The 55,945-nt window shown below is 67.5% G+C and carries 54 protein-coding genes and 1 pseudogene (1 of these 55 cut by a window edge); 37 read left to right on the top strand and 18 right to left on the bottom strand.

What is annotated here, in order from left to right; all coding sequences use genetic code 11:
* Positions 1 to 271, bottom strand: partial view of a potassium transporter Kup gene (locus CK944_RS10885; RefSeq protein WP_239986039.1) — the beginning only. It extends 1,616 nt beyond the left edge of the window; only the first 271 of its 1,887 coding nucleotides appear in the window; its start codon is at positions 269 to 271; its stop codon lies beyond the left edge, outside the window.
* A gap of 182 nt (positions 272 to 453) precedes the next feature.
* The gene (gene ndk / locus CK944_RS10880) at positions 454 to 876 is read right to left on the bottom strand and encodes a nucleoside-diphosphate kinase (RefSeq protein ID WP_103173085.1); all 423 of its coding nucleotides are present in this window, start codon (positions 874 to 876) and stop codon (positions 454 to 456) included.
* A 131-nt stretch (positions 877 to 1,007) separates the two neighbouring features.
* Here ndk and CK944_RS10875 point away from each other — a divergent pair, with 131 nt between their 5' ends.
* The 15 genes from CK944_RS10875 to urtE all read left to right on the top strand — a co-directional run bounded on the left by CK944_RS10875 (position 1,008) and on the right by urtE (position 14,563).
* The gene (locus CK944_RS10875; protein ID WP_103173084.1) at positions 1,008 to 2,069 is read left to right on the top strand and encodes an AI-2E family transporter; all 1,062 of its coding nucleotides are present in this window, start codon (positions 1,008 to 1,010) and stop codon (positions 2,067 to 2,069) included.
* Positions 2,070 to 2,129: 60 nt separating this feature from the next.
* Positions 2,130 to 2,891: a GNAT family N-acetyltransferase gene (locus CK944_RS10870; protein WP_103173083.1), complete on the top strand. Its 762-nt coding sequence runs from the start codon at positions 2,130 to 2,132 to the stop codon at positions 2,889 to 2,891.
* A 129-nt stretch (positions 2,892 to 3,020) separates the two neighbouring features.
* Positions 3,021 to 3,836, top strand: coding sequence for an urease accessory protein UreD (locus CK944_RS10865; RefSeq protein WP_103173137.1), 816 nt, complete (start codon positions 3,021 to 3,023; stop codon positions 3,834 to 3,836).
* A 2-nt stretch (positions 3,837 to 3,838) separates the two neighbouring features.
* The gene (locus tag CK944_RS10860) at positions 3,839 to 4,150 is read left to right on the top strand and encodes an urease subunit gamma (RefSeq protein WP_103173082.1); all 312 of its coding nucleotides are present in this window, start codon (positions 3,839 to 3,841) and stop codon (positions 4,148 to 4,150) included.
* Positions 4,151 to 4,711 (top strand): HupE/UreJ family protein, encoded by a 561-nt coding sequence (locus tag CK944_RS10855; RefSeq protein WP_103173081.1) that lies wholly within the window; start codon positions 4,151 to 4,153, stop codon positions 4,709 to 4,711. It abuts the gene before it with no gap.
* 12 nt (positions 4,712 to 4,723) lie between these two features.
* On the top strand, positions 4,724 to 5,029 hold the full coding sequence (locus tag CK944_RS10850) for an urease subunit beta (protein WP_103173136.1): 306 nt from the start codon (positions 4,724 to 4,726) through the stop codon (positions 5,027 to 5,029).
* Complete coding sequence (gene ureC, locus CK944_RS10845; RefSeq protein ID WP_103173080.1) at positions 5,026 to 6,711, top strand: urease subunit alpha; 1,686 nt, start codon at positions 5,026 to 5,028, stop codon at positions 6,709 to 6,711. Before CK944_RS10850 ends, ureC begins: the two co-directional genes overlap by 4 nt.
* Positions 6,712 to 6,719: 8 nt before the next feature.
* Positions 6,720 to 7,205 (top strand): urease accessory protein UreE, encoded by a 486-nt coding sequence (locus CK944_RS10840; protein ID WP_103173079.1) that lies wholly within the window; start codon positions 6,720 to 6,722, stop codon positions 7,203 to 7,205.
* On the top strand, positions 7,174 to 7,830 hold the full coding sequence (locus tag CK944_RS10835) for an urease accessory protein UreF (protein WP_371411665.1): 657 nt from the start codon (positions 7,174 to 7,176) through the stop codon (positions 7,828 to 7,830). The genes CK944_RS10840 and CK944_RS10835 overlap by 32 nt, the downstream gene beginning before the upstream one ends.
* Positions 7,827 to 8,462, top strand: a complete 636-nt coding sequence (ureG, locus tag CK944_RS10830; protein WP_103173077.1) for an urease accessory protein UreG — start codon at positions 7,827 to 7,829, stop codon at positions 8,460 to 8,462. The genes CK944_RS10835 and ureG overlap by 4 nt, the downstream gene beginning before the upstream one ends.
* Positions 8,463 to 8,646: 184 nt before the next feature.
* Positions 8,647 to 9,933 (top strand): urea ABC transporter substrate-binding protein, encoded by a 1,287-nt coding sequence (gene urtA / locus CK944_RS10825; RefSeq protein WP_371411664.1) that lies wholly within the window; start codon positions 8,647 to 8,649, stop codon positions 9,931 to 9,933.
* A gap of 48 nt (positions 9,934 to 9,981) precedes the next feature.
* Entirely contained in the window at positions 9,982 to 11,895 is a 1,914-nt protein-coding gene (gene urtB / locus CK944_RS10820) for an urea ABC transporter permease subunit UrtB (RefSeq protein ID WP_103173076.1), read from the top strand.
* A gap of 4 nt (positions 11,896 to 11,899) precedes the next feature.
* Positions 11,900 to 13,117: an urea ABC transporter permease subunit UrtC gene (urtC, locus tag CK944_RS10815; RefSeq protein ID WP_103173075.1), complete on the top strand. Its 1,218-nt coding sequence runs from the start codon at positions 11,900 to 11,902 to the stop codon at positions 13,115 to 13,117.
* A complete protein-coding gene (gene urtD, locus CK944_RS10810; protein ID WP_103173074.1) occupies positions 13,114 to 13,854 on the top strand; it encodes an urea ABC transporter ATP-binding protein UrtD in 741 nt (246 codons plus the stop codon). The genes urtC and urtD overlap by 4 nt, the downstream gene beginning before the upstream one ends.
* 1 nt (position 13,855) lies before the next feature.
* Complete coding sequence (gene urtE, locus CK944_RS10805; protein WP_103173073.1) at positions 13,856 to 14,563, top strand: urea ABC transporter ATP-binding subunit UrtE; 708 nt, start codon at positions 13,856 to 13,858, stop codon at positions 14,561 to 14,563.
* 288 nt (positions 14,564 to 14,851) lie between these two features.
* On the opposite strand, the gene CK944_RS10795 is transcribed toward urtE, so the two are convergent.
* The 4 genes from CK944_RS10795 to CK944_RS10780 are packed head-to-tail and all read right to left on the bottom strand — an operon-like array spanning position 14,852 to position 18,731.
* On the bottom strand, positions 14,852 to 16,210 hold the full coding sequence (locus tag CK944_RS10795) for a PepSY domain-containing protein (RefSeq protein ID WP_103173072.1): 1,359 nt from the start codon (positions 16,208 to 16,210) through the stop codon (positions 14,852 to 14,854).
* A 57-nt stretch (positions 16,211 to 16,267) separates the two neighbouring features.
* Positions 16,268 to 16,639, bottom strand: coding sequence for a hypothetical protein (locus tag CK944_RS10790; protein WP_146038642.1), 372 nt, complete (start codon positions 16,637 to 16,639; stop codon positions 16,268 to 16,270).
* Positions 16,640 to 16,695: 56 nt separating this feature from the next.
* On the bottom strand, positions 16,696 to 17,145 hold the full coding sequence (locus CK944_RS10785; protein WP_103173070.1) for a DNA polymerase III subunit chi: 450 nt from the start codon (positions 17,143 to 17,145) through the stop codon (positions 16,696 to 16,698).
* A 5-nt stretch (positions 17,146 to 17,150) separates the two neighbouring features.
* A complete protein-coding gene (locus CK944_RS10780; RefSeq protein ID WP_103173069.1) occupies positions 17,151 to 18,731 on the bottom strand; it encodes a leucyl aminopeptidase in 1,581 nt (526 codons plus the stop codon).
* 112 nt (positions 18,732 to 18,843) lie between these two features.
* Here CK944_RS10780 and lptF point away from each other — a divergent pair, with 112 nt between their 5' ends.
* From lptF to rsmA, 6 genes are read left to right on the top strand one after another with little or no spacing between them, the layout of a single operon-like run.
* Complete coding sequence (lptF, locus tag CK944_RS10775) at positions 18,844 to 19,971, top strand: LPS export ABC transporter permease LptF (protein ID WP_103173068.1); 1,128 nt, start codon at positions 18,844 to 18,846, stop codon at positions 19,969 to 19,971.
* Positions 19,968 to 21,077, top strand: a complete 1,110-nt coding sequence (gene lptG, locus CK944_RS10770; RefSeq protein WP_103173134.1) for an LPS export ABC transporter permease LptG — start codon at positions 19,968 to 19,970, stop codon at positions 21,075 to 21,077. Before lptF ends, lptG begins: the two co-directional genes overlap by 4 nt.
* A complete protein-coding gene (locus tag CK944_RS10765; RefSeq protein WP_239986037.1) occupies positions 21,074 to 23,446 on the top strand; it encodes an LPS-assembly protein LptD in 2,373 nt (790 codons plus the stop codon). Before lptG ends, CK944_RS10765 begins: the two co-directional genes overlap by 4 nt.
* Positions 23,447 to 23,496: 50 nt before the next feature.
* Positions 23,497 to 24,759 (top strand): peptidylprolyl isomerase, encoded by a 1,263-nt coding sequence (locus tag CK944_RS10760; RefSeq protein ID WP_103173067.1) that lies wholly within the window; start codon positions 23,497 to 23,499, stop codon positions 24,757 to 24,759.
* A gap of 2 nt (positions 24,760 to 24,761) precedes the next feature.
* Complete coding sequence (gene pdxA / locus CK944_RS10755) at positions 24,762 to 25,724, top strand: 4-hydroxythreonine-4-phosphate dehydrogenase PdxA (protein ID WP_103173066.1); 963 nt, start codon at positions 24,762 to 24,764, stop codon at positions 25,722 to 25,724.
* Positions 25,721 to 26,575 (top strand): 16S rRNA (adenine(1518)-N(6)/adenine(1519)-N(6))-dimethyltransferase RsmA, encoded by an 855-nt coding sequence (rsmA, locus tag CK944_RS10750; RefSeq protein ID WP_103173065.1) that lies wholly within the window; start codon positions 25,721 to 25,723, stop codon positions 26,573 to 26,575. The genes pdxA and rsmA overlap by 4 nt, the downstream gene beginning before the upstream one ends.
* 36 nt (positions 26,576 to 26,611) lie before the next feature.
* Here rsmA and CK944_RS10745 read toward each other — a convergent pair whose 3' ends face one another.
* The 4 genes from CK944_RS10745 to speB all read right to left on the bottom strand — a co-directional run bounded on the left by CK944_RS10745 (position 26,612) and on the right by speB (position 30,634).
* Complete coding sequence (locus CK944_RS10745; RefSeq protein ID WP_103173064.1) at positions 26,612 to 27,433, bottom strand: DUF4167 domain-containing protein; 822 nt, start codon at positions 27,431 to 27,433, stop codon at positions 26,612 to 26,614.
* Positions 27,434 to 27,695: 262 nt separating this feature from the next.
* Positions 27,696 to 28,520, bottom strand: a complete 825-nt coding sequence (gene prmC, locus CK944_RS10740; protein WP_103173063.1) for a peptide chain release factor N(5)-glutamine methyltransferase — start codon at positions 28,518 to 28,520, stop codon at positions 27,696 to 27,698.
* Entirely contained in the window at positions 28,517 to 29,569 is a 1,053-nt protein-coding gene (gene prfA / locus CK944_RS10735; RefSeq protein ID WP_103173062.1) for a peptide chain release factor 1, read from the bottom strand. The genes prmC and prfA overlap by 4 nt, the downstream gene beginning before the upstream one ends.
* Positions 29,570 to 29,674: 105 nt before the next feature.
* Entirely contained in the window at positions 29,675 to 30,634 is a 960-nt protein-coding gene (speB, locus tag CK944_RS10730) for an agmatinase (RefSeq protein WP_103173132.1), read from the bottom strand.
* Between the two features lie 149 nt (positions 30,635 to 30,783).
* Between speB and CK944_RS10725 the strand changes: the two genes are divergently transcribed.
* The 5 genes from CK944_RS10725 to bmt all read left to right on the top strand — a co-directional run bounded on the left by CK944_RS10725 (position 30,784) and on the right by bmt (position 34,428).
* Positions 30,784 to 31,845 (top strand): cytochrome-c peroxidase, encoded by a 1,062-nt coding sequence (locus tag CK944_RS10725; RefSeq protein ID WP_229664967.1) that lies wholly within the window; start codon positions 30,784 to 30,786, stop codon positions 31,843 to 31,845.
* 179 nt (positions 31,846 to 32,024) lie between these two features.
* Positions 32,025 to 32,480 carry a 30S ribosomal protein S6 gene (gene rpsF / locus CK944_RS10720; RefSeq protein ID WP_103173060.1) on the top strand — a complete coding sequence of 152 codons (456 nt, stop codon included), beginning with the start codon at positions 32,025 to 32,027 and terminating at the stop codon, positions 32,478 to 32,480.
* Positions 32,481 to 32,482: 2 nt separating this feature from the next.
* Entirely contained in the window at positions 32,483 to 32,710 is a 228-nt protein-coding gene (gene rpsR / locus CK944_RS10715; RefSeq protein WP_103173059.1) for a 30S ribosomal protein S18, read from the top strand.
* Between the two features lie 12 nt (positions 32,711 to 32,722).
* Positions 32,723 to 33,301: a 50S ribosomal protein L9 gene (rplI, locus tag CK944_RS10710; RefSeq protein ID WP_103173058.1), complete on the top strand. Its 579-nt coding sequence runs from the start codon at positions 32,723 to 32,725 to the stop codon at positions 33,299 to 33,301.
* A gap of 164 nt (positions 33,302 to 33,465) precedes the next feature.
* Entirely contained in the window at positions 33,466 to 34,428 is a 963-nt protein-coding gene (gene bmt, locus CK944_RS10705) for a betaine--homocysteine S-methyltransferase (RefSeq protein WP_103173057.1), read from the top strand.
* Positions 34,429 to 34,507: 79 nt separating this feature from the next.
* Here the strand turns inward: bmt and CK944_RS10700 are convergent, their stop codons facing one another.
* Entirely contained in the window at positions 34,508 to 35,086 is a 579-nt protein-coding gene (locus CK944_RS10700) for a VPLPA-CTERM sorting domain-containing protein (protein WP_239986036.1), read from the bottom strand.
* Positions 35,087 to 35,502: 416 nt separating this feature from the next.
* Here CK944_RS10700 and CK944_RS10695 point away from each other — a divergent pair, with 416 nt between their 5' ends.
* Entirely contained in the window at positions 35,503 to 35,823 is a 321-nt protein-coding gene (locus CK944_RS10695; RefSeq protein ID WP_239986035.1) for a DUF983 domain-containing protein, read from the top strand.
* Here the strand turns inward: CK944_RS10695 and CK944_RS10690 are convergent.
* On the bottom strand, positions 35,820 to 36,899 hold the full coding sequence (locus tag CK944_RS10690; protein WP_103173054.1) for a PA0069 family radical SAM protein: 1,080 nt from the start codon (positions 36,897 to 36,899) through the stop codon (positions 35,820 to 35,822). The genes CK944_RS10695 and CK944_RS10690 overlap by 4 nt on opposite strands.
* A gap of 104 nt (positions 36,900 to 37,003) precedes the next feature.
* Here CK944_RS10690 and yghU point away from each other — a divergent pair.
* Positions 37,004 to 37,861: pseudogene (gene yghU, locus CK944_RS10685) on the top strand (glutathione-dependent disulfide-bond oxidoreductase); the annotation flags it as partial.
* A gap of 331 nt (positions 37,862 to 38,192) precedes the next feature.
* Here yghU and ilvC read toward each other — a convergent pair.
* The gene (gene ilvC / locus CK944_RS10680; RefSeq protein WP_103173053.1) at positions 38,193 to 39,215 is read right to left on the bottom strand and encodes a ketol-acid reductoisomerase; all 1,023 of its coding nucleotides are present in this window, start codon (positions 39,213 to 39,215) and stop codon (positions 38,193 to 38,195) included.
* Between the two features lie 130 nt (positions 39,216 to 39,345).
* Between ilvC and CK944_RS10675 the strand changes: the two genes are divergently transcribed.
* From CK944_RS10675 to CK944_RS10640, 8 genes are all read left to right on the top strand, one after another.
* Positions 39,346 to 39,801, top strand: a complete 456-nt coding sequence (locus CK944_RS10675) for an Lrp/AsnC family transcriptional regulator (RefSeq protein WP_103173131.1) — start codon at positions 39,346 to 39,348, stop codon at positions 39,799 to 39,801.
* Positions 39,798 to 40,259: an Lrp/AsnC family transcriptional regulator gene (locus tag CK944_RS10670; protein ID WP_103173052.1), complete on the top strand. Its 462-nt coding sequence runs from the start codon at positions 39,798 to 39,800 to the stop codon at positions 40,257 to 40,259. Before CK944_RS10675 ends, CK944_RS10670 begins: the two co-directional genes overlap by 4 nt.
* A gap of 49 nt (positions 40,260 to 40,308) precedes the next feature.
* A complete protein-coding gene (locus CK944_RS10665; protein ID WP_103173051.1) occupies positions 40,309 to 41,535 on the top strand; it encodes a glutathionylspermidine synthase family protein in 1,227 nt (408 codons plus the stop codon).
* Between the two features lie 12 nt (positions 41,536 to 41,547).
* Entirely contained in the window at positions 41,548 to 42,126 is a 579-nt protein-coding gene (locus tag CK944_RS10660; RefSeq protein WP_103173050.1) for a DUF1190 domain-containing protein, read from the top strand.
* Positions 42,127 to 42,198: 72 nt separating this feature from the next.
* Entirely contained in the window at positions 42,199 to 43,104 is a 906-nt protein-coding gene (locus tag CK944_RS10655; RefSeq protein WP_103173049.1) for an ABC transporter substrate-binding protein, read from the top strand.
* 3 nt (positions 43,105 to 43,107) lie between these two features.
* Entirely contained in the window at positions 43,108 to 44,247 is a 1,140-nt protein-coding gene (locus tag CK944_RS10650; protein ID WP_103173048.1) for an ABC transporter permease, read from the top strand.
* Positions 44,244 to 45,164, top strand: a complete 921-nt coding sequence (locus CK944_RS10645) for an ABC transporter ATP-binding protein (protein WP_103173047.1) — start codon at positions 44,244 to 44,246, stop codon at positions 45,162 to 45,164. Before CK944_RS10650 ends, CK944_RS10645 begins: the two co-directional genes overlap by 4 nt.
* A complete protein-coding gene (locus tag CK944_RS10640) occupies positions 45,161 to 45,895 on the top strand; it encodes an ABC transporter permease (protein WP_103173046.1) in 735 nt (244 codons plus the stop codon). Before CK944_RS10645 ends, CK944_RS10640 begins: the two co-directional genes overlap by 4 nt.
* 49 nt (positions 45,896 to 45,944) lie before the next feature.
* Here the strand turns inward: CK944_RS10640 and CK944_RS10635 are convergent, their stop codons facing one another.
* The 5 genes from CK944_RS10635 to glgB all read right to left on the bottom strand — a co-directional run bounded on the left by CK944_RS10635 (position 45,945) and on the right by glgB (position 55,449).
* Positions 45,945 to 48,329 (bottom strand): glycogen/starch/alpha-glucan phosphorylase, encoded by a 2,385-nt coding sequence (locus CK944_RS10635; RefSeq protein WP_103173045.1) that lies wholly within the window; start codon positions 48,327 to 48,329, stop codon positions 45,945 to 45,947.
* A 169-nt stretch (positions 48,330 to 48,498) separates the two neighbouring features.
* Positions 48,499 to 50,580, bottom strand: a complete 2,082-nt coding sequence (glgX, locus tag CK944_RS10630; RefSeq protein WP_103173044.1) for a glycogen debranching protein GlgX — start codon at positions 50,578 to 50,580, stop codon at positions 48,499 to 48,501.
* Entirely contained in the window at positions 50,577 to 52,004 is a 1,428-nt protein-coding gene (gene glgA / locus CK944_RS10625; RefSeq protein WP_103173043.1) for a glycogen synthase GlgA, read from the bottom strand. Before glgA ends, glgX begins: the two co-directional genes overlap by 4 nt.
* Entirely contained in the window at positions 52,001 to 53,257 is a 1,257-nt protein-coding gene (glgC, locus tag CK944_RS10620) for a glucose-1-phosphate adenylyltransferase (protein ID WP_103173042.1), read from the bottom strand. The genes glgA and glgC overlap by 4 nt, the downstream gene beginning before the upstream one ends.
* The gene (gene glgB, locus CK944_RS10615) at positions 53,257 to 55,449 is read right to left on the bottom strand and encodes a 1,4-alpha-glucan branching protein GlgB (RefSeq protein ID WP_103173041.1); all 2,193 of its coding nucleotides are present in this window, start codon (positions 55,447 to 55,449) and stop codon (positions 53,257 to 53,259) included. The genes glgC and glgB overlap by 1 nt, the downstream gene beginning before the upstream one ends.
* 114 nt (positions 55,450 to 55,563) lie before the next feature.
* On the opposite strand from glgB, the gene CK944_RS10610 reads away from it, so the two are divergent.
* A partial coding sequence (locus tag CK944_RS10610; RefSeq protein WP_239986034.1) for an alpha-amylase family glycosyl hydrolase occupies positions 55,564 to 55,945 on the top strand: 382 nt, incomplete at its 3' end.

The following is a 55,945-nucleotide window of genomic DNA, read 5'->3' as shown; positions in this document are numbered from 1 at the left end:
TGGCGACCAGCGACAGGGTTCCGCCTTCGCCGTTGTTGTCGGCGCGCAGGATCAACACCACATACTTGATCGTCACGATCAGGACGACCGTCCAGAACAGCAGGGACACGATGCCGATGACCGAGCTTTCGGGCAGGCCCTCCTCGTGCGCGTGAACCAGCGATTCGCGCAGCGCATAAAGCGGCGAGGTGCCGATGTCGCCATAGACCACCCCAAGGCAGGCCAGCACAAGCGCGGGACCGGCCTTGGAATGGGAATGATCTTCAGACACTGGGTCTGCCGCGGAATGATCGCGCGCGGCGCCGTCGCTTGCCATATGGCACCCCGTCAGGGACTTTGCGCCGGTATGCGCCTGCCACCATCGCCGTTCAAGAAAAATGTCGGCCCCGGCCTGGCGCCAACGAAAAAGGGGCCGCGACGGCCCCTTTTCCCGGCATCCTGGCGTCTGGCCGATCAGCCGACCAGTTCAAGGCCCGAGAAGAAGAAGGCGATTTCTTCCTTGGCGGTTTCCGGCGCGTCCGAACCGTGGACCGAATTCTCGCCCACGGACAGCGCGAATTCCTTGCGGATGGTGCCCTCGTCGGCCTGGGCCGGGTTGGTGGCGCCCATCACTTCGCGGTTCTTGGCAATGGCGTTCTCGCCTTCCAGGACCTGCACGACGACGGGTTCGGATGCCATGAACTCGACCAGCTCGCCATAGAAGGGGCGGTCCTTGTGGACTTCGTAGAACTTGCCGGCCTGGGCGGGCGACAGGTGGATGCGCTTCTGCGCGACGATGCGCAGGCCCGCTTCCTCGAACTTGGCGTTGATCTTGCCGGTCAGGTTGCGGCGGGTGGCGTCGGGCTTGATGATGGAAAGCGTGCGTTCGATGGCCATGAGGCGTCCCTTTTGCTGTGGCAGGCGGGACAGTCCCGCCCGGTCAAGACATCCGCGCCCGGTTATCAGGGATGGTATCTGCGGGCAAGCCGGGGGCATGATGCCCGCAAAACCGACGAAAGGCCCGATCCATGACCGACCGTCCCGACGCCCCTGCCCCGCAGCCGCGCCTGCATCCCGGCCCCATCGCCATGGCCTTCGCAACGGCGATCCTGCTGGCCGCCGCCTGGATGTGGTCGAACATGCTGCTTCTGGGGTTCGGCGCGATCCTGATCGCCATCGCGCTTCGGGCAGGGGGGACGTTCCTGCAGCAGCGCACGGGCGTCGGCATCAAGACCGGCGTGCTGCTGTCGGTCCTGGCGGCCGTCCTGGTCATCGCGGGGATCGTGGCCTGGGCGGGGCCGGCGATCTCGGACCAGTTCCGGCAGCTGATCGGCAGCCTGCCCGACGCCTGGGAACAGGTGAACGCGTGGCTGGGCGACAGCTCGTTCGGTCAGTTCCTGGAACGGCAGGTGAAGGACGCCTCGACCGGCGGCGAGGCGTCGCCCTCGGGCCTGCCCTCGATGTTCAGCTATCTGACCGGGACGCTGACCACGGTCTTCGGCGGGGTGGCGAACCTGGTGCTGCTGGTGACGGTGGCGATCTTCCTGGCGCTGGATGCGGGGATGTACCGGGGCGGAGCCTTGCGCCTGGTGCCGCCGTCCTATCGCCCGCGCGCGGGCGGGATCGCAAACGAACTGGCCCGCGCCCTGGCCCGCTGGATGGGGGGGCAGGCGCTGGACATGGTGCTGGTGGCGCTTGTGACGGGGCTGGGCCTGTGGCTGCTGGGCGTGCCCCTGGCCCTGGTGCTTGGCCTGATCGCCGGGCTGACCAACATCATCCCGGTGGTCGGGCCGTTCCTGTCGGGGGTGCCCGCGGTGCTGTTTGCGCTGACCCAGGGCTTCGACATGGCGGTCTATGTCGCGCTTCTGTTCGTGGTGGTCCAGCAGGTCGAAGGCAACCTGCTGATGCCACTGATCCAGAGATTCGCCGCCGACCTGCCGCCCGCGCTGACGGTGCTGGCGATCCTGGCCTTCGGCAGCCTGTTCGGCTTCGCGGGCATCATCCTGGCCACGCCGCTGCTTCTGGTCGGCATCATCCTGGTCAAGCGCATCTATGTCGAGGACATCCTGGGCGACCGGCAGGACGATTGAAACTTCGCAGATCGCTCACGACATCGCGTCATGATGGTTTCCGCTGACAGGGGGCGTCACATGCAATCCTTGTGCAAGGGCCGATACCTGGCCCGACTGGCCCGGACATCCGACGACCTGCGCGCGGCGCAGCGTCTGCGCTGGCTGTGCTTCGTCGCGCGCAACGGCGCGGCGGACGGGCGGGATGGCGGCGGGCTGGACGCCGACGCCCTGGACGCCGCCTGCCGCCACATGCTGGTCGAGGACACATCGACCGGCCGGCTTGTCTGCTGCTTCCGCTTCCTGCCGCTGGCAGGGGGCGGCGACATCGACCGCAGCTATTCGGCGCAGTTCTATGACCTGTCGGCGCTGGAATCCTTCGATGCCCCGCTGTTGGAGGTCGGGCGCTTCTGCGTCCATCCGGGCACGCAGGATCCCGACATCATCCGCACTGCCTTGGCCGCCCTGTCCCGCATCGTCGAGGAGAACGGGATCAGGATGCTGTTCGGCTGTTCCAGCTTCATGGGAACCGAACCGGCCCTTCATGCCGACGCTTTCGCCATGCTGCGCGCCCGCCACCTGGCCCCGCGCCGCTGGCTGCCGCGCGTGAAGGCGCCGAACGTCTTCCGCTTTGCCCGCGCGCGACTGTCGAGCCCGCCCGATGCAAGGCGGGCCATGGCCGCGATGCCGCCCCTGCTGCGCAGCTATCTGGCATTGGGCGGCTGGGTCAGCGACCATGCGGTCGTCGATCCCGTGCTGCGCACCATGCATGTCTTCACGGGGGTCGAGGTCGGCGCGATCCCCCCTGCTCGCCGCCGTCTGCTGCAAAGAGCGGCAAGCTGATTTCAGGACTGCCCGCCCCTTGGGCGAAACGCCTGCCGGATGGGCAGAAGCCCGGGCAATAAGCGAAAGGGACAAAGCCCCTTGTGGCGCCGGATTGACCTTTGGCCGGTCCGGCCGCCCCTTCAAGGCATGTTCGACACAGCCCCTCCAGCCCCTCGTCTTCAGCGCAGCACAGGCGCCGCGCATGTGGTCATGGGCCCGCGCGGGCTTGCCGATCTGGCGCAGTCGGGTTCCGCCAAGGCCATGCTGCCGCGCATGACCGCCGGCCTGCCCGAGATCGCCTTCCTGAACACCTCGGGCGGGCTGGCCTCGGGCGACCGGCTGTCCTTCGCCGTGACCCTGCGGCCCGGCGCGCGGGTGCTGGCGACAACCCAGACCGCCGAACGCGCCTATCGCGCCAAGGCGGTCCCGGCGCGGGCCGAGGTCCGGCTGGCCGTGGGCGCGGGCGGCTGGCTGGACTGGCTGCCGCAGGAAACCATCCTGTTCGAGGGCAGCGCCCTTTGCCGCGACACGCAGGTGGATCTGGCCCCCGGCGCCGGCTGCCTGCTGCTGGAAATGATCGTGCTGGGCCGCCTGGCCATGAGCGAGGATCCGTCCCGCATCCGCTTTCGCGACCGCCGCACCGTGCGCCGGGACGGGCGGCTGATCCACCACGACGCCCTGGCCCTGGACGACGCCGCGCTGCTTCGGCGGCACGGGACGGCCCTTCTGAGCGACGCCCGCGCCCTGGCGACGCTGGCGGTGGTCGCGCCCCATGCGCCCGACCTTCTGGCGCGTGCCCGCGCCGTCCTGGACGAACCCGGCGTCGCCGGCGCGGCAAGCGCCCCGCCGGGGCGGCTGGTGGTCCGCTGCCTGGCCCGCGACGACTGGCCGCTGCGCCGGCAGGTCATCCGCCTTCTGGCCGCACTGCGGCCCGATCCCCTCCCCCGCATCTGGCAGGTCTGACGATGAACCTTACCCCGCGCGAACGCGAAAAGCTGCTGGTCTCGGTTGCCGCGATGGTGGCGCGCGGCCGCCTGGCCCGAGGCGTCAAGCTGAACCACCCCGAGGCGATCGCGCTCATCACCGATTTTGTGGTCGAGGGCGCACGCGACGGGCGCAGCGTGGCCGACCTGATGCAGGCGGGCGCGCATGTCATCTCGGCCGGGCAATGCATGGAGGGCGTTCCCGCCATGATCGAGTCCGTCCAGGTCGAGGCCACATTCCCCGACGGGACCAAGCTGGTCACCGTCCACCACCCGATCCGCCAAGAGGCCTGAATGAAGAAGATCCCCTTTGCCGCCGCCCTTCTGCTGCCGCAGGCCGCCCTGGCCCATGTCGGCCATCACGACCAGGGCCAGTTCCTTTCGGGCCTGTCGCATCCGCTGGGGGGCGCCGATCACCTGCTGGCGATGGTGGCGCTTGGCCTGCTGGCCGCCCAGGCCGGCGGCCGGGCGCTTTGGGCGCTGCCCCTAGCCTTTGTCGGCAGCATGATTGCGGGCGGATTTATGGGCTTTGCCGGGCTGCCCTTTCCGGGGGTCGAGCCGATGATCCTGGCCTCGGTCGTGATCCTGGGCGCGCTTGTCGCGATGGCCGCGCGCCTGCCGCTGGCGGCGATGGTTCCCGGCGTGGCGCTGTTCGGGATGGCGCATGGCTGGGCGCATGGCGCGGAAGGCCCGGCGGCGGGGCTGGCCGCCTATGCGGCGGGCTTCGCGGTGGCAACACTTGCGCTGCATGGGGTGGGCATTGGCGCGGCGCGGATACTGGAACGCGGGATGGCCCTGCGCGTCCTTGGCGGCGGCACGGCGGCCGGGGGCCTTGTTCTGGCGATGGTGGGCTGAATGATCCGCAGGATTGTTCCGGGCGAAATCCTGCCCGCCCCCGGCGAGATCGTCCTGAACCAAGGGCGCGATCCCGTCACGCTGATGGTCGCCAATACCGGCGACCGCCCGATCCAGGTCGGCAGCCATTACCATTTCGCCGAAACCAACCCGGCCCTGCGCTTCGACCGCGCCGCCGCGCGCGGGATGCGCCTGTCGATCCCCGCTGGCACCGCCGTCCGGTTTGAGCCCGGCCAGTCGCGCGAGGTTCGCCTGATCCCCTTCGCGGGCGACCGCATCGTGCAGGGATTCCGCAAAGACGTCATGGGGGTGCTATGACCCGCCTGTCCCGCGCCGATTACGCCGCGCTTTACGGCCCCACCACCGGCGACCGCATCCGGCTGGCCGATACCGAGTTGCTGATCGAGGTCGAGCGCGACCTGACCATCCTCGGAGAGGAGGTGAAGTTCGGCGGCGGCAAGGTCGTCCGCGACGGCATGGGCCAGTCCCAGGTCACGCGCGAAGGCGGGGCCATGGACACGGTCATCACCGGCGTCGTGGTCTTCGACCATGGGGGCATCGTGAAGGCTGACGTGGGCCTGCGCGACGGCCGCATCGCGGGCATCGGCAAGGCGGGCAACCCCGACACCCAGCCCGGCGTGACGCTGGTCATCGGGCCGGGCACCGAGATCATCGCGGGCGAAGGGCGCATCCTGACGCCCGGCGGCTTCGACTGCCACATCCACTACATCTGCCCGCAGCAGGTGGACCATGCGCTGCATTCCGGCGTCACCACGCTGCTGGGCGGCGGCACCGGCCCCGCGCATGGCACACTTGCCACCACCTGCACCCCCGGCCCCTGGCACATCGCTCGGATGATGGAAGCCTGCGCCGACCTGCCCGTCAACATCGGCATCGCCGGCAAGGGCAACGCCAGCGTCCCCGCGCCGCTAGAGGAGCAGATCCGCGCCGGCGCCTGCGCGCTGAAGCTGCACGAGGACTGGGGCACCACCCCCGCCGCCATCGACAACTGCCTGACGGTGGCCGATGCCATGGACGTTCAGGTGATGATCCACACCGACACGCTGAACGAATCCGGTTTCGTCGAGGATACGATGGCCGCCATCGCGGGCCGCACCATCCACGCCTATCACACCGAAGGCGCGGGCGGCGGCCACGCCCCCGACATCATCCGCATGGTCGGCATGGGGAATGTCCTGCCCTCGTCCACCAACCCGACGCGGCCCTATACGGCCAACACCGTCGAGGAACATCTGGACATGCTGATGGTCTGTCACCACCTCGACCGCCGGGTCCCCGAGGACGTGGCCTTCGCCGAATCCCGCATCCGGCGCGAAACCATCGCGGCCGAGGACATCCTGCACGACCTGGGGGCGTTCAGCGTCATTTCCTCGGACAGCCAGGCGATGGGCCGGATCGGAGAGGTGATCATCCGCACCTGGCAGACGGCCGACAAGATGCGCCGCCAGCGGGGCCGGTTGCCCGAGGAGACGGGCCAGAACGACAACCTGCGCGCCCGCCGCTATATCGCCAAATACACGATCAACCCGGCCATCGCGCATGGCGTTTCCGCCCATATCGGCAGCATCACGCCGGGCAAGCGGGCCGACCTGGTGCTGTGGTCGCCCGCCTTCTTCGGCGTGAAGCCGGAAATGGTTCTGGTCGGCGGGCAGATCAGCGTGGCTCAGATGGGCGATCCGAACGGCTCGATCCCCGTGCAGCCGATCTTCAGCCGTCCGATGTGGGGGCATACGGGCCGGGCTTCCGCGTTGTTCGTGTCGAAGGCGGGCCTGGAAGCCGGCGCGGGGGACAACTTGCACAAGACCCTGATCGCGGTGGAAAACACCCGAGGCATCGGCAAGGCCGACATGGTCCTGAACGCCGCCATGCCCGCCATCGAGGTGGACCCGGAAACCTACGAGGTCCGCGCCGACGGGCAGTTGCTGACCTGCGAACCGGCCACGGAATTGCCCATGGCCCAACGTTATTTCCTGTTCTGAGGGACCCCATGATCACCGCCACCCGCATCATCCGCAACGCCCCCGCCCCCTTTGACGGCGAAATCGCGCTGGATTACGAAGGCCGCCTGCTTCGCCGCAAGAAGCTGGCCTGCGGCACGGGCGACTTCCTGGTCGATCTGCCCGAGGTGACAAGCCTGGAAGACGGCGACGCCTTCGAACTGTCCGACGGCCGCCGCATCGTCACGCGCGCGAAACCCGAACCGGTGCTGGTCATCCGCGGCCATCTGGCACGCCTTGCCTGGCATATCGGCAACCGCCACACCCCCTGCCGGATCGAGGCCGACCGCCTGATCATCCGCCAGGATCATGTCCTGGAAGCCATGCTGCGCCAGCTTGGGGCAGAGATCCAGCACGCGGACCTGCCTTTCCGTCCGGAAGGCGGCGCCTATGGACATGGCCGGACCTTCGGCCATGACCACGGATCTTCGCACCATCACGCGCATGACCACAGCCACGCCCATCACCACGCCTGAGGCCGCGCGCCTGCATCTGGCCCAGGTCCTGTCGCCCGCCTTTCCGGTAGGCGGCTTCGCCTGGTCGCAGGGGCTGGAATGGGCCATGGACGGGGGCCTCGTCACCCGCGCCACCTTGGCCCAATGGCTTGCCGACTGGATGGACTTCGGCGCGGGCTGGACCGATGCGGTCATGGTCGCGCTGTCGCTGCGCGCCGCCGATCACGCGGCCCTGGACGACCTGGCCCGCGCCGCCTGCCCGACCTCGCAGCGCCTGGCCGAGACGGTCGAACAGGGCACCGCCTTCGCCGCCAACATCGCCGCGCTGACTGGGCGGCAGCAGCCTCCCGCGGCGTTGCCCGTGGCCTTTGGGCGGGCTTGCGCCGCCATGCCCCTGCCGCACCCAGAGATCATCGCGGCCTTCCTGCAGGCCCAGGCTGCTGCCTTGATCAGCGCCGCCGTCCGCTTCATGCCGCTGGGCCCGGTCGAAGGCCAGCGGATGCTGGCGGCGCTTCAACCCGCGATCCTTGCCGCCGCCGCGCGCGCTGCCACGGCGACCGAGGACGACCTCGCCTCTGCAAGCTGGGGCGCCGACATCGCCGCCATGCGCCACGAAACCATGCCCGTCAGGATATTCAGATCATGAGCAACACCGGCCCCCGCCATGGACCCTTGCGCGTCGGCATCGGCGGCCCCGTCGGCGCGGGCAAGACCACGCTGACCGAGCAACTGGCCCGCGCGCTTGCGCCGCGCCTGTCGATGGCGGTCGTCACCAACGACATCTATACCCGCGAGGACGCCGAGGCCCTGATGCGCGCCCAGGTTTTGCCCGCCGAACGCATCCGGGGCGTGGAAACCGGCGGCTGCCCCCATACCGCGATCCGCGAGGATGCCAGCATCAACCTGGCCGCCATCGCGGACCTGAACGCGGCCTTTCCGGATCTGGACCTGATCCTGATCGAATCGGGCGGCGACAATCTGGCTGCGACCTTCTCGCCGGAGCTGGCGGACCTGACGATCTATGTCATCGACACGGCGGCGGGCCAGGACATTCCCCGCAAGCGCGGGCCGGGACTGGCGCGGTCGGATCTGCTGGTGGTGAACAAGACCGACCTTGCGCCCCATGTCGGCGTGGACGCCGGACTGCTTGAATCCGATGCGCGGAATGCGCGTGGCGCCCGCCCGGTGATCATGGCGCAACTGCGCCACGGCCAGGGGGTGGACCGGATCGTCGATTTCCTGATTGACCAGGGCGGATTGCAGCCGCGCGCAGCCTGAACCTGCCTGCGGCGCGGGCAATTGCCCGCAGGGTTGCCCAGGGTCCACCCAGTTGCCGCATCCCCCGCCCGAAACCTGCCCAAGGCCTGTTCAGCCCCGGCAAATCCCGTCTTGCTGCAGGTGCGAAGGCCCTGCGCCTTCACGGGAACAACAGGGACACAGGGCCGAACGGCCGGGGAAGGTGATGATGAACAAACTGTCCGCGATGCTGGCGCTGACCACCGCCATGGCATTGGCAACGGGCGCGATGGCGCAGGACGGCGAGCCGATCAAGATCGGCGTGCTGCATTCGCTATCGGGCACCATGGCGATCTCGGAAACCACGCTGAAGGACACGGTCCTGATGATGGTGGAACGGCAGAACGCCAAGGGCGGGCTGCTGGGCCGTCCGCTGGAAGCCGTGGTCGTGGATCCGGCATCCGACTGGCCGCTGTTCGCCGAAAAGGCGCGCGAATTGCTGACCGTCAGCGAGGTGGACGCGATCTTCGGCTGCTGGACCAGCGTCAGCCGCAAATCCGTGCTGCCGGTGATCGAGGAACTGAACGGGTTGCTGTTCTATCCCGTCCAATACGAAGGCGAGGAGTCGTCCAGGAACGTGATCTATACCGGCGCCGCGCCGAACCAGCAGGCGATCCCGGCGGTGGACTATATGGCCGAGGAACTGGGCGTTGAGAAATGGGCGCTGCTGGGCACCGACTATGTCTATCCGCGCACCACGAACAACATCCTGGGCGCCTATCTCAAGGGCAAGGGCGTGGCGGAAGGCGACATCTTCGTCAACTACACCCCCTTCGGCCATTCGGACTGGTCCAAGATCGTGGCGGATGTCGTGGCGCTTGGCGCGGATGGCAAGAAGGTCGGCGTGGTCTCTACCATCAACGGCGACGCCAATGTGGGCTTCTACAAGGAACTGGCGGCGGCGGGCGTTTCGGCCGACGACATCCCGGTCATGGCCTTCTCGGTCGGAGAGGAGGAACTGGCGGGCCTGGATACCGCGAACCTGGTCGGTCACCTCGCCGCCTGGAACTATTTCCAGACCGCCGAATCGGATGCCAACACCGCCTTCATCGAGGAATGGAAAACCTTCATCGGCGACGACGACCGCGTGACCAACGACCCGATGGAGGCCACCGTGATCGGCTTCAACGCCTGGGTCGCGGCCGTGGAAAAGGCGGGCACCACCGATGTCGATCCGGTCCTGGACGCCCTTGTCGGCGTCGAGGTTCCGAACCTGACCGGCGGCACCGCGACCGTCTTGCCGAACCACCACCTGACCAAGCCCGTCCTGATCGGGGAAATCCGCGAGGACGGCCAGTTCGACATCGTCAGCCAGACCGAACCCGTGCCGGGCGATGCCTGGACCGACTTCCTGCCGGAATCCGCCAAGCTGGAAGCCGACTGGCCGGGCAAGGACTGCGGCATGTTCAACACCCAGACGAACGCCTGCGTGCAGGTCCAGTCGAACTATTGACCCTTGCCGGGGCGGTCCCGCCGCCCCCCTTCGCCCAAGGAACACGCCATGATCCGCCCGCTGATCGCCCTTGCCCTGACGCTGCTTCTGGCGCTGCCCGCCAGCGCGAACCCCGCGCTTGAGGCGGTGGTGGCCGAGAACCTGGACCAGATCGAAAATCCCTCGCGCCGCACGGTCGAACCCCTGGTGGCGCAGATCGCCGCCACCGGACCCGAGGGGCTGGCCCTGCTGGCCGCCTGGGCGGGCCGCGCGCTTGGGGTGACGGATGACGGGCGGCTGCTGATCGTGGATGGCGACGCCGCCACCGATGCCGTGACCGGCCAGCCCGTTCCCGGCGCCGATCCCAAGATGCTGCGCCCCAATTCCGGCGTGCGCGGCATCATCGAATCCGCCCTTGTCGCCGGAGAGATTTCCAGCCCCGATCCGGCCCGCCGCGCCGCCGCCCTGGCCAGCATCGCCCGCGACGGCACCGCCGAGCATCTTGCGGCCCTGCGCGCCGCCCCGGCCGAGGCCGATCCCGCCCTGGCCGCGCAGCGGGACCGGGTGACGGCCCTTCTGGCGATCCGCTTCGATCCCGACCCCGCCGCCCGCGTCGCGGCGATCGAGGCGATGTCGGGCGATGTCGGCCTGGACTTCCGGGCCGCGCTGAACCCGCTGCTGGCGACAACCCGCGTCGCCGCCCCTGCCAGGCCGGATGCCAACATCGCCCGCGAACTGACGGTGGGCGAGGCCGACTTCCCGCGAGAGGCCGCCATCGCCCTGCTGACCAGCCAGGGCGTCCTGCAACCCCGCCTGACCCCCGCCGATCAGCGCAACGCGCTTGCCGCCAATATCGTGGACGGAAGCGTGGGCGGCGTCCCGGTGGCCGAGCTTTCGGATCCGGCAGCCCGCGACCGCGCCTACGAGGCGCTTGAAGCCTCGGGCGCCGTGCCCCCCGCCGCGACCGAGGCCGAGGCCGAGGCAGCCATAGACGCCCACCGTTTCTTCGAAATCTACGCTGAGCCGAACAGCGACGTGACCGACGCCGCCCGCGCGGCGCAGACCGGCGCGCAGGTGCGGCTGGCGGCGATGACCGGCATCGATCTGGGGCTGGACGCGCTGTCCCTGGCCTCGATCTATTTCCTGGCGGCCATCGGGCTGGCCGTCACCTTCGGCGTGATGCGCGTCATCAACATGGCGCATGGCGAGTTCATCATGATGGGCGCCTATACCGGCTATGTCGTCCAGACCCTGGTCGCTGACCGCACCCTGTCGCTGGTCCTGGCCCTGCCGCTGGCCTTCGCCGTGACCTTCGGCGCGGGGGTGTTGCTGTATCGGCTGGTCATCCGCCACCTGGCGCATCGCCCGCTGGAAACGCTGCTGGCGACCTTCGGCGTGTCCATCGCGCTTCAGCAGCTTGCCAAGAACATCTTCGGCACCCAGGCCCGCCCACTGACCGCCCCCGCCTGGCTGGAAGGCGCGATCACCGTCAACGACGTGATCTCGATCAGTTCCATCCGGGTGGCGATCTTCGTCCTGGCGCTCCTGTTCCTGGGCCTGTTCCTGTTCATCATGAAGCGCACCCGCCTGGGGCTGGAGGTCCGCGCCGTGACCCAGAACCCCGGCATGGCGGCGTCGATGGGCATCAACCCCGACCGCATCGCCATGATGACCTTCGGCCTGGGGTCGGGCATCGCAGGCATTGCGGGCGTGGCCATCGGGCTGTTCGCGCAGGTCACGTCCGAACTGGGCCAGCACTACATCGTGCAAAGCTTCATGACGGTGGTCGTGGGCGGCGTCGGCAATATCTGGGGGACGCTGGCGGGCGCCGCGCTGATCGGCGGGCTGTCCAAGGTGATCGAGTTCCTGAACCCCGCCAACACGCTCGCCGCGCAGACCTTCATGATCCTGTTCATCATCATCTTCATCCAGTTCCGGCCGCGCGGCATCATCCCGCAGCGCGGCCGCGCGGCAGAGGCGTGACCCAATGACCGAAAAGCTGACCCGGCAGCCCTTCATCCTGCGCAATCCCTCCATCCTGGTCGTGCTGGCGGTCCTGGCCGTCTTCACCGTCGCCGTCACCCTGCTGAGCCAGGCCTATGGCAACGGCACCGTCCCGACCTCGACCGTGAAGGTGCTGGGCAAGACCCTGTGCCTGGCGCTTGCGGCGGTGGCGATGGACCTGGTCTGGGGATACCTGGGCATCCTGTCGCTGGGCCAGATGGCCTTCTTCGCCCTTGGCGGCTATCTGATCGGGCAATGGCTGATGTATGCGCGGACCGAAGGCATCGTCGCCGCGTCGCTGGCCCAGAACCCGATCCCGCCCACGACGGCGGAACTGCAGGAAGGCGTCGCCAACCAGATCTTCGGCGTTGTCGGATCGTCCGACCTGCCGCTGGCCTGGTCCTTCGCCCATTCGCTGCCGATCCAGCTTCTGCTGGTCCTGGCGGTGCCCGGCCTGCTGGCCCTGGCCTTCGGCTGGCTTGCGTTCCGCAGCCGCGTGAACGGCGTCTATCTGTCGATCCTGACCCAGGCGATGACGCTGGCCCTTGCGCTGTGGCTGTTCCAGAACGACAGCGGCTTTCGCGGCAACAACGGGCTGTCGGGGCTGCAGAACATCCCCGGCCTGGACGCGGTCGATCAGGCCACCCTGTCGGTCTGGTTCCTTTGGGCCTCTGCCCTGGCCCTGGGGCTGGCATACGTGCTGGCGGCCTGGCTGGTCAGCGGCAAGTTCGGCAGCGTGGTCCGCGCCATCCACGACGACGAAACCCGCGTGCGGTTCCTCGGCTACCCGGTCGAGGGTTTCAAGCTGGTGGTCTTCACCCTGGCCGCGATGATCACGGCCGTGGCGGGCGCGCTGTATTATCCGCAGGCCGGGATCATCAACCCGGCGGAACTGATGCCAATCGCCTCGATCTACCTGGCCGTCTGGGTCGCCATCGGCGGGCGGGGCAGGCTTTACGGCGCGATCATCGGGGCGGCGTTGGTGTCGCTGTTGTCAAGCTGGTTCACCGGCGGGCGCGCTCCCGATATCCACCTGCCGGGCTATACCGTCAACTGGGTGGACTGGTGGCAGGTGGCGCTTGGCTTGGGCTTCGTGCTGGTCACGCTGTTCGCGCCCAAGGGCATCGCCGGGGTCGTGGACCGGATCGGCCCGCTTCGCGCCCCTTCCCCCGAACACTACGCCAAGGAGGCCAAGGCATGAGCGCCCTTCTGGAGGTGGACAGCATCTCGGTCAGCTTCGACGGCTTCAAGGCCATCGACAACCTGTCCTTCAACATCGGAAATGCGGAACTGCGCGCCGTGATCGGCCCCAACGGCGCGGGCAAGACCACCTTCATGGACATCGTGACCGGCAAGACCCGGCCCGACGCGGGCGACGTGAAATGGGGCACACCGCCGAAATCGCTTCTGAAGATGAACGAAGCCCAGATCGCCCGCGCCGGCATCGGCCGCAAGTTCCAGCGCCCCACCGTCTTCGAGGACCAGACCGTCGCCGACAACCTGACCATGGCGCTGAAGGCCAATCGCAACCCCTTCGCGGTGCTTGGCTGGCGGCCAACGGTGGACTCGACGGGCAAGGTGGCCGAACTGGCCTCCGAGGTCGGATTGGCGGCCCAGATCACCCGCAAGGCGGGCGAGTTGTCGCACGGCCAGAAGCAATGGCTGGAGATCGGGATGCTGCTGGCCCAGGAACCCCGCCTGCTGCTGGTCGACGAACCCGCAGCCGGGATGACCCTGGCCGAACGCGAACAGACCACCGCGCTGCTGGTGCGTCTGGCCCGGACACGGGCCGTGGTCGTGGTCGAACACGACATGGACTTCGTGCGCCGCCTGAACTGCAAGGTCACCGTGCTGCACCAGGGGTCCGTCCTGGCCGAGGGCTCGCTGGACCATGTGACCCGCAACCCCGACGTCATCGAAGTCTATCTGGGGCGCTGACATGCTGGAAGCCACCAACCTGACCCTGCATTACGGCAGCAGCCAGATCCTGCACGGGATCGACATCGCCGCGCGTCCCGGATCGGTCACCTGCGTGATGGGCAACAACGGCGTGGGCAAGACCTCGCTGATGAACCTGCTGGCCGGGCGGCATCCCCGATCCGGCGGCGACATCGCCTTCGACGGCAAGCCCCTGGGCCGCGTCACCGCCCAGCAGATGGCGCGGCTGGGCGTGGGCTATGTCCCGCAGGGCCGGGCGATCTTTCCCATGCTGACCGTGCGCGAGAACCTGGAGACGGGCTTTGCCTGCCTGCCCCGCCCCGACCGCCGCATCCCGGACGAGATCTTCGACAGCTTCCCCGTCCTGGCCGAAATGGCGCACCGCCGCGGCGGCGACCTGTCGGGCGGCCAGCAGCAGCAGCTTGCCATCGCCCGCGCGCTGATCACCAAGCCCCGCGTCCTGCTGCTGGACGAACCGACCGAGGGGATCCAGCCCAACATCATCAGCCAGATCGGCCGCGTCATCGCCGCCCTGCGCGACCGGGGCGACATGGCCATCGTGCTGGTGGAACAGTTCTTCGATTTCGCCTGGGATCTGGGCGACGATTTCCTGGTGCTGGAACGGGGTCGTGCCGTCATGCAGGGTCCCAAAGCCAGCCTGCGCCGCGCCGATCTGCATGCCCGGCTGGCCGGTCACGCGGCGGCGTGACGGCCTTTCGCGCAGCTCAACGGAGCCGCGCATGGAGCGCTGATCGGCCTCGGCCTCGCGGTGAGCCTGCCACTGATCGTGATCTTCTCGGGCCACGGGAACTTCGTCAGCCGCATGGACGGGCAGCAGGAAAGGGCCCCCCCGAATGGCAGGGGGAGGTCGATTTCCCGGGCCCGAAGCTGAAGCTGCCGCCTCGATCCTGGCAATCCCGGGAATCCACCTGCTGAAGGTCTGCATGGATGTCAGCACTGCCAAGACAAAGCGGAAGGCCAAGGCCCTGATGCTGGACTAGCCGGGCAAGCGGGCCCGGCCCATGGCTCGCATCCGCAGCAGGTCAACCGCCAGGAAGAAGGCCAGGCTGACGCCCAGCACCGGCAGCGCCCAGCCAAGGGCCAGGGCCAGGACCGCCCAGACCAGACGCTGCACCGCCGACAGGCGGCGCCAACTGGACCACAGCGGCTCGCCCGTCGCGGGACGGCGCGCCCACCACATCCGATAGCCATAGACGATCATCGCCATCAGCCCGATCGCCACCGCCGCCATCAGGATCTGGTTCGGCAGGCCGAACAGCACGCCCATATGCGCGTCGATGCCCCAGCGAACCAGCTTGGGGATCAGCGTGAAGTCGGCGAAATCGGCGCGGCTGGTGATCTGCATCGTGTCGGGATGGATCGCCACTGTATCCACCTGGGTGGGCCAGCTGCGGTCGTATTCGCGCACCACCCAGGCCTGTTCCGGCTTGGGCAGGCGGATCTCGATCAGCGGGGAATCGATCCCGCCCGCGCGGGCGGCGGCGGCCACGGCGTCAAGCTGGTCCAGCCGGTCTTCCCGAACCGCCATGCCGTGCCCCGCGTGATCGCCATGGTCCGACGCGGGCACCGCAGCCCCTTCAAGCGCCGTGCTGGCCGAGGGCGTGACCCAGCCCAGTCCGGCGCGTAAGGCGTCGATCCGCGCGCCGCCCTGCTGCGACCAGGTCAGGCCGGTCAGCGACACGAACAGCAACGCCAGCGACAGGACCAGCCCGATGGTGGAATGCAGCCAGCGGCGGCGCTGCGGGGCGGGCATCTCGGCGACCGTCCGGCGGCGGCGCGGACCGGTGGCCCACAGCGCGACCCCGCCAAGGACGGCGACCCACAGCCAGCTTGCGGCCAGTTCGCTGTAATATCGGCCAAGGCTGCCCAGCATCATGTTGCGGTGCAGGTAATCCAGCGCGATGCGGAAGGGCAGGATCCCGGTGGTGCCATAGGTCGTCAGGTCGCCCCGCACCTCCAGCGTGGCGGGATCGACGAACAGCGTCCGGTTTTCGGATTCGCCAAGCGAGGGGTCGGAAAACATGATCCGCGTGGTGGTTCCGGGCGCGGTCGCGGGGCGGACGGCGGATACCGCAAGCCCCGTGCCCAGGGCCGTGCGCGCGGCCAGGGCCTGATCGGCCAGGTTGCGAGCAGGACCGGTGCTGTCGGTGTAAAGCGCGTCCCGATACAGCCAGGATTCGATCTGCGGCGTCAGGACGTAAAGCAGCCCGGTCAGGGCCGCGACGAAGATGAAGGGGCCGACGAACAGCCCGACATAGAAATGCATCCGCAGCATGAATGGACGCAGCGCGGTTCGGGCGGCAACGGCCCGGGGGGAATCGGTGATATGGGACATGGACAAGACCTGAAGGACAAGAGCATGTGCCACCCTTTCGGGCGGCGCGGCTTTGATTCAGATCAGGTGGGGCGGGCCACGCTTCGGAAGGGCGGGATCGCGCGCATGACCCGCCGCCCGGCGGATCTGCGGCAGCACGATCCGGGCCAGGATGCGCTGTTCGACCGTCAGCAGGGACGGCGCGACCACGGGCAGGCCCGACGGCGGCGGCAGGTTGCACAAGGGACAGTGCCCGCCGTGGCCCCGATTGCCGTCGCCGTGATCCTCGCACAGGATCTCGTCCAGGCTGACGCCCGCCATGGTCCATGCCTGAAGCCGCAGGTCCATCTCTGAGGGAAGGGGACGCGCCGACAGCCCCGCCGCCAGGGCAAGGGTCAGCAGGGCCAGAAAGGCCATGCCGAAAAGCCGGGGGGACAATCTGTGCCACATGGGCTCCGCGATGCCAGATCCGGTCCCCACGTGGCAAGCGTTATCTTGACGCAGCCCTAGCGCTTGCGTTCCCAGCGGCCGGATTCCTCGGACCAGTATTCGGCCGCCACGCCCGCGCCGGTCAGCACCCGCCACTGATCGCGCGCCCGCGCCGTGGCGGTCGCATCGCCGCCGTCGAAGATGATGCAGGTGCGGGTCAGGGCCTGGCATTCGGCGGGCGCCACCTCGGCCCCGTCAAGCGCCATCAGGCAGGCGGGGGCATTGGCGGCCCCCTGCCCCGCCAGCGTCAGCAGCACAGGCTGGCGCGCGTCATGCGGCCCGCCCGCCAGCCCGTGCGGCAAAAAGCCGTCGCCCTGCCACAGGTGCAGATCCAGCCGTTCCATCCGCGCCGGATCGGTGCCGCGCAGTTCCACCTGCCAGCCCACCGCCAGCGACTTGCCGATCAGCACCGGCAAGAGGCTTTCGGCCGGGGATCGGGTCAGGTGATAGAACAGCGCGTTGCCCATCGGGGCTATTTCGCCTCGTAGCTGTCGCGGATCAGGCGGTCCAGCGTCATGACCCCCCAGCCGGTCGCCCCCTTCGGCGCCAGGTCGGTCGCAGCCGGCGGCAGGGCCACGCCCGCGATGTCGATATGCGCCCAGGGCGTGCCTTTGCGGATGAAGCGTTGCAGGAACTGCGCGGCCGTGATCGATCCCGCCGCCCGCCCGCCGGTGTTCTTCATGTCCGCAAGGCGCGACTTGATGAGGTTGTCATAGGGCTGGCCCAGGGGAAGGCGCCATGCCCCCTCGCCCTCGGCCCTGGCGGCGGCCAGGATGTTGTCGGCAAGCGCGTCGTCATTGGCAAAGACGCCCGCGTTGTCATGCCCAAGCGCGATGATGACCGCGCCGGTCAGCGTCGCCAGGTCGATCACGGCGGACGGGTTGAAGCGCGTCTGCGCGTACCACAGCACGTCGGCCAGGACCAAGCGCCCTTCGGCATCGGTGTTGATCACCTCAATCGTGTCGCCCTTCATGGATTTCACAATGTCGCCCGGGCGCTGGGCCTTGCCGTCGGGCATGTTTTCCACCAGGCCCACCAGCCCCACGACGTTCGCCTTGGCCCGGCGCAGGGCCAGGGTGCGCATGACGCCCGCGACGACGCCCGCGCCGCCCATGTCCATCGTCATCTCCTCCATCCCCGCTGCGGGCTTGATCGAGATGCCGCCGGTGTCGAAGACCACGCCCTTGCCGACCAGGGCCAGGGGCGCTTCCTCCCCGCCGCCGTTCCAGTGCATGACCACCACCTTGGAGGGGCTTTCCGACCCCTGCCCCACGCCCAGCAGCGCGCGCATTCCCAGGTCGGCCAACTGGTCTTCCTCCAGCACCTCGACGGTCAGGCCGATCTCCTCCATCGCCTTAAGGCGGTCGGCGAAATCGCTGGTGGTCAGGACATTGGCCGGCTCGTTCACCAGGTCGCGGGTGAAGAACACGCCCTCGGCCACGGCGGCGGCGTCCTGGGCGGCCCTGGCCAGGGTTTCGGGATCGGCGGCCATGAAGGTCACGCGGGCCTTTTCCGACACCGGCTCGGCCGGGGTTTCGGGGGCGCTGTCGGCCTGGGCGTCCGCAAGGACGGCGTTTTCGGGTTCATGCGTGACGCTTTGCGGGATCGGGTCGGCGCCTGCATCCCCGTCGCCATCCGCAGGCTTGGTCTGATAGACCGAGAAATCGTATCCGCGCAGCGCGATGCCAAGCGCGATCTCGTTCGCCAGCGGATGCGCGCCCGCCAGCACCAGCGTGTGGGTCTTGCCCAGCTTGGCGCCGATGGCGGCGCCCGCCTTGCGCGCCTGCGCCACCTTGGCGTCATCGGGCAGGGCGACCAGCATCAGCGCATCCGCCGCCATGCCCGCCGGAAAGGCCAGTTCCAGCGCCGCGCCGGGTTTAAGCGCCTTGCCCGCCTTCGATTCCATCGCCCGCTGCGCCGCCTGATGGGTCGCCTCGGGCAGGCCCGGCGGCAGATCGCCCCCCGGCGCGACGATCATCGCCACCCGTCCCTGATGCCCGGCCAGACGGTCGGTTGCGGTTTCCGTGAAGGTGATCTCGACAGGGTGGGTCATGGCGTCCTCATCATTCTGCGCAAGAAAGCCTAGTCGCCCCGCGCACCCTTTTCCAGAGCCGCCCTTGCCGCTAAGCAAGTATGTGACCGCCGCCCAAGGACATCCCGCCGACATGCCCCGGATCGACCGCTATATCCTCAGCCAGTTGCTGACCCTGTTCGGCTTCTTCGCGCTGGTGCTGGTGTCGGTCTATTGGATCAACCGCGCCGTCAGCCTGTTCGACGACCTTCTGAGCGACGGGCAGACCGCGCTTGTGGTGCTGGAATTCACGGCGCTGACCCTGCCCCTGGTGATTTCGGTCGTCCTTCCGGTCGCGGCCTTCGCGGCCACGGCTTACGGCACGAACCGGATGGCGGGCGAATCCGAACTGGTGGCGATGCAGGCGGCGGGGCTGTCGCCCTGGCGGCTGGCGCGGCCGGTGCTGGTCTTCGGGGTCTTCGTGGGGCTGATGGTGGCGGTGCTGGTGCATGGCCTGGTGCCCATGGCCCGCGCGCGGCTGGCCGACCGGCAGGCGGAACTGGCCCAGGACGCGACCGAACGGTTCCTGCGGCCCGGCAGCTTCCAGTATCCGGCGGACGGCATCACCCTGTTCATCCGCGACATCGCCAGCGACGGCCGCCTTCTGGATCTGTTCATCGAGGATGCGCGCGATCCCGCCAACCAGGTGATCTACACCTCCGAGGAAGCCCTGGTCGTGCGCGCGGAAACCGGGCCGGTGCTGATCCTGCTGCGCGGCCTGTCGCAGAACCTGCGGCAGACGGGGGACCGCCAGTCGCTGGCCGTCACGCGCTTTGCGGAATTCAGCTATGACGTGGGGGCGATGCTGTCGGGCGGGACGCGAAAGAGACGCGATCTGCGCGATTACGGCACCTTGCAGTTGCTGAACCCGGACGCCGCGCTGCTGGCCGCGACCGGCGCCACGGCCCCCGACGCCCGGCGCGAGGCGCATGAAAGGATCGCCCAGCCCCTGTTGTCGCCGGTTGCGGCGATGATCGGCTTTGCCACGCTGCTGATCGGCGGCTATTCGCGCTTCGGCGTCTGGCGGCAGGTGCTGTGGGCGATCCTGGGGCTGATCCTGGTGCAGTTCCTGACCAATGCGGCGGCGAACCAGGCCGGGCGCGATCCGTCGCTGTGGCCCCTGCTTTATGTCCCGGCAGGGGTGGGGGCGGTCATGTGCGCCGCCCTGCTGTGGATCGCGGGCAGGCCGCGGCGGCTCAGGCAGAGGGGCGCCCCGGCATGATCCTTGCCCGCTATGTCGCGCGCCGCTTCCTGCGGTCCTTCGTCACCATCACCGGGGCCTTCCTGCTGATCCTGCTGCTGATCGACATGATCGAGATGATCCGCCGGTTCTCCGACCGCGACATCGGCCTGGGCGGCGCGCTGGGCCTGGCGGCGCTGAATGTCGCGTCCAGTTTCTATTCGATCCTGCCGCTGCTGACGGTGCTGGCGGGGATCGCGCTGTTTCTGAACCTGGCGCGCACGTCCGAAATGGTGGCGATCCGGGCATCGGGACGTTCGGCGCTGAAGGTCGTGACCGCGCCCGCCGTCACCGCCGTCCTGGTCGGCGCGCTGACGGTGGCCGTTCTGAACCCCCTGGTCGCCGTCACCGGCGCCCGCTTCGACGAGGCCGTGGCCGAGATCGACCGGAACAGCCGCCAGACCGTGTCGGTGGGCGACAGCGCCGTCTGGCTGCGCCAGGCCGTGGCCCAGGGCACCGAGGAAGCGGGCCAGATCGTCATCCGCGCCCGCCGCGCCAGCCCCGACGCCACGACGCTTTACGACGCGACCTTCATGGTCTTCGACGAGGCGAAAGGCCCCGTCCGCCGGATCGAGGCCAGGGAAGCGCGCCTTGCCCCCGGCCGCTGGGAATTGTCGGACGTGCGCGACTATCCCCTGTCCGACACCAATCCCGAGGCCGCCGCCACATCGGCCGACCGGATGGAACTGGCCTCCGACCTGACCGCGCAGCGCATCCGCGAAGGCTTCGGCCGCCCCGAGGCGGTGCCGGTCTGGAACCTGCCGGGCTTCATCGCGGGCCTTGAACGGGCAGGCTTTTCCGCCGCCCGCCACAAGGTCTGGCTGCACATGGAACTGGCGCGCCCCTTCCTGATGGCCGCGATGGTGATGATCGCCGCCGCCTTCACCATGCAGCATGTGCGCGGCCGCAACACGGGCGGCGCGGTGCTGCTGGCCTTCGGGGCCGGGATCGGGCTGTTCTTCCTGCGCAATCTGGCGCAGGTTCTGGGCGACAATGGACAGGTTCCGCCCTGGCTTTCCGGGTGGACGCCGCCGCTGGTGGGGGGTCTGCTGGCGCTGACGCTGATCCTGGCGCGGGAGGACGGATGAAAACGCGCGTGCTGACATGGGGGATCTGCGGGGCCGTGCTGATGATGGCGCCGTCCCTGGCCCTTGGCCAGACGATGCTGAGCCAGGATCCGGGCCTTGGCGCGGGCGGCATGGGCGGGGCCGGCGGCTTTCGCTGGAACGACGAGGCCGCCCTGGCGCCCACCGCCGATCCCCTGGGCGATGCCATCCTGGGCGACCGCACCCCTTATGCCCCCAGGTTGCAGGCCGCGGCGCCCGACGCCGACGTCACCCTGCCCGCCCGCGACCCGGGCGGGCCGGAAGACGACGCCGCCACGGTCCTGGCCGACAGCATGGTCCTGCAAGGGGACCGGACGCTGATCGCGGCGGGGGGCGTCGTCGTCTGGTACCACGGCGCGCGGCTGGTGGCATCGCGCATCGTCGTGGACGGGCCGACGGGAACCCTGACCATCGAAGGCCCGATCCACCTGTCCCGACCCGGCGCGGCCGACCCCGATGCCGAGGCCGTGCTGATCGCCGACAGCGGCCAGCTTGACCGCGAATTGCAGGACGGCATCATCCGCGGCGCCCGCCTGGTGCTGGCGCGCGAATTGCAGCTTGCCGCGACCGAGGCGACGCGCACCGGCAATGGCCGGACGACCACCCTGCGCCAGGTCGTCGCCTCGTCCTGCCAGATCTGCGCCAGCGACCCGACGCCATTGTGGGAAATCCGCGCCCGCAGCATCACCCATGATGCGGAAACGCGGCTGCTGACCTTCGATCGCCCGCAGTTCCGCGCCTTCGGCGTGCCGCTGGCCGCCGTGCCCTTCACCGTGACGGCGCCCGATCCCACCGTCGAACGCCGCACCGGATTCCTGCGGCCCCAGTTCCGCACCACCTCCAGCCTGGGCTTCGGGGTCAAGGTTCCCTACTTCGTCACCCTGGGCGATCATGCCGACGTGACGGTGACGCCCTATGTCTCGGCCGATCGCACAAGAACGCTGGAACTGCGGTATCGCCAGGCCTGGACAAAGGGCGTCACCGAATGGAACGGCGCGATCACCCGCGACGACATCCGGCCGGGCGAGACGCGGGGATACCTGTTCGGCAATGCCCTGTTCGACCTGCCGCGCGGCTATCGGCTGGGGGTGCAGGTGCAGGCCGTGTCCGAACGCGCCTATCTGCTGGATTACGACATCACCGATGCCGACAGGTTGTGGAGCGGGTTCACGCTGGAACGCGTGACCCGTGACCGGCTGTTCTTCGGCCGGGTCGGAAACTATCGCTCGCTGCGCGAGGACGAGGACAACAGCACCTCTCCCGCGCAGGTGGCCGACGTGATCTGGCAGCGGCGCTTCACGCCCGATTACATCGGCGGGCAGGGGCTGCTGGAATGGTCGGTCCACGCCCATCGCCGCCCCTCGGACCAGGATCAGTTGGGTCGCGACATGGCCCGCGCCTCGGTCGGGCTGGACTGGCGGCGCAGCGAGATTCTGCCCGGCGGGGTGGTGGGCGCCGCCCTGGCCGGCCTGAACGCGGACATCTATCGCATCGCGCAGGACAGCGGCTATGACGACCTCGAGGCCCGCGCCGATCCCATGCTGGGCGTCGAACTGCGCTGGCCCCTGATCGGCGGCAGCGACGGGGCCACGCATATGGTCGAACCGGTGGCGCAGATCCTGTATTCCCCCCCCGGAGGTGACGGGGACATCCCCAACGAGGACAGCCGCCTGATCGAGTTCGACGAGGGCAACCTGTTTTCCGAAAGCCGCTTTCCCGGCTGGGATGCCCGCGAAAGCGGCCTGCGCGCCAATCTTGGCGTGACCTGGACGCGCCTCGATCCGACCGGCTGGTCGCTGGCCCTGACCGGCGGGCGCGTCTTCCGCACCGAAGCCGACCTGGACTTTCCCCCGAATTCGGCCCTGTCGGGGACCAGTTCCGACTGGCTGGTCTCGGCCCAGTATGACAGCGGCACCGGCCTTGCCATCGCCAATCGGGCACTGTTCGACGACGACCTGGACATGTCGCGCAACGAATTGCGGCTGGGCTGGCTGCGCGACGACCTTCAGCTTTCGGCGGGGCATCTGTGGCTGGACGGCTATGCCCAGGACGACACCGCCGTTCCGGACATCAGCGAACTGGTCGCCAATGTCGGCTGGCAGATCCGCGACGGCTGGTGGGGCAGCGCCGAGACTCGCTACGATTTCGTGGCCGACCAGGCGCAACGCGCCTCGCTGGACGTCACCTATCGCAACGAATGCCTGACCGTCGAAATGGGCGTGTCCCGGCGCTTCACCAGTTCGGACAACGTGAACCCCGAAACCAGCGTGGGATTCTCGGTCCGGCTGGGCGGCTTCGGGATGCAGGAAGATCTGCCGGGCACGGTGGCGCGCCGGTCCTGCATACGCTAAGCTTCGCGCCAAGAAACGAACACGCCAACAAAAGACACGGGGGCCAGCAGATGCGGCATTTCCTTTCCGGCTTCGCCCTGACGGCGGCGCTTGCGGCAGCGGCACCGGCCCTTGCGCAGAACCCGTTCGAGCCGGTGGTCTATATCAACAGTGCCGCCATCACCCGCTATGAGGTGGAACAGCGCCAGCGTTTCATGCAGATCCTGGGCGCCCCCGGCACCACGGCCGAACAGGCGCAGCAGGCGCTGATCGACGACCGGCTGCGCAACCATGCCGCCCGGCAGCTTGGCATCGTCCCGACCGACGAAGGCCTGCAGAACGGGCTGGAGGAATTCGCCGGCCGCGCGGGCCTGTCGGCGGCCGAATTCACCGCCGCGCTGGAAGGCGCCGGTGTCGAACCCCAGGCCTATCGCGATTTCGTCAGCGCCGGCCTTGTCTGGCGGCAGGTGATCCGCGAACGCGTCGTGCCCCGGATCAAGGTGTCCGAGGCCGAGGTCGATCAGGAACTGCGCCGTGTGATCGAGACACCGATCCTGTCGCGGGTGCTGATTTCCGAACTGATCATCCCCGCGCCTCCGGGCCAGGAGGAACAGGCGCTGAACCTTGCACGCCAGATCGCCGGGGCAGGCCTTTCGTCCGACGAATTCGAGGCGGCGGCACGGCAGTATTCCGCCGCCGATTCGGCCCAGTCGGGCGGACGCCTGGCCTGGGTGAACATCGACAACCTGCCGCCCAGCCTGCGCCCGGTCATCACGGCCCTGCAACCCGGCCAGACGACCCAGCCCCTGACCGTCGAGGGCGCGGTGGTGTTGTTCCATCTGCGCGACAGCCAGGGCACGCTGCGCCCTGGCGCCACCGAACAGGTGATCGACTATGCCACCCTGCGCCTGCCCACGGCGGCGGATGCAGCGACCTTGGGCGCGCGGACGCGGTCCTGCGACGACCTTTATGTCCAGGCGGGCGCCCAGGCGGGCCAGGTCCAGCGCCAGACCGTGCCACAGGGCGCCGTTCCCACGCTGATCGCGCAGCGCCTGGCGACGATGGACGCGAACGAAACAGGCGTGGTCGATTACGGCAATGGGGCCGATCTGGTGATGCTGTGTTCCCGCCAGCCCGCCCTTGCGGCCGACCTGTCCGATGACGTGGCCACCACCGCCTTGCCCGATGACGGAGTCGAGGCCGCGATCCCCGAGGCCAACGCCCTGCCCACCCGCGAAGCCGTCCGGGACGAGATCTTCAACCGCAAGGCCAATGCCGCAGCCGAGGCCTATCTGGCCGAACTGCGCGCCGAAGCCCTGATCCGCCGACCGTGACGATGCGGCGCATCATCCTGACCTGCGGCGAACCGGCAGGCGTCGGGCCGGAACTGGCCCCGCAGGCGCTGGCGTCCGGCGTCGATTTCGCCTGGATGGGCGATCCCCGGCACCTGCCGGCAGGCACGGCCTTCGCCGAGATCGCCCGCCCCGACGACCCGGTTCCTGCGGGCCACATGCCCGTCCTGCGCCACGACTTCGCCGTCCCCGCGGTTCCGGGTCGCCCCGATCCCGCCAATGCGGCGGGCGTGATCGCCGTGATCGCCCGGGCGGTCGATCTGGTATCGGCGGGACAGGCGGCGGGCATCTGCACCCTGCCGATCAGCAAGCAGGCGCTGAAGGAAGGCGCGGGCTTCGCCTTTCCGGGCCATACCGAATACCTCGCGCACCTGGCGGGGGGCGTGACGGTGGCGATGATGCTGGCCTCGACCACGGTGGAACCGCCCTGCCGCGTGGTGCCCGCGACGATCCACATTCCCTTGCAGGACGTGCCCGCCGCCCTGACCGACGGGGTCCTGGAACAGGCGATCCGCATCACCCATGCCGCGATGATCCGCGACTTCGGCATCGCCGCGCCGCGCCTGGCGGTGGCGGGCCTCAACCCCCATGCGGGCGAGGGCGGCACGATGGGCCGCCAGGAAACCGACTGGATGGCACCGCTGCTTGCGCGCCTGCGGGCCGAAGGCTTCGACCTGTCCGGCCCCCTTCCCGCCGACACGATGTTCCATGCCCCGGCTCGGACCCGATACGACGCGGCGATCTGCACCTATCACGACCAGGCGCTGATCCCGATCAAGACGCTGGATTTCGCGGGCGGCGTGAACGTCACGCTGGGCCTGCCCTTCATCCGCACCTCGCCCGACCACGGCACCGCCTTCGACATCGCAGGCAAGGGCATTGCCAGCCCCGCATCCACCATCGCCGCCCTGCGCATGGCCCGCGACATGGCCGCGGCGCGGGCATGAGCACCATCGACAACCTGCCGCCCCTGCGCGAGGTGATCGCCCGCCACGACCTGCGGGCGAAAAAGCAGCTTGGGCAGAACTTCCTTCTGGACCTGAACCTGACCGCCAAGATCGCGCGCCAGGCCGGTGACATGACCCAGTGCGACGTGCTGGAGATCGGCCCAGGCCCAGGCGGCCTGACCCGTGGCCTGCTGGCGGAAGGCGCGCGCCATGTCCTTGCCATCGAAAAGGATGCCCGCGCCCTGCCCGCCCTGCAGGAAATCGCCGACCGCTATCCGGGTCGCCTGACGGTGATCCACGGCGATGCGCTTTATGTCGATCCCCTGGCCCATCTGACCCCGCCGATCCGAATCGCCGCTAACCTGCCCTACAATGTCGGCACCGAACTGCTGATCCGCTGGCTGACCCCGCCCGAATGGCCGCCCTTCTGGCAGTCGCTGACGCTGATGTTTCAGAAAGAGGTCGCGGAACGCATCGTCGCCGCGCCCGGCAGCAAGGCCTATGGCCGCCTTGCGCTGCTGGCCCAGTGGCGGGCCGATGCCCGCATCGTGATGACCCTGCCGCCCGAGGCTTTCGTGCCCGCCCCCAAGGTCCATTCGGCGGTGGTCCAGCTGACCGCCCTGCCCCAACCCCGCCAACCCGCCGATCCGGCGGTCCTGTCGCAGGTCACGGCGGCGGCCTTCAACCAGCGGCGCAAGATGCTGCGCGCATCCTTGCGCGGCCTGCATCCGCAGATCGAATCGCTGCTGGAACAGGCGGAGATTCCGCCCACCGCCCGCGCCGAGGAGATCGACCTCGAACGGTTCTGCGCCTTGGCCCGCGCCTTGCAGGATGCCCGGCAAAGCCAATGAAAAGGGCCGCTGACGGTTCGTCGCGGCCCTTCGATCCTATTCTTCGCCGGCAGGGGTTTCCTGGGGCGCGGGTTCGCCCTCGGCCGACTTGCGACGGCCGCGCGGGGCGCGAGGCGCCGCAGGCTTGTCGCCGCGCGGGGCGCGGGGGGCGCGAGTGCGGGCAGGCTTGGCCGCCGCCTCGGGCGTCTCGACCGGGCCGCTGGCTTCATCTTCCGAAGTGGTCACCGCGTCAGGCAACCCCCCGGCATCGGGTGCCATGACCGGATCGGGCTGCGAGGGTTCCTGCGGCGCGGGCTCCGGCTGTGTCGAAGCGGGTTCGGGCTGCATATCGCGCCGTTCCTCGGGCGCCGGCTCGGACCGGGGATGTTCGCGTTGGCCCTGGTCGCGGGACCCGTGGTCGCGCTGCTGGCCCTGATGACCGTTGTCGCGCCCGCCTTGATCGCGGCGTCCCTGGTCGCGGCCGTTGCCATTGTCACGGTTGTTGTCGTCGCGGCTGCCGTGGTCGCGCGCAGCCTGCTCGCGGTGCTGGTGGCCGCCATTGCCGTTCGCCGGGACATCACGCCCCTCATCCCCGTCCTGGCGGGGCTGGTGGAACTGCTGGCGTTCGGCCATTTCCTTCTGCGCCTCGCCCAGCATCCGCGTGTAATGCTCGGCGTGCTGCAGGAAGGACTGCTCGGCCACCCGGTCCCCGGACAACTGCGCGTCGCGGGCCAGGGTCAGGTATTTCTCGATGATCTGCTGGGGCGTGCCGCGTACCTTGCCCTCAGGGCCAGAGCTGTCGAAGACGCGGTTGACGATATTGCCCAGCGAACGCTGGCGGTTCGACTTGTTGCGCGAACGGGATTTCGATGATCTCATCAGTTTGTCTGTCGTGATTCCAGTGTAATCCGGGATCCAGTGATCTGGACGGCATCGCGGGCGGCACGGGCGTCACAAATATGGACTTTGCTGTTCAGCCCAGGACCTTCGCCCGAACAAACGCGATCGGCGTTCATCAGGGAAACGGCTTTTGCAGGCAGACCCGTGCGTTGGCATCGCTGCCCCCTGCACAAGGGCGACTAATCATGCCCCGCGCGGGCTGACAAGTGAAAACTTGCATGAATGCGGCGATTCACGGGTTTCAGGCGGAAAAACGGGCCAGAACGACACGGTCGCGACCGTCCAGATCGCGGATCACCCGTGTCTCGGCCCCTGCTTGCGCAAACATCGCGGCCACGGCCTGGGCCTGGGTCGGACCGATTTCCACCAGCACATGCCCGCCGGGCGTCAGGCGGTCCGTAGCCCCCGCCGCAATGGCGCGATAGGCCGTCAGCCCGTCCGCGCCATCGGTCAGGGCCGAATGGGGTTCCCAATCCCGCACATCGTCGGAAAGGCCGGCCATCTCGTCCAAGGCGATATAAGGCGGGTTCGACACGATCAGATCGAAACGGCCCGTCACGCCGCCATACCAGTCCGACAGGGTGAAATCCGCCTCAACCCCGATCCTGGCCGCATTCCCCCGCGCCACCTCCAGCGCCGCAGCCGAGATGTCCGTCCCCAGCCCCCGCGCCCCCGGACGTGCCGCCAGCAGGGATATCAGGATCGCCCCGGTTCCCGTGCCCAGGTCCAGGACGCTTTTCCAGGGCAGGCCAAGCGCCTGATCCACCAGCACCTCGGTTTCCGGGCGCGGGTCCAGGGTGTCGGGGGTGACGCGGAAGCGATGGGCATAGAAGTCGCGAAAACCGACGATCTGCGCAACCGGCTGGTGCGCGCTGCGGGCGGCCAGGTCCCGGTCCAGCCGGTCCATTTCGCCACCCGTCAGGGCGCGGTCGCCCAGCAACCGCAGCCGCCCCGGCTCGATCCCCAGAACCGCAGCCAGGATCCGGTCGGCGTCGCGGGCCGCACCCTCGATCCCCGCCCTCGTCAGCCGCCGGGCGGCATCGCGACGAGCCTCGGACAGCCTCATCCCTCGGCGGCCAGGCGCGCCGCCTGGTCATGGGCGGTCAGCGCGTCGATGATGTCCCCCAGATCGCCCGCCATGATCCGGTCCAGCGCGTAAAGCGTCAGGTTGATGCGGTGATCCGTCATCCGCCCCTGCGGGAAATTATAGGTGCGGATCCGTTCGCTGCGATCGCCCGACCCGACCTGCGACTTGCGGTCCGCCGCCCGTTCGGCATCGGCGCGCGAACGCTCCATGTCGTAAAGCCGGGCGCGCAACACGGCCATGGCATTGGCGCGGTTCTGGTGCTGGGACTTCTCGCTGCTGGTGACGACGATGCCGGTGGGCAGGTGGGTGATGCGCACCGCCGAATCGGTGGTGTTCACATGCTGGCCGCCAGCGCCGCTGGCGCGCATGGTGTCGATGCGGATGTCGCCGGCGGGGATGTCGATATCGACCTCCTCGGCCTCTGGCAGGACTGCCACGGTCGCGGCACTGGTGTGGATGCGCCCGCCCGATTCGGTTTCGGGAACCCGCTGGACGCGGTGGACGCCGGATTCGTATTTCAGCCGGGCAAAGACGCCCTCGCCCTCGACGCGGGCCACGGCTTCCTTGACGCCGCCCAGTTCGGTTTCCGTCAGGTCCAGCATTTGGAAGGTCCAGCCCTGCTGTTCGGCATGGCGGCGATACATCGACAGAAGATCGCCCGCGAACAGCGCGGCCTCGTCCCCGCCGGTGCCAGGGCGGATCTCGATGATGGCGGGGCGGGCATCGGCCGCGTCCCTGGGCAGCAGGGCGATGCGCAGCGCCTGTTCCAAGGCCGGCATCTCGTCCCGCAGGCGGGCCAGTTCATCGGCGGCAAGGTCGCGCATCTCGGGATCGGCCAGCATGGCCTCGGCCTCGGCCAGGCCGGCGCCGGCCTCGCGCCAGCGGGCGATCTGCTCGACCACGGGCTTCAGTTCGGCATATTCGCGGCTGATCCGGGCGATCTGGTCGGGGGCCGCGCCGGCGTTCAACTGCGCTTCGAGAAACTCGAACCGCTGGACGATCTGGGACAGGCGATCTTCGGGCAACATGGCAGGGGATTACCCGCGCCCGATCAGGCAAACAAGGACTTCTTCGTTGCCGAAATACCCTCGGGGGTCCGGGGGCAGACAGCCCCCGCTGCCGCGGGACCGAGGTCAGCGCCGCGTCCAGCCGTAAAGCGCGATCAACTCCATCGCCACATGCGCCCCGGCGATCGCCGTGGCCCCGGTCGTGTCATAAGGGGGCGAGACCTCGACCACATCGCCGCCGATCAGGTCCACCCCCGCCAGCCCGCGCAGCAGCGCCGCCGCCTGCCAGCTTGCCAACCCGCCCCAGATCGGCGTGCCGGTGCCGGGCGCGAAGGCCGGATCCAGCGCGTCGATGTCAAAGGTCACATAGACCGGACGCTCGCCGATCACCTGCCGGATCCGGGCCAGCGTGGCGTCCACCCCGTCGCGATGCACCGACGGCGCGTCAAGGATCGTCACGCCCAGCGTATCGGGATTGTCGGTGCGGATGCCGATGCTGACGCTGGCCGCAGGATCCACGGCCCCCTCGCGGATCGCCTTGTAGAGAAACGTCCCGTGGTCGATCCGGTCCGGGTCGTCGTCCATCCATGTATCAGAGTGGGCGTCGAACTGGATCAGCGCCACCGGCCCGCGCCGGGCCGCCACCGCGCGCAGGATCGGCAGGGTGATGGAATGATCGCCCCCCAGCGTGATCGGGGCGGCGCCGGCGTCCAGGATCGCGCCCAGATGCGCCTCGATCCGCGCGGGAACCTCTCGCGTGTTGGCGTAATCGAAGGCCATGTCGCCGTAATCCACCACCGTCAGCACGGACAAGGGGTCATAGCCCCAGCCATAGGGCGCATCGAAGGCCTGCAGCGCCGAGGCCTCGCGGATCGCGCGGGGGCCGAAGCGCGTGCCGGGGCGGTGCGTCACCGCCTGGTCGAAGGGGATGCCCGTCACCGCAACATCGACGCCCGCCAGGTCCTTGCTGTATCGCCGGCGCAGGAAGCTGGTGGCGCCGCCGAAGGCGTTCTCGAAGGACAGGCCGCGCGGGTCCTTCCGGGTAAAGGCCTGATCGACCTGGTTCTTTGCATCCTCAAGCGCCATCCAAGCCATCCCGCCCTGCTGCAATGCGACATCGTGGCGCAGCGCCGCGCGCATCGCAAGCGTCCCGGTTTGATCTGCATCAGGGCGGCGGTCGCGAATGGCCGGCATCATCCATCCCGGGCGCGCGAGACATGAAACGAGAGACAGCCATGAAGACATCCCTTCTTGCCATCGCCGCACTGGGCGCGCTTGCGCAGCCCGTGCTGGCCCAGACCGCGCTTCCGCCGGATGCCGACCTGCGAGCCGCCGCCCTGGAATGGTTCGAGCCCATTCCCCAGACGCCCCAGGCCCCGGCCAACAACGTGCTGACCCCGGAACGGGTGGATCTTGGCGCGATGCTGTTCTTTGATCCGCGCATGTCGCTGTCAGGCCTGTTTTCCTGCCAGACCTGCCACAACGTGGGCCTGGGCGGCGTGGACGGGCTGACCACCTCGATCGGCCATGGCTGGCAGCAGGGGCCGCGCAACTCACCCACGATGCTGAACGCGATCTTCAACATCGCGCAGTTCTGGGACGGCCGCGCGCCCGACCTTGCCGAACAGGCGAAGGGCCCCGTCCAGGCCGGGGTCGAGATGAACAACACCCCCGAAAACCTGATCGGCACGCTGAACTCGATGCCCGGCTATGTCGAGGCCTTCGAGGCGGCATTCCCCGACGAGGCGACGCCCGTCAGCTTCGACAACTTCGCCCGCGCGATCGAGGCGTTCGAGGCGACCCTCATCACCCCCGACAGCGCCTTCGACCGCTATCTGAAAGGCGATGACGCGGCGATGACGGAACAGGAAAAGCGCGGTCTTGCGGCCTTCATGGACACGGGCTGCACCGCCTGCCATTCCGGCGTGAACGTGGGCGGCCAGGACTATTATCCCTTCGGTGTGGTGGAACGGCCCGGCGGATCGGTCCTGCCCGAAGGCGACCGGGGCCGCTTCACCGTGACGCAGACGGCCAGCGACGATTATGTGTTCCGGGCAGCACCGCTGCGCAACGTCGCGCTGACCGCGCCCTATTTCCATTCCGGGGCCGTCTGGGACCTGCGCGAGGCGGTGCAGATCATGTCCTCGTCGCAGCTTGGCACCGAACTGGCCGAAGCCCAGACCGACGAGATCGTGGCCTTCCTGGGCACACTGACGGGCAAGCAGCCGCAGGTGGTCCACCCGATCCTGCCGGTGCGCGCGTCCGACAGCCCGCTGCCCCAGCCGATGGTGCAATGACACCCGGCCCGGCCCGGCGATTGCCGGGCCGGGTTCCCCGAATCGCCTTGCATACGCGGCATTCGCCGCTATAAGACCCCATCCTTCCGCCGAGATCTTGCAACCGGCGCAGTCTCTCGTGACGGGTGCGGAAGGATTGCCCGTCGATGAAATGCGCCCGAAAAACTGAAAGGGATGCCATGCCTCTGTATGAGCATGTGCTGATCGCCCGCCAGGACCTGTCGAACACGCAGGCCGAAGGGCTGATCGAACATTTCGGGACCGTGCTGGCCGACAACGGCGGCCGGGTCATCGAAAACGAATACTGGGGTGTCCGCACCCTCGCCTACAAGATCAACAAGAACCGCAAGGGCCACTATGCCTTCCTGCGTTCGGACGCGCCCTCGGCCGCCGTGCAGGAAATGGAACGCCTTGCCCGCCTGCATGACGACGTGATGCGCGTCATGACCGTGCGCGTGGACAAGCACGAGGAAGGCCCCTCGGTCCAGATGCAGAAGCGCGAAGAGCGCGGCGAGCGTGGTGACCGCGGCGATCGTGGCGACCGCCCGCGCGGCGACCGCGACCGTGGCGACCGTGATCGCGGTGGTGATCGTGGTGACCGCGGCGAACGCCGCGAGCGGACTGAAAGGATCTGATCATGGCGAACAAACCGTTCTTCCGCCGCCGCAAGGTTTGCCCGTTCTCGGGCGAGAATGCGCCCGCGATCGACTACAAGGACACGCGTCTGCTGCAGCGCTACATTTCCGAGCGCGGCAAGATCGTGCCCTCGCGCATCACCGCCGTGTCCGCCAAGAAGCAGCGTGAGCTGGCCCGCGCCATCAAGCGCGCCCGCTTCCTGGCGCTGCTGCCCTATGTCGTGAAGTAAGGAGACGAGGACATGCAAGTCATCCTGCTGGAACGTGTGGCCAAGCTTGGCCAGATGGGCGAAGTCGTCAACGTGAAAGAGGGCTTTGCCCGCAACTTCCTGCTGCCGCAGGGCAAGGCGCTGCGCGCATCGGACGCCAACATCAAGGCATTCGAAGGCCGCAAGGTGCAACTGGAAGCGCAGAACGCCGAAACCAAGGCCGAAGCGCAGAAGATCGCCGACAAGCTGGACGGCCAGACCTTCGTGGTCATCCGTTCCGCCTCGGACGCCGGTGCGCTGTATGGTTCCGTGACCACCCGCGACGCGGCCGAAGCCGCGACCGAGGCCGGCTTCACGCTGGACCGCAAGCAGGTCGTGCTGAACAACCCGATCAAGGAACTGGGCCTGCACGAGGTCAACGTCGTGCTGCATCCCGAGGTCGAGGCGACCATCCTGCTGAACGTCGCGCGTTCGCCCGAGGAAGCCGAGCTTCAGGCGCAGGGCAAGTCGATCCAGGATCTGGCCGCCGAAGCCGATGCCGCGGCCGAGTTCGAGATCGCCGAACTGTTCGACGACATCGGGGCAGCCAACGACAGCGACGACGACCGCTAAGGGTCCGCCCGCACACGCAAAGTTCAGGGCCGCGGCGGGAAACCGTCGCGGCCCTTGCTTCGTTCTGGTCCAAATTGTTTCCCGCCGGAACCAGACGTATCATGGACTTGATGATTGGCAGCCGTCCCCGGACGGATTTTTCGCATTACTCCGCAGGACATCCGATGCCTGATCCCCTTTCCCAGCTTCTTGCCAGCCGCGACTGGATCATGGCCGACGGGGCGACGGGGACGAACCTGTTCAACATGGGCCTGCCGTCGAATGTCGCGCCGGAATTGTGGAATGCCGACCGCCCCGATGCGGTGCGGCGCCTGTACCAGGACGCGGTGGATGCCGGGGCCGACCTGTTCCTGACCAACACCTTTGGCGGCAATGCCAGCCGTCTTCGTCTGCAAGGGGCCGCGCATCGGGTGCGCGAGCTGAACCTTGCCGGCGCCGCCATGGCGCGGGACGTCGCCGACGCCTCGGGCCGCAAGGTGGTGGTGGCGGGCAATATCGGCCCCACGGGCGAAATCATGGCGCCCATCGGAACCCTGTCCCATGCCCGCGCGGTCGAGATGTTCCACGAACAGGCCGAGGCCTTGAAGGAAGGCGGCGCCGATATCCTGTGGGTGGAAACCATCAGTTCCGAACAGGAATTCCGCGCCGCTGCCGAAGCCGCCCGCATGGCCGACATGCCCTGGTGCGGCATGATGAGCTTTGACACCGCCGGCCGCACGATCATGGGCGTGACCTCGGCGCAACTGTCGGCCCTGGTGGAACGCCTGCCCAATCCGCCCGTCGCCTATGGCGCGAATTGCGGCGTAGGCGCGGCGGATCTGCTGCGGACGGTGCGCGACTTCGTGGCCTCGGGGAACGAACGGCCGATCATCGCCAAGGGCAACGCGGGCATCCCGCATCTGGAAGCCGGCAGCCTGCATTACGACGGCACGCCCGAAATCATGGCGGATTACGCCTGGCTGGCCCGCGACCTCGGGGTGCGGATCATCGGCGGCTGCTGCGGCACCACCCGCGACCACCTGCGGGCCATGCGCGACGTCCTGGAATCGCGTCCCGCAGGCCCCCGCCCGTCGCTGGAGGAAATCGCCGGACGGCTTGGCGGCTTCAGCGCCATCCAGACCATCTGAGGGACGGCGACGCATAGCCCGACCCGGCAAAAAAGGGGCCGAACATCATGTTCGGCCCCTTTTCAGTCCATCCCGCGGATCAGGCGGTGCGCTGCCTGCGACGGTTCAGGACTGCCAACCCACCCAAGGCGCCCAGCATCAGCATCCCGGCGGCAGGCAGCGGCACTGGCGCAATCTCGACAGCGGCAAGGGCGGCATCAGGGCGACCCAAATTGTCGTTGCCATCCGGATCCACGAAGAACGAGAAGGTGGTCCCGATCAACCGGAAGCCTTCAGCCTTGCGATAGCCGTTCCCGCCCGGATAAACCTTGTCGGCGACCACCGTCACGTCGGGAACACCGCTGGGAGTTCCTTTAGAGACATAGGCGATTTCGGCATTGCTACCGTCACGGGCGATGAACAGGTCCAGAAACCACGTCGCCACCAATGCGACGTTGCGCGAAAAGACGATCTGAATATAGTCCTTGGAATTGCCTGATATCTCGGACCCCGAGATGCCCAGGCCGTCGTTCACGCAGGCCAGTTCAGGCACCGGAGAGGTGCAAGCCTCGGGGGCGCGAATCTCCCCCCGAGAGGAGGTCAGCGTCCAGTCGATCGACCCCACACTGCCCGTCAATGTTCCAGAGGTTCCAACAGGATAGGCCGTGAAATCGATCATCGCAGCCTTGGCAGGCGCTGCGACAGCCATCAAGGCCAATGCTGCGACTGCTATACCCTTGACATTTCTTACCATTTATCGATTCCCATTGCCCTAATGCGTGGTAGAGAAGTTCTGGCAGACGTCCCTCAGCCTCACTATAACGCAAAAGGGAAACTTTTTTCCCGCCATTTTTAATTAATTTTTGTTTATTAATGCAATATGTTTCAATTGATAAATATGTCTGCGGGTGACGGAGCATATCAATGGAACATATCCGCTTTGCGGATGTTGTCCGTGCTTCCTATCCTTGTTCCTTCTCGACAATTCCCCTCGTCGCCAAGCCCGGTGTCAGGCAGTCGATCCGGATCCCAATAGCCAGGACCCTGACCATGACTGAAAAACGCGACAGCAAGACTTCCGTTCTTCGGGGTCTGATGAACAAATGCCCCAATTGCGGCGAAGGCCGGTTGCTTCGGGGATATCTGGCAGTGCCCGCCCAGTGCGAGGTCTGCCATGCGCCACTGGGCCGCTATCCTGCGGCGGACGGTCCGGCCTTCTTTGCCATGACCATCATGCTGCTGCTGTTGATCCCGCTGATCGGGTTCACCTGGGTGCTGTTCCGGCCCAGCCCGGTGATGCTGCTGGTCATCACCGGCGTCATCACGACCGTGCTGACCCTGATCCTGCTGCGCTTCGTCAAGGGGGCGTTCATCGGCTATCTTTGGGCCAAGAACGAACAGGATCGGGGCGCCTAGAACAGCGACAGCTGATCCCCGGCCTTGGGCGGCGGGCCGAAGCGGCTGCAATCCAGGGGCGCGGCCTCCCTGTGATAGCCCAGCCGCCTGCGTGCCAGCCGGAACCGCTGCAAGGCCAGGTCCGCAAAGGTTCCCTGGCCTTGGAAGCGGTGGCCGAAGCGGGGATCGTTGTCCTTGCCGCCGCGCATGGCCTGGACCCGGTTCATCACATGCGTCGCCATGCCGGGGCGGTGGCGATCCAACCAGTCGCGGAACAGGGGCGCGACCTCCAGCGGCAGGCGCAGCGGGATCATGCTGGCGGTGGTGGCGCCTGCATCGCGCGCGGCGGTCAGGATCGCCTCGATCTCGGGCTCGGTCAGAACGGGAATGACCGGGGCGACCATCACGCGCACCGGCACCCCTGCCCCGGCCAGGGTGCGGATCATCCGCAGCCGCGTGGCAGGCGCAGGCGCGCGCGGCTCCATCGCGCGGGCCAGATCGGCGTCCAGCGTCGTGATGCTGATGCCGACCGCCGCCATCCGCTTGGCCGCCAGCTCAGCCCACAAGGCCAGGTCGCGCAGCACGACTTGTCCGCGCGTGACCAGCGTGATCGGATGGTTCCAGTCCGACAGCACCCGCAGGATCCCCGGCATGATCGCCAGCTTCGCTTCGATGGGCTGGTAAGGGTCAGTATTGGTGCCAAGCGCGATCGGCGCGGGGCGATAGCCGGGCCGCCCCAGTTCGCGGGCCAGCAAGGCGGCGGCATCGGGCTTGGCGGTGATCAGCGTCTCGAAATCCAAACCCGGCGACAAGCCAAGATACGCATGGGTCGGCCGGGCATAGCAGTAGATGCAGCCATGTTCGCAGCCGCGATAGGGATTGATGGACCGGTCGAAGGAAATGTCGGGCGAGGTGTTGCGCGTGATGATGCTGCGCGGTCGTTCCATCGTGACCTGGGTGCGCAGCAACCGGCTTTCCTCGGGGATGTCCCAGCCGTCGGCTTCGCGGATCCTTTGATGCGGCTCGAACCGGCCGTCGGGGCGGGTATCCGTGCCTCGGGCTTTCAGGCGTTCGTCGGGATCGCGTGGCGGAAGCATGACCGCAAGTCTAGAACATTACAGGAACATTTACCAGCACTTTTGGTGGTTGATGTTCCCCTTGGCCGCGCCCATCCTGCCCCCATCACAGACAGGAGGCCGTCATGACCGACGACTATACCCCGCCAAAAGTGTGGAGCCAGAAGGGCCAGAACGGAGGCCAGTTCGCCAGCATCAACAAGCCCACCGCCGGGGCGCAGTTCGACCGCGACCTGCCGGTGGGCAGGCATCCCCTGCAGCTTTATTCGCTGGCCACGCCCAACGGCCAGAAGGTCACGATCATGCTGGAGGAGTTGCTGGAGGCGGGCCATGACGCCGAATACGACGCCTGGCTGATCCGCATCGGCGACGGCGACCAGTTCGGCAGCGGTTTCGTGGCCGCCAATCCCAACTCCAAGATCCCCGCAATGATGGACCATTCCGTGACGCCGCCTCGCCGGGTCTTCGAATCCGGGTCCATCCTGGTCTATCTGGCCGAGAAATTCGGCGCCTTCCTGCCCGCCGATCCCGCCGCACGGACCGAGGCGATGAACTGGCTGTTCTGGCAGATGGGCTCGGCCCCCTTCCTGGGGGGCGGCTTCGGGCATTTCTATGCCTATGCGCCGGTCAAGATCGAATACGCCATCGACCGCTACACGATGGAGGCCAAGCGCCAGCTTGACGTGCTGAACCGCCATCTGGCCGACAACCGCTTCATGGCAGGCAACGAATACTCCATAGCCGACATGGCGATCTGGCCCTGGTACGGGCAGGTCGTTGCAGGCAAGCTCTATGGCGATGCGGCGACGTTCCTGGACGCGGGCATCTACGGCAATGTCCGCCGCTGGCAAGATGAAATTGCCGCGCGTCCTGCCGTGCAGCGCGGGATCATGGTCAACAAGACCGGCGGAGAGCCGTCGCAGCAATTGTGGGAACGCCACGACGCATCCGATTTCCAGACCCGGACGCAGGAGAAGCTGAAAAGCCTTCAACGGAAAGATGTCTTGAATATGGTTGATTATTTGGAAAGTGAGGCCATGGATGAAAGCCTGTATTCCAAACTACACCATTTCTCTCTCAAAGGGCGGAACGAAAAGTTCAAACAGACAAAAGACTATTGGTCACAGCAGGGCGAGATTGGTTCGGATTCGAATTTCCGCTTCGCCGCCCGTCTAGATTATATCGTCAGCGGTCATCAGCGCGGAGAAACCTGGGAAAACCTCGCAGAGCGTGCGCTCTGGCTCTATCCTCTTGAAGCTTAAGATCTCATAAAAGCCCGCCATAAGGCGGGCTTTCTAATTAGAAACGCTATCGTCAGTTCCGCGCGCGGTCCACCATCTTGCCCTTGGAGATCCAGGGCATCATCTCGCGCAGCTTCGCGCCGACCTTCTCGATCTGGTGTTCGTCATTGGCGCGGCGCGAGGCCTTCAGCGTCGGCTGGCCCACGGCGTTTTCCAGCATGAAGTCGCGCACGAACTTGCCCTGCTGGATGTCCTGCAGCACCGCCTTCATGCGGGCCTTGGTTTCCTCATAGGGCAGGATGCGCGGGCCGGTGACATACTGGCCGTATTCCGCCGTGTTCGAGATCGAGTAATCCATGTTGGCGATGCCGCCTTCATAGATCAGGTCCACGATCAGCTTCACCTCGTGCAGGCATTCGAAATAGGCCATCTCGGGCTCATAGCCCGCCTCGACCAGGGTTTCGAAGCCGCAGCGGATCAGTTCCACCAAGCCGCCGCACAGGACCGCCTGTTCGCCGAACAGGTCGGTTTCGCATTCCTCGCGGAAGTTGGTCTCGATGATGCCAGAACGCCCGCCGCCGATGGCCGAGCAATAGGACAGCGCCACGTCAAGCGCCTTGCCCGTCGCGTCGTTGTGGACCGCCACCAGGCAGGGAACGCCGCCGCCCTTGGTATATTCGCCGCGGACCGTGTGGCCGGGGCCCTTGGGGGCCATCATGATGACATCGACGCCGGGCTTGGGCTCGATCAGGCCGAAATGCACGTTCAGGCCGTGGGCGAAAGCGATCGCCGCGCCTTCGCGCAGGTTGTCGTGGACGTATTTCCTGTAGGTATCGGCCTGCAGTTCGTCCGGCATGGTGAACATGATCAGATCGGCCCAGGCGGCTGCCTCGGCGATGCCCATGACCTTCAGGCCCTCGCCTTCGGCCTTCTTGGCCGAGGGCGAACCCTCGCGCAGCGCGACGACGAGGTTCTTGGCGCCCGAATCGCGCAGGTTCAGCGCATGGGCATGGCCTTGGCTGCCATAGCCCAGGATCGCGACCTTCTTGTCCTTGATCAGGTTAACGTCGCAATCGCGATCATAGTAAACGCGCATGGGGATGGTCCTTTCATTCTGCTGGAGCCGTTCTAGCGCCCCTGGCGCGATGATGCCTGCACAACGGACGCAATTTCGGGCCGGTCTTGCGAAAAGATTATGCCGTGCTATGGCGTTTTTTATGACTTTCATGCCCGACAGCACCGACCGCCGCATCCTGCGGCATCTTCTGGCCGAGCCCGAGGCCGCGAATGCCACCCTGGCCGAACGCGCGGGCGTGACATCCGCCGCGCTGTGGCGGCGGTTGGAACGGATGCGCGAGGCGGGCGTCCTGAAAGGCGTGCAGGCGCGGATCGACTGGCGAGCGATGGGTTGGGCGGTCGAGGTGTCCTTGCGCTTCACCCTGGACAAGACCAACCCCCGCGCCTTCGACGAATTCCTGGCCGCCCTACGCCAGGTGCCCGAGGTAATCGAGATCCAGTCCTTCCTGGGCAGCGTGGACTGGCGGGCATCCGTCATCGCGCGGGACATGGCCCATTGGCAGCAGGTCTATCGCGACCGCATCCTGACCCTGCCCCATATCGCCGAACTGGACGCGCTGATGCTGGTCGCCACCATCAAGGACAGCGGGGAACTGGCGCTGTGACCGATGTGGATGCGACCGACCTGGCGATCCTGCGCGTCCTGGCCACGGATGCCACGCGCAGCGCCGCCGATGTGGGGCGCGCGGTCGGCATCGGCCAGCCTGCCGCCTGGCGACGCATCAAGCGGCTGACCGACCAGGGGGTGATCGCGGGACGGCGCGTGGTGCTGGACCAGGCGGCGCTTGGCTTTGGCGTCACGGTCTTTCTGGGCATCAAGCTGGCCGCCAAGGGCCGCACCGGCCTGGAGGACTTCGAGCGCGCCGTCACCGCCATCCCCGAGGTGCAGGTGGTCCAGCATGTCCTGGGCCAGTTCGACTATCGCCTGCGCATCACCGCCCGCGACATCAGCGATTTCGAACGCATCCTGCGCCGCCGCATCATGACCCTGCCCGGCGTCGGCCAGGTCGAGGCGAACGTGATGCTGTCCGAGGAGCGCAGACCGGGACCCCTTGGCGCCTGAGGCGCGTTTCGTCTGGCCCCGTCCCTTGTCCCGCGCTACAGATCCGCTCATGCAAAAGATCACCCTTCCCGAACGGCCCAACTGGCGCGACACCGCGCGCGAGGTGGGATTCACCTTCGCCGACATGCATGGCGAGCCTTATTGGGACGAAAGTTCGGCATACCGGTTCTCGCTGCGCCAGATCGAGGACGATATCGAGGAACCCTCGACCGACCTGCACGCCATGTGCCGCGACGCCGTAGCCGAGATCGTGACCAGCCAGGAAATGATGGAGCGTCTGGGCATCCCCGACCCCCACCGCGACCTAGTGGCCGACAGCTGGCGCCGCAACGAGCCCGAGATTTATGGCCGGCTGGACCTGGCCTATGACGGCAAGGGCCCGGCAAAGCTGCTGGAATACAATGCCGACACGCCGACTTCGCTTTACGAAAGCGCGGCCTTCCAGTGGCAATGGCTGGAAGACCAGTTGGCGGCAGGCGTGCTGCCGGATGGCGCGGACCAGTTCAACGGCATCCACGAGGCACTGGTGGAACGCTTCCGCGCCTTGTTCTCCAAGAACACCGACATCCACTTCACCGCGATGGCCGACAACCCCGAGGATTACGCCACCGTCGAGGCCATGGCCTGGGCCGCGCGCGAAGCCGGGATGGGCGCGCATTACAGCGACCTGGACAAGCTGGGCGTCAGCAAGCAGGGCCAGTTCGTCGATGCCGAGGATCGGGTGATCGGCACGCTGTTCAAGCTCTATCCCTGGGAGGATCTGCTGCGCGACGATTATGCCCGCCATATCGCAGGGTCTGGCTGCCTGTTCCTGGAACCTGCCTGGAAGGCTCTTGTGTCGAACAAGGGCATCCTGCCCGTGCTGTGGCAGATGTTCGAAGGCCATCCGAATCTGCTGCCCGCTTTCTTCGCCGATGACGTGGCCGACGCGCTTGTGGCGGGGGGCCGCCCGGTGCCTGCAGTGGCGAGCGCCTTCGAAAAGGTGGCGGACCAGTTCACGCGCGGCCATGTGGTCAAGCCGATCTTTTCGCGCGAAGGCGCGGGCGTCAGCATCGTCGAGGCTGGCGATGTGACCGAGGCGTCCCCAAATACCGATTATGACCAGCATCCGCGCATCGTGCAGGCCTATGCGCCCTTGCCTGACTTCGACGGCTTCAAGCCGATCGTCGGCGCCTGGATCGTGGGGGATGCCTGCGTGGGCATGGGCCTGCGAGAGGACCGGGCCCGCATCACGCAGGACCTGTCGCGCTTCAAGCCGCATTTCATCGCGGACTAAAGGGGGAAAGACATGAGGAAACGTTCCAGAGCCGTTGCCCTGACCATCCTTGGCGCCGCCAGCTTCGCCATCGCCGGCTGCCGCGAGGAACAGGTGGACGCGCAGGCCTTTCCCGACCTGAACGCCTGCCTTGCCGCGGCGGATGAAGGCGGGCTGTTCACCGCCGACGAATGCCGCCAGTCCTTTGCCGAGGCCGAACAGCTTCATGTCGAATCCGCGCCCCGATACGACAGCCTGCAGGTTTGCGAGGAACAGCACGGCGTCGGCAATTGCGGATCGGAAGACCAGCAGGTCTCGAACGGCGGGTCGGGCAGCATCTTCATGCCGCTGCTGGCGGGTTACCTGATCGGGTCGATGCTGGGGGGCGCGGGCATGTCGCGGTCCCAGCCGATGTATCGCACCCCCCAGGGCGGCTATACCAACGCCGCGCGAACCAGCACGTTTTCCAGCAATACCGGCCGCGCGGCGCTGAACAGCAACCAGTTCGCCCGCCCCGCCGCGACCGCAGGCCAGCCGCCGATGTCGCGGGCGACCGCCGCCTCGCGCGGGGGGTTCGGATCAAGCGCGGGCAGCCGGTCCTTTGGCGGTTGACCCATTGCGGATTTGCGTGAACCTTGACCCATTCGGGGCGTTCGCCCCTGTTCCCATGTCAGGAGTTCCAGCATGTCCCGTCTTGCCCCGCTTGCCGTCACCCTGCTGATGGCGGCAACGCCGCTTGCCGCACAGGATATCGTCGTATCCTCGAAGATCGACACCGAGGGCGGGCTGCTGGGCAACATGATCCTGCTGGCGCTGCGGGACGCGGGCCAGCCGGTCCAGGACCGGCTGCAACTGGGCGGCACGCCGATCATGCGCGACGCCATCGTGGCGGGTCAGATCGACATCTATCCCGAATACACCGCCAATGGTGCCTTCTTCTTCAACGAGGCCGACAGCCCGGTCTGGAAGGATGCGGCCCAAGGCTATGCCCGCGTGGCGGAACTGGACAAGGAACAGAACGACATCGTCTGGCTGACGCCGTCCCCGGCCAACAACACCTGGGCCATCGCCCTGCGCCAGGAGGTGGCCGAGGAGCACGGCCTAACCACCATGACCCAGATGGGCGAATGGATCGCAGGCGGGGGCCAAGTGAAACTGGCGGCTTCCAGCGAATTCGTGACCTCGCCCGCCGCCCTGCCGGCCTTCCAGGAAACCTATGGCTTCACCTTGACGCCCGACCAGCTTGTGCAGCTTGCGGGCGGCGATACGGCGGCGACCATCGCGGCGGCGGCGCAGCAGACGTCGGGCGTGAACGCGGCGATGGTCTATGGCACCGACGGCGCGATCGCCGAGGCCGGGCTGCTGGTGATGGAGGACGACAAGGCCGTCCAGCCGGTTTACCAGCCCGCCCCCATCGTCCGCGCGTCGGTGCTGGAGGCCCATCCCCAGATCGCCGAGGTGCTGGAGCCGATCTTCACCTCCCTGACCCTGCAAACGCTGCAGACGCTGAACGGCCGCATCCAGATCGGCGGCGAACCTGCGGCGGCGGTGGCCGAGGATTACCTGACCCAGGCGGGCTTCCTGGACTGATCCATGCCCCGGCTGTCGCCCCCGGCCGTCCTGTTCGCCGTGATCGGGCTGGCGGGTCTGGCCCTGCCCCTGGTCCAGTTCAAGGCAAACCGCATCGTGCCGGGCGAAGGGGTGGGACTGGCTGCCCTGCCCCATGGTCCCTGGGTCATGCTGGGCCTTGGCGCCGTTCTGGTCCTGGCCTGCCCTGACCGCTGGCCTGCCGCGGCGCGGCTGGCATCGGCGGTCGCGGGGCTGATCGCTGCAACGCTGATGCTGGGGATGGCGGCGCTCCATCTGCCGCCGCTGGGCAACAGCCTGGCGCGGGTCGCCCCGGCATCGGGCTTCTGGCTTCTGGTTCTTGCCTTCGGGCTGATGCTGGCCGATGCGGTGAACCGGCTTCGCCCTTCGCTGGCGCTGCGATGGGTGATGCTGGCAGGGGCGGTGGCGCTGGCGGCCGGGATCCTGGCATCCGGCGTGCTGGATGGCGTGTCGGTGATGCGCGAATATGCCACCCGTCGCGACCTGTTCGGGCGCGAGGCGCAGGCCCATCTGGCGCTTGCCTTCGGATCGCTGGGCCTTGCGCTGCTGGCGGGCATCCCCCTGGGCATCGCGATCTTTCAGGTGCGGCGCTGGCGCGGCCCGGTCCTGGGGGTGCTGAACATCCTGCAGACCATCCCGTCGCTGGCGTTGTTCGGGATGATGATCCCGATCCTGGGTTGGGTTGCGGCCACCGTTCCCGGTGCGGCGCAGGCGGGCGTGTCGGGCATCGGCACCTTCCCAGCATTGGTCGCGCTGTTTCTGTATTCGCTGCTGCCAGTGGTGTCGAACACGCTGGCCGGGCTGTCGGGCGTGCCGGCCCCCACCCGGGAAGCGGCGGTGGGCCTGGGCATGACCCGCGCGCAGGTCATGGCGCAGGTGCTGCTGCCGCTGGCCCTGCCGGTGCTGCTGGCCGCCGTGCGGATCGTGCTGGTCCAGAACATCGGCCTTGCAGTCATCGCGGGGCTGATCGGCGGCGGCGGCTTCGGCACCTTCGTCTTCCAGGGGCTTGGCCAGACCGCCATGGACCTGGTGCTGCTGGGCGCGCTGCCCACCATCGCCCTGGCACTGGTGGCGGGAATCGCGCTGGATCTGCTGGTGCAGGGAACGCGCCGGGGGGCCGCATGATCGAGATCCGGCACCTGACCCGGGTCTATGACGGGGTTCCGGTGGTCGACGACGTCAGCCTGACGGTCGGGACGGGGGAGCTTGCGGTGCTGGTCGGCACCTCGGGGTCGGGCAAGACGACGCTGCTGCGGATGATCAACCGGCTGGTCCAGCCAAGCTCGGGCCAGGTTCTGGTCGAGGGCGTGGACACCGCCACCCTGCCCGCCCATCTGCTGCGCCGCCGCATCGGCTATGCCATCCAGGGCCACGGGCTGTTTCCGCACCGCACGGTCGCGCAGAACATCGCCACCGTGCCGCGCCTGCTGGGCTGGCCGCGCGCCCGGATCGACGCCCGCGTGGACGAATTGCTGGCCTTGTTCCAGCTGGACCCGGCCACCTTCCGCAACAGGATGCCGCACCGGTTGTCGGGGGGGCAGGCGCAGCGCGTGGGCGTGGCCCGCGCCCTTGCCGCCAGGCCGGACCTGCTGCTGATGGACGAGCCCTTCGGCGCGCTCGACCCGCTGATCCGCGCCAAGGCCCAGGCGGATCTGCGCGCGATCCAGCAAAGGCTGGGCACGACGCTGATCCTTGTCACCCACGACATGCGAGAGGCCGTGGATCTGGGCGACCGGATCGCCGTCATGGACGGGGGGCGGCTGCTGCAATACGACCACCCGGCCCGCATCCTGACCCAGCCGGCCGCGCCCTTCGTGCGCGACCTGATCGGCGCGACCGATCGGCCGCTGCGACTGCTGTCGTTGAAGACGGTCGGCGATCTGGCGCAGCCCGGCGATGCGGAAGGCCCCGCCATCCCGCCCGAGGCGACCTTGCACGATGCCCTTGCCGAATGTCTATGGACCGGGCGCACCGCCCTGCCGGTCCAGGGGGGCGGGATCGTGACGCTGGACGCGCTGCGCGCCGAGGCAAGGCCGCGATGATCCGCCGCATCCTGCCGGCTTTGGCGGGCCTGGGGCTGCTGGCATTCTTGATCTCGCCGGGCAGCTTCGCCCCGCTTTTCCAGCCCTTCACCCGCAACAATGCGCCCGCCATCTATACGCAGACCAGCCTGCTGTCGCTGACCCTGTCGCATCTGGCCATCGTGGCCGTGGCGGTCGCGGCCTCGACCGTCGCAGGGTTGGTGCTGGCGATCCTGGTGACGCGCGGCGCGGGGCGCGAATTCCTGCCCCTGGCGCGCACTGTCACCGCCGTGGGCCAGACCTTTCCGCCGGTCGCGGTGCTGGCGCTGGCGGTGCCGGTTCTGGGCTTCGGCACCGGCCCGACGCTGGTGGCGCTGTTTCTCTACGGGCTGCTGCCGGTCTTTGAAAACGCGCTTGCCGGGCTGTCGGACCAACCCGCGCCCGTGGCCGAGGCGGCGCGGGCGATGGGCCTGACGCCCCGCCAGCGGCTGTGGCAGATCGACCTGCCGCTGGCTTTGCCGCTGCTTCTGGCCGGGATGCGGCTGACGGCGGTGATTTCCCTGGGAACGGCGACCATCGGATCGACGGTGGCGGCGCGCACCCTGGGCGAGGTGATCATCGCCGGGCTTTTGTCATCGAACACCGCCTTCGTGCTGCAGGGCGGGCTGGTCGTGGGCATTCTGGCAGTGCTGATCCATCACGCGTTCCAGGCGGCCGAAATCCGGGCCCGGCGGCGAATGGGGCTGGACTAGCCCCCGGAACGGCTTCCGGCCGCGCGTCCCGACCCCGCCACCCGGCCGGCTAGATCGCCACCGGCACGACATTCCAGATGTCGGCCATGTATCCCCGGATCGTGCGGTCGGATGAAAAGAAGCCCGACCGCGCGATGTTCAGGCAAGCCATCCGGTCCCAGGTTGCGCTGTCGCGATAGGCGGCGTCGATGCGGCGCTGCGTGGCGAAGTAATCGTCGAAGTCGCTTGCCACCAGGAAGGGGTCGTCGTTCCAGGTCCGGTCCAGCAGGCTGTAATAGGACTCGGCCCGGCCGAACCGACCTTCCGATATCAGGTGCAGCGCATCCTTCAGGTCCTGGCTTCTCTCGATGGCGCGGCGGGCATGGCCGGGGGTTGCGGCTTCTTGCGCGGCTTCGTCCGCCTTCAGGCCGAACAGGAAGAAGTTCTCGGCGCCGACAAGGTCGCGGATTTCCACATTCGCGCCGTCCAGCGTGCCGATGGTCAGCGCGCCGTTCATGGTGAACTTCATGTTGCCGGTGCCCGAGGCTTCCTTGCCCGCCGTGCTGATCTGTTCGGACAGATCGGCCGCGGGGATCAGATCTTCGGCCATCGAGACGTTGTAGTTCGGTGGATAGGCGATCTGCAGATAGCGCCGGGTGACGGGGTCGTTGTTGATGGTCGCCGCCACGTCGTTGATCAGGTGGATGACCGACTTGGCTAGCCAGTATCCCGGCGCGGCCTTCCCGCCGAAGACCTTGACCCGAGGCGTCCAGTCTCCGTTCGGATCGTCGTGGATCCGCTTCCACAGGGCGATGGCTTCCAGGATGTTCAGAAGCTGGCGCTTGTATTCGTGGATGCGCTTGACCTGGATGTCGAAGATCGCATCGGGGTCCGCCTTGACGCCCAGATCGGCCAGAAGCCCGTCGGCCAGCCAGACCTTGTTGGCGCGCTTGACCTGCCCCAAGGCCTCGCGGAAGGCGCCGTCCCCGGCCTGGGGTTCAAGCCCGCGCAACTGTTCCAGGTCGGTGGTCCAGCCGTCCCCGATCGTGTCGTCCAGAAGCCGGGCCAGGCCGGGGTTCGACATGCGCAGCCAGCGGCGCGGGGTGACGCCGTTGGTCTGGTTCACGATCCGGTCGGGATGCAGGCGGTGCAGGTCGGCAAAGACCGTGTCCTTGACCAGGTCGGTATGCAGCGCCGACACCCCGTTCACCTTGCCCGCCATGATGAAGGCCAGTTCCCCCATCCGCACCTGATCATGCTGGACGATGCCGACATCCGCAGGCCGTCCGCTGGAGGCTCGGTGGTCGTCGTCGATCATCTGGATGATCTGCATGTGGCGCGGCAGCACGCCACCCAAAAGCCAGGTGGACCAGCGCTCCAGCGCCTCGGGCATGAGGGTGTGGTTGGTATAGTTCAGCGTCCGGCGCGCCAGATCCTGCGCCTCGCCGAAGGGCAGGCCGTGGTCGTCCATCAGGATGCGGATCAGCTCCGGCCCAGCAATCGCCGGATGGGTGTCGTTCAACTGCATCGCGACCTTGTCGGGCAGCAGCCGCAGATCGCCATGTTCCTGCATGAAGCGCCGCAGGATGTCCTGCAGGGAAGCCGAGGTCAGGAAATATTCCTGCTTCAGCCGCAGTTCCTTGCCCGCATCGGTCGTGTCGTCGGGATAAAGCACGCGCGACAGGGTGCGCGCCAAAGCCTCGGGTTCCGCCGCCGCCGTGTGGTCGCCCGCATTGAAGCGGTGCAGATCCAGAAGGGTCGTCGGATGCGACCCCCACAGCCGCAGCGTATTGGCCCAGGTGCCGCCCCATCCCACGACCGGCGTGTCATAGGCCCGTGCGATCACGCTTTCGCCCGGATGCCAGACGGCGCGGCCATCCACGGTTTCCACATGGCCCTTGAAGCCCACGGTATAGCTGTAGTCGATCTTGACGAATTCCCAAGGGTGGGGCTGGTTCAGCCAATCCTCGGGCGTTTCGACCTGCTGGCCGCCTTCGAACCGCTGCCGGAACAGCCCATGTTCATAGCGGATGCCATAGCCGAAGGCCGGACAGTTGAGCGAGGAGAGCGATTCCATGAAGCAGGCGGCAAGCCGCCCCAGCCCGCCATTGCCAAGCGCCGCATCCGGTTCGTTGTCCAGGATCTGCTGCTGGTCGAGGCCCAGCATCGCCAGCGCTTCCTCCATCGGTTTTTCCAGGCGAAGGTTGATGATCGCATCGCCCAGCATCCGCCCGATCAGGAATTCCATCGACAGATAGCAGACCCGCTTTGCCCCCTGGTCGCGCGCGGCGCGGAAGGCATCCACCCAGGTGCCCGCCGTCAGGTCGCGCACGGTATAGCTGATGGCCATCCGCCAGTCGAAGGTCGTGGCGAATTCCGCCCCCCGCCCCTGGCTGTGGGTCAGGTGGTGAAGGATCTGGTCGCGCAGGGCCAGGGCCGTAGGTGGGTTTTTCAAGATCGAACCTCGCTGGGGAGGGGAAGGGAATCAGATGTCGCGCCGCCGAAGCGCCAGAATACCCGGCAGGGGTTGATTTTCTGTTGCCAGCTTTCCGGCCGGTTGAAAAGGGTTTGGGGTGCGGACCGCCGCCCTGTGCACCCTATTGCCTGGAACATGGGCCCTGCTGTCACATCTGCATCAGGTCGCACAAGACAAAGGCCGCCACGCTTTCCGCAGCGATCCGTTCCACCTGCCCCGCCCGTTCATCCGGGGGACCGTTCCGGGCGGTATCCAGGCGCCTGCGCCAGTGGCCGCCCTGGGTCGTATCGGGCAGGCGCACGGACGTGTCGGGGCCGTTGTTGAAGACCAGGAACACCGCCCCCGGCAGCGCGGCATAGGGGGGTGTCCTCGATGCCATGCGCATTTCCGCCGCCAGCAGGCACAGGTCCGGGTCGGACCAGTCCGCAAGCGTCATGGGCGCCCCGTCGGCGCGGCGCCAGAACAGGTCGGGCAGCCCGTCCTGTTCGCGCGGCTGGCTGTGCAGGAACCGCCGCTGGCGCAGGATCGGATGGGCCTTGCGAAAGGCGATGATCTGGCGGCAGAAATCCAGGAAGGCCGGGTCCGCGCCTTCCCATTGGACCCAGCCGATCGGATTGTCCTGGCAATAGGCGTTGTTGTTGCCGTTCTGGGAATTGCCAAGCTCGTCCCCCGCCAGGATCATCGGCGTGCCCTGGCTCAGCATCAGGGTGGCCATCAGGTTGCGGCGGCGGCGGTCGCGGCGGGCAAGGATTTCGGGATCAAGGGCCGGGCCTTCGACGCCCATGTTGTCCGACATGTTGTGGTCGTGGCCGTCGCGGTTGCCCTCGCCATTGGCATCGTTGTGCTTGCGCGTGAAGCTGACGGTATCCATCAGCGTGAACCCGTCATGCGCGGCCACGAAGTTGACCGAGGACGTGGCAGCCCGGCCGTCATGATCGAACCGCGCCGCCGATCCGGCGATGCGTTTCGCCAGCTTGCCGACCTTCCCCGCATCGCCGCGCCAGAAGCTGCGCACCTGGTCGCGGAACCGGTCGTTCCATTCGCAGAAGGGCGCGGGACAGGCGCCCAGCCGATAGCCGTCCCGGCCCAGATCCCAGGGCTCGGCGATCAGCTTGACGCGGTTCAGGACGGGATCCTGGCGCACCGCGCGAAAGAACGGCCCGTCGGGGTCAAACGCCCCACGCGTCCGGCCCAGTACCGAACACAGGTCGAAGCGGAAGCCGTCCACATGCATCGCCTCGACCCAGTATCGCAGGCTGTCCATCACCAGCCGCAGCGCGAAGGGGTTGTCCAGGTCCAGGACATTGCCCGTCCCGGCGTCGTTCACATAGAAGCGCCGGTCCTCGGCCAGGCGGTAATAGGCGGCGTTGTCGATGCCCCGGAAGCACAGGGTGGGGCCAAGCTCGTCCCCCTCGGCCGTGTGGTTATAGACCACGTCCAGGATCACCTCGATCCCTGCCTGGTGGAACCGCGCCACCATCTGCTGGAATTCGGCGATGTCGCCCCCCTGCAGGTAACGCGGATCGGGCGCGAAGAAGCCATAGGACATATAGCCCCAGTAATTCGTCAGCCCCCGGTCGGTCAGGAAGCGGTCGTCCGCGAAGGCATGAACCGGCAGCAGTTCGATGGCCGTGACGCCCAGGCGGTTCAGGTGATCCAGGACCGGGTCCGAGGCCATGGCCAGGAAGCTGCCGGGCCGGTCGATGCCCGGATGCAGCATGGTCAGCCCCTTCACATGCGCCTCGTAGATCACGGTATCGGTCAGGGGGGTGCGCAGGGGGCGGTCCTCGCCCCAGCTGAAGGCCGGATCGACCACCACGCAGCGCGGCATGAAGGCGGCGCTGTCGCGGCGGTCGAAGGACAGATCCGCATCCGCGTGCCCGGCCCGGTATCCGAACAGCGCGTCATGGATGCGCGGCGGCTTGGTCAGGCTTTTGGCATAAGGGTCGATCAGCAGCTTGTTGGGGTTGAAGCGATGCCCGTCGCGGGGGCGATAGGGGCCGTGGACGCGGTATCCGTACCGCTGCCCCGGCAAAAGGCCGGCGATGTATCCGTGCCAGACATGGCCTTCGCGTTCCGGCAGGGGGATGCGGGTTTCCCGGTCCTGGTCGTCGAACAGGCACAGGACGACCCGTTCGGCATGCTGGGAAAAGAGGGCGAAATTGACGCCGCCCCCATCGAAACTGGCGCCAAGCGGGAACGGATGGCCCGCCGTGATCGAATGGGTCATCGGTTCGTCGCAAGCCTGGTGTAAAGGGCGCCATAGGCGCGGGCCGACTGGTCCCAGCCCACGGGATGCGACATCGCGTTCCGCTGAAGGCGGGCCCAGGTATCCGTGTCCCGGTAAAGCAGGCAAAGACGGGTCAGGGCGCCGCGCAGCGCATCCGCCGTCACCGGGGAAAACTGCAAGCCCGTCGCCGCATCCCGCGCCAGGGCGGCAGGCGATGCGTTGATGACCGTATCTGCCAGACCGCCCGTCAGCGCCACCACCGGCACGGTGCCATAGCGCAGCCCATACATCTGGGTCAGCCCGCAGGGCTCGAAGCGCGACGGGACCAGGATCGCGTCCCCCCCGGCGATCAGGCGGTGGGACAGCGCCTCGTCATAGCCGATGCGGACCGCGACATTGGCGTTCTGTTCGCCCAAGGTGCGAAAGGCCTGTTCCAGGCCGGGATCGCCCGACCCCAGCACCGCCAGTTGCCCGCCATGATCCAGCAGGGCGGGCAGCGCCCCCAGCACCAGATCAAGCCCTTTCTGATGCGTCATCCGCGACACGATCACGCACAGGGGGCCATCCGCATCGGGCAAACCCATCTCGGCCCGCAGGGCGGCCTTGTTGGCGGCCTTGCCCATGGGGCTGTCATAGGGCCGGATCGCCGGATCGGTGGCGGGGTTCCAGGCATCCGTGTCGATGCCGTTCAGGATGCCCGACAGGGCCTCGCGCCGGTATCGCATCACCCCGTCCAGGCCCATGCCGAATTCGGGGGTCATCAGTTCCTCGGCATAGGTCGGCGACACCGTGGTCAGCGCATCGGCCCCCATCAGCCCCGCCTTCAGCGGCGAGATGCCGCCATAGAATTCATAGCCTTCCATGTGGAAGCGCCAGGGATCCAGGCGCAGCGACCCGATCCGGCCGGGATCGGTGGCGCCGGTGAAAGCGATGTTGTGGATGGTCAGCACCGTGGCAGGCCCGCCGCCCATCTGGCGCAGATATTCGGTGACAAAGCCCGCCTGCCAGTCATGGCCGTGCAGCACCTGCGGATGCCAGCCAAGCGCGCCATGCACCCCCAGATGCGCGCCGACCCAGGACAGCGCGGCAAAGCGTTCGGGATTGTCCGGCCAGTCGCGCCCGTCCGGGGCCATGTAGGGGTTGCCCGTCCGGGCGAACAGATGGGGTGAGTCGATCGCCAGCAGGTCCAGCCCCGCCGCCCGGCCGGCCATGACCCGTGCCGGGGCGCCGAACAGGTCGTGGAAATAATAGACCTCGGACACGTCCTGCAATGCGTCCATCACGGCGGGATAGCCGGGCAGCAGGGTCCGCATCTGGACCCCTTCGGCGGCAAGCGCGGCGGGCAGCGCGCCCGCCACATCCGCCAGCCCGCCCGTCTTGACCAGCGGCGCGCATTCCGAGGCGATCGACAGCACCCGGATCACAGGCTTGCCGCCCGGTGGTCCAGCATGTCCTGGGTGATCAAGGTGATGCCTCCTTCGCTGACGCGGAACCACTTGGAGTCTTCCTGCGGATCCTCGCCCACGACAAGGCCCTCGGGAATGACCACGCCCCGGTCGATCACCGCGCGGGTCAGACGCGCACGCCGCTGCACCGTGACATAGGGCAGCACCACGACATGGTCCAGCGACGCATAGCTGTTGGTATGGACCTGCGTGAACAGCAGCGAATTGCGGATCTCCGTCCCCGAGATGATGCAGCCCCCCGACACCATGGACGACACGGCGATGCCCCGACGGTCCTTTTCGTCATGGATAAACTTCGCCGGCGGCACGCTTTCGGAATAGGTCCAGATCGGCCAGTCACGGTCCCACAGGTTCAGTTCGGGGGTGAAATCGGTCAGGTCGATATTGGCCTTCCAGAAGGCATCCACCGTGCCGACGTCCTTCCAGTATGCGGGCGCGCCCGGATCGCGCACGCAGGACACGTCGAAGCGGTGCGCCATGGCCTTGCCGTTCCTGACGATCTCGGGGATCAGGTCATGGCCGAAATCGTGGCTTGAATTGGGATCCTCGGCATCCTTCAGCAGAAGGTCGCGCAGGAAGGGCCAGCTGAAGACATAGATGCCCATCGATGCCAGCGCGCTGTCGGGATCGTCGGGCATCCCCGGCGGATCGGCGGGCTTTTCCAGAAACGAGGTGATGCGTCCGGTTTCATCCACCGCCATGACCCCGAAGGCGGTGGCGTCCATCCGCGGCACGGTCAGGCAGCCGATGGTCACGTCGGCGCGGCTTTCGCAATGCTCGCGCAGCATGATCTCGTAATCCATCTTGTAGATGTGGTCGCCCGCCAGGATGACGATGTAATCCACGTCATAGCTGTCCACGATGTCGATGTTCTGGGTCACGGCATCGGCCGTGCCGCGATACCAGTGTTCTTCCGACATCCGCTGGCTGGCGGGCAGGATGTCCATGAACTCGTTTCGTTCGGCGCGAAAGAAGTTCCAGCCGCGCTGCACATGCCGGATCAGGCTGTGCGCCTTGTATTGCGTCGCGACCGCGATCTTGCGGATGCCCGAATTCATCGCGTTCGACAGCGCGAAGTCGATGATGCGGGTCTTGCCGCCGAAATAGACCGCCGGTTTCACCCGGCGGTCGGTCAACTCTCTCAGGCGGCTGCCCCGCCCGCCGGCCAGCACGAAAGCCATCGCGCGCCGGGTCAATCTTGCTTCGGACATCAGCTTTCCTCCCCCTCATCACCATTACCTGCAACAAAGATCACCACCGACAAGGGCGGCAGCGTGATCGCCATCGAGGCGGGCTGGCCGTCCTGGGGCGTGTCCGTGGCCTTTACCCCGCCAAGGTTGCCCATGCCGCTGCCGCCGTAATGGGACGCATCGGTGTTGATCGCCTCTCGCCAAGGGCCGGGCTGCGGCACGCCGATGCGGAAGCCGGGGCGCGGGACGGGCGTGAAATTGCAGGCGACGACCACCGGGGGATCGCCCGCCTCGCCCCGGCGGATCCAGACGAATGTGGACTGCGCCGGATCGGTCGCGACCCATTGGAAGCCCTCGGGCTCCGCATCCTTGCGGTAAAGCGCGGGGGTTTCGCGGTAAAGCCGGTTCAGGTCGCGCACCAGCGCCTGCACGCCCTGGTGGCGGGGTTGGGCGGCGGCGGTCCAGTTCAGTTCGCCATTGTGGTTCCATTCCTCGGCCTGGCCCCATTCGCATCCCATGAACAGCAGCTTCTTGCCCGGATGACCCCACATGAAGCCGTAAAAGGCGCGCAGGTTGGCGAATTGCTGCCATTCATCGCCCGGCATCTTGCGCAGCATCGAGCCCTTGCCGTGGACCACCTCGTCATGGCTGATCGGCAGGATAAAGTTTTCGCTGAATGCATACATCAGCCCGAAGGTCATCAGGTCGTGGTGATACCGGCGATGCACCGGGTCGCGGCTCATGAAGCGCAGCGTGTCGTTCATCCAGCCCATGTTCCACTTGAAGCCGAAGCCAAGCCCGCCCGCATCCACCGGGGCGGACACCTTGGGAAAGGATGTGCTTTCCTCGGCCACGGTCATGATGCCGGGGCTTTCCGCATAGGCCGCGACGTTCATGGCCTTCAGGAAGTCGATGGCCTCCAGGTTCTCGCGCCCGCCATGCCTGTTGGGGATCCACTGCCCCTCGCGGCGGGAATAGTCGCGATACAGCATGGAGGCCACCGCATCCACGCGCAGCCCGTCGATGTGATATTCCTCCAGCCAGTACAGGGCGTTGGAGATCAGGTAATTGCGAACCTCGGTCCGGCCATAGTTGTAGATCAGCGTGTTCCAGTCCTGGTGGAACCCTTCGCGCGGGTCGGCATGTTCGTAAAGCGCGGTGCCGTCAAAGCGGGCCAGGCCATGCGCGTCGGTCGGGAAATGGCCGGGAACCCAGTCCAGCAGCACGCCCAGACCCGCCTGATGCGCGGCCTCGACCAGGTCGCGGAATTCATGGGGCGGCCCGAAGCGGATCGTGGGCGCATAAAGCCCGACAGGCTGATATCCCCAGGATCCGTCAAAGGGAAATTCGCTGACCGGCAGCAGTTCCAGATGGGTAAAGCCCATGTCACGCGCATAGCCCACCAGATCGCGGGCCAGTTCCTTGTAGGACAGGGGCCGCCCGCCCTGGTCCAGCCGCCTGCGCCAGGACCCCAGATGCACCTCGTAGATGCTGATGGGCGCGCGGCGGTCCTGCACCCCGGCGCGGCTCGCCATCCACTCGGCGTCCTTCCAGCCGTAACCGGAGATGTCGCGCACCACGTTGGCCTTTTCGGGCGGATGCTGGCTGCCGAATCCCACCGGGTCTGCCTTCATCAACAGCCCGCCATGGGCATCGAGGATTTCGTACTTGTAAAGCGCCCCCTCGGCCAGGTCGGGCAGGAAGATCTCCCACACCCCGCTGCCGCCGACGCGGCGCATCGGATGGCGCCGCCCGTCCCAGGCGTTGAACGGCCCCACCACCGACACGCGCCGGGCATTGGGCGCCCAGACGGCGAAATGCGTGCCCGCCACGGCTTCATGCACCATCACATGGGCGCCAAGCGCCTGCCACAGCCGGCGATGCGTCCCCTCGCCCAGCAGGTGCAGGTCGATGTCCCCCAGGACTGGACCGAAGCGATAGGGATCGTCGAACAGCCATTCGGTCCCATCCGCAGACCGGGCCTTCAGGCGATAGCTGCCGCTGACGCGTCCCCGGAACAGATCGCCGAAGACCCGTTCCAGCGGCAGGCTGCCCGCATCGGTCAAGGCATCCAGCGCGGCGATGTCGGGATGATGGACGGTCAGCCAGCCGTCATGTGGTCCCAGGATGTCGAACGGCCGGTCGCAACGCCCGCCGGACAGCGCGGCGATATCGTCATTCGTCAGCCCTGACACCTCTGGCACCTGTCCCATGCGCCCACCTTAACCCGCCCCTGCGGCAGGGCAATCCGTCACCTAACGCCGAAACCGGCTTTCCGGTGTCACGTTGGTCGTGTTCTATCGCACCGAACCTTGCAGGAGACCCTTATGACCGAATGGTGGCGCGACGCGGTGATCTATCAGATCTATCCCCGCAGCTTTCAGGACAGCGACGGTGACGGCATCGGCGACCTGCCCGGCATCACGCGGCGGCTGGACCATGTCGCATCGCTTGGCGTGGACGCAATCTGGCTGTCGCCCATCTTCACCTCGCCCATGAAGGACATGGGCTATGACGTCAGCGACTATTGCGACATCGACCCGCTGTTCGGCACCTTGGCCGATTTCGACGCGCTTGTCGCGCGGGCGCATGACCTGGGCCTGAAGGTCATCATCGACCAGGTGATCAGCCATTCCAGCGACCGCCATCCCTGGTTCGCCGAAAGCCGCACCAGCCGCGACAACGACAAGGCCGACTGGTATGTCTGGG

The sequence above is a fragment of the Paracoccus sp. SY genome (genome assembly GCF_002901215.1).
Taxonomy (GTDB): Bacteria; Pseudomonadota; Alphaproteobacteria; order Rhodobacterales; family Rhodobacteraceae; genus Paracoccus; species Paracoccus acridae.
The sequence above is the reverse complement of the archived record's forward strand: the minus strand, read 5'-3'. Positions and strand labels throughout refer to the sequence as shown.

What these genes read in the sequence shown, in the direction of transcription:
- glgC (WP_103173042.1), bottom strand. Translation starts at nt 53,257, where the DNA reads ATGTCCGAAGCAAGATTGACCCGGCGCGCGATGGCTTTCGTGCTGGCC.
- CK944_RS10650 (WP_103173048.1), top strand. Translation starts at nt 43,108, where the DNA reads ATGCCCCGGCTGTCGCCCCCGGCCGTCCTGTTCGCCGTGATCGGGCTG.
- CK944_RS10640 (WP_103173046.1), top strand. Translation starts at nt 45,161, where the DNA reads ATGATCCGCCGCATCCTGCCGGCTTTGGCGGGCCTGGGGCTGCTGGCA.
- CK944_RS10870 (WP_103173083.1), top strand. Translation starts at nt 2,130, where the DNA reads ATGCAATCCTTGTGCAAGGGCCGATACCTGGCCCGACTGGCCCGGACA.
- prmC (WP_103173063.1), bottom strand. Translation starts at nt 28,520, where the DNA reads ATGAGGCTGTCCGAGGCTCGTCGCGATGCCGCCCGGCGGCTGACGAGG.
- CK944_RS10835 (WP_371411665.1), top strand. Translation starts at nt 7,174, where the DNA reads ATGACCACAGCCACGCCCATCACCACGCCTGAGGCCGCGCGCCTGCAT.
- ureC (WP_103173080.1), top strand. Translation starts at nt 5,026, where the DNA reads ATGACCCGCCTGTCCCGCGCCGATTACGCCGCGCTTTACGGCCCCACC.
- CK944_RS10695 (WP_239986035.1), top strand. Translation starts at nt 35,503, where the DNA reads ATGAACAAATGCCCCAATTGCGGCGAAGGCCGGTTGCTTCGGGGATAT.
- ndk (WP_103173085.1), bottom strand. Translation starts at nt 876, where the DNA reads ATGGCCATCGAACGCACGCTTTCCATCATCAAGCCCGACGCCACCCGC.
- urtE (WP_103173073.1), top strand. Translation starts at nt 13,856, where the DNA reads ATGCTGGAAGCCACCAACCTGACCCTGCATTACGGCAGCAGCCAGATC.
- CK944_RS10675 (WP_103173131.1), top strand. Translation starts at nt 39,346, where the DNA reads ATGCCCGACAGCACCGACCGCCGCATCCTGCGGCATCTTCTGGCCGAG.
- CK944_RS10690 (WP_103173054.1), bottom strand. Translation starts at nt 36,899, where the DNA reads ATGCTTCCGCCACGCGATCCCGACGAACGCCTGAAAGCCCGAGGCACG.
- urtD (WP_103173074.1), top strand. Translation starts at nt 13,114, where the DNA reads ATGAGCGCCCTTCTGGAGGTGGACAGCATCTCGGTCAGCTTCGACGGC.
- rsmA (WP_103173065.1), top strand. Translation starts at nt 25,721, where the DNA reads ATGAGCACCATCGACAACCTGCCGCCCCTGCGCGAGGTGATCGCCCGC.
- urtB (WP_103173076.1), top strand. Translation starts at nt 9,982, where the DNA reads ATGATCCGCCCGCTGATCGCCCTTGCCCTGACGCTGCTTCTGGCGCTG.
- bmt (WP_103173057.1), top strand. Translation starts at nt 33,466, where the DNA reads ATGCCTGATCCCCTTTCCCAGCTTCTTGCCAGCCGCGACTGGATCATG.
- CK944_RS10855 (WP_103173081.1), top strand. Translation starts at nt 4,151, where the DNA reads ATGAAGAAGATCCCCTTTGCCGCCGCCCTTCTGCTGCCGCAGGCCGCC.
- CK944_RS10655 (WP_103173049.1), top strand. Translation starts at nt 42,199, where the DNA reads ATGTCCCGTCTTGCCCCGCTTGCCGTCACCCTGCTGATGGCGGCAACG.
- CK944_RS10875 (WP_103173084.1), top strand. Translation starts at nt 1,008, where the DNA reads ATGACCGACCGTCCCGACGCCCCTGCCCCGCAGCCGCGCCTGCATCCC.
- CK944_RS10795 (WP_103173072.1), bottom strand. Translation starts at nt 16,210, where the DNA reads ATGTCCCATATCACCGATTCCCCCCGGGCCGTTGCCGCCCGAACCGCG.
- lptG (WP_103173134.1), top strand. Translation starts at nt 19,968, where the DNA reads ATGATCCTTGCCCGCTATGTCGCGCGCCGCTTCCTGCGGTCCTTCGTC.
- CK944_RS10865 (WP_103173137.1), top strand. Translation starts at nt 3,021, where the DNA reads ATGTTCGACACAGCCCCTCCAGCCCCTCGTCTTCAGCGCAGCACAGGC.
- CK944_RS10840 (WP_103173079.1), top strand. Translation starts at nt 6,720, where the DNA reads ATGATCACCGCCACCCGCATCATCCGCAACGCCCCCGCCCCCTTTGAC.
- speB (WP_103173132.1), bottom strand. Translation starts at nt 30,634, where the DNA reads ATGGCGCTTGAGGATGCAAAGAACCAGGTCGATCAGGCCTTTACCCGG.
- CK944_RS10760 (WP_103173067.1), top strand. Translation starts at nt 23,497, where the DNA reads ATGCGGCATTTCCTTTCCGGCTTCGCCCTGACGGCGGCGCTTGCGGCA.
- prfA (WP_103173062.1), bottom strand. Translation starts at nt 29,569, where the DNA reads ATGTTGCCCGAAGATCGCCTGTCCCAGATCGTCCAGCGGTTCGAGTTT.
- urtC (WP_103173075.1), top strand. Translation starts at nt 11,900, where the DNA reads ATGACCGAAAAGCTGACCCGGCAGCCCTTCATCCTGCGCAATCCCTCC.
- rpsF (WP_103173060.1), top strand. Translation starts at nt 32,025, where the DNA reads ATGCCTCTGTATGAGCATGTGCTGATCGCCCGCCAGGACCTGTCGAAC.
- urtA (WP_371411664.1), top strand. Translation starts at nt 8,647, where the DNA reads ATGATGAACAAACTGTCCGCGATGCTGGCGCTGACCACCGCCATGGCA.
- CK944_RS10790 (WP_146038642.1), bottom strand. Translation starts at nt 16,639, where the DNA reads ATGTGGCACAGATTGTCCCCCCGGCTTTTCGGCATGGCCTTTCTGGCC.
- pdxA (WP_103173066.1), top strand. Translation starts at nt 24,762, where the DNA reads ATGCGGCGCATCATCCTGACCTGCGGCGAACCGGCAGGCGTCGGGCCG.
- CK944_RS10780 (WP_103173069.1), bottom strand. Translation starts at nt 18,731, where the DNA reads ATGACCCACCCTGTCGAGATCACCTTCACGGAAACCGCAACCGACCGT.
- CK944_RS10785 (WP_103173070.1), bottom strand. Translation starts at nt 17,145, where the DNA reads ATGGGCAACGCGCTGTTCTATCACCTGACCCGATCCCCGGCCGAAAGC.
- CK944_RS10665 (WP_103173051.1), top strand. Translation starts at nt 40,309, where the DNA reads ATGCAAAAGATCACCCTTCCCGAACGGCCCAACTGGCGCGACACCGCG.
- CK944_RS10645 (WP_103173047.1), top strand. Translation starts at nt 44,244, where the DNA reads ATGATCGAGATCCGGCACCTGACCCGGGTCTATGACGGGGTTCCGGTG.
- CK944_RS10725 (WP_229664967.1), top strand. Translation starts at nt 30,784, where the DNA reads ATGAAGACATCCCTTCTTGCCATCGCCGCACTGGGCGCGCTTGCGCAG.
- CK944_RS10700 (WP_239986036.1), bottom strand. Translation starts at nt 35,086, where the DNA reads ATGATCGATTTCACGGCCTATCCTGTTGGAACCTCTGGAACATTGACG.
- lptF (WP_103173068.1), top strand. Translation starts at nt 18,844, where the DNA reads ATGCCCCGGATCGACCGCTATATCCTCAGCCAGTTGCTGACCCTGTTC.
- CK944_RS10660 (WP_103173050.1), top strand. Translation starts at nt 41,548, where the DNA reads ATGAGGAAACGTTCCAGAGCCGTTGCCCTGACCATCCTTGGCGCCGCC.
- ilvC (WP_103173053.1), bottom strand. Translation starts at nt 39,215, where the DNA reads ATGCGCGTTTACTATGATCGCGATTGCGACGTTAACCTGATCAAGGAC.
- glgX (WP_103173044.1), bottom strand. Translation starts at nt 50,580, where the DNA reads ATGACCCATTCGATCACGGCGGGCCATCCGTTCCCGCTTGGCGCCAGT.
- CK944_RS10745 (WP_103173064.1), bottom strand. Translation starts at nt 27,433, where the DNA reads ATGAGATCATCGAAATCCCGTTCGCGCAACAAGTCGAACCGCCAGCGT.
- CK944_RS10860 (WP_103173082.1), top strand. Translation starts at nt 3,839, where the DNA reads ATGAACCTTACCCCGCGCGAACGCGAAAAGCTGCTGGTCTCGGTTGCC.
- rpsR (WP_103173059.1), top strand. Translation starts at nt 32,483, where the DNA reads ATGGCGAACAAACCGTTCTTCCGCCGCCGCAAGGTTTGCCCGTTCTCG.
- glgB (WP_103173041.1), bottom strand. Translation starts at nt 55,449, where the DNA reads ATGGGACAGGTGCCAGAGGTGTCAGGGCTGACGAATGACGATATCGCC.
- ureG (WP_103173077.1), top strand. Translation starts at nt 7,827, where the DNA reads ATGAGCAACACCGGCCCCCGCCATGGACCCTTGCGCGTCGGCATCGGC.
- rplI (WP_103173058.1), top strand. Translation starts at nt 32,723, where the DNA reads ATGCAAGTCATCCTGCTGGAACGTGTGGCCAAGCTTGGCCAGATGGGC.
- CK944_RS10765 (WP_239986037.1), top strand. Translation starts at nt 21,074, where the DNA reads ATGAAAACGCGCGTGCTGACATGGGGGATCTGCGGGGCCGTGCTGATG.